The following is a 57,671-nucleotide window of genomic DNA, read 5'->3' as shown; positions in this document are numbered from 1 at the left end:
CGTCGTCTCCCAGCTGTGCCTGACCAACCGCTGGTCGACGGCGGTGCGGACCCTCCTCGAGGAGGTCGCCGGCACGACCGTGGACGCAGCGACGACGCAGTTCGTCAGCGGCGCGGCCCTGCCCGGCTCACCGTTCGCGACTCCCTGGCGCACCGCCGACAGCGCCCTGCTCGACGTCGGCCCGCACGCCCTCGACCTGCTGGTCGCGCTGGCCGGGCCGGTCGAGCGCGTGAGCGCCGCGATCGGGCCCGCCGGCGCCGTCCTGGTCACCACCCGGCACGCGGGCGGCGTGGCCGGCTCGGTGCTGCTGTCCACGACGACCCCCGGCGCCCGCGGCCCGTTGCGGGCCGAGGTGCTCACCGACGCCGGCCGTCTCGTGCTGACCGATCCCTCCGCCGAGCGCCCCGACGTCGTGGGCGGCCGCATGGTGGCCGACTTCGCCGCGGCCGTCGCCGCCGGCGTCCCCCCGGCCCTCGACGTCCACTCCGGCGTCCGGCTGCAGCGCCTGCTCGCCGCCGTCGCGCAGTCCCTGTCCGAGGGCACCGCCGTGCCCGTCCCGACCTCCCAGGAGACCCGATGACCACCACCTTCCCGGAGGGCTTCCTCTGGGGCTCCGCCACCGCCGCCCACCAGGTCGAGGGCGGCAACGTGAACAACGACCACTGGGAGATGGAGCACGCCGAGCACTCGCCGTTCCGCGAGCCCAGCGGCGACGCCTGCGACTCCTTCCACCGCTGGCCCGAGGACCTCGACCTCGTGGCCGGCGCCGGCCTGAACGCCTACCGGTTCAGCCTCGAGTGGAGCCGCATCGAGCCGGAGGAGGGCGAGGTCTCCCGCGCCGGGCTCGACCACTACCGCCGGATCGTCGACGGCTGCCGCGACCGCGGGCTGACCCCGGTGGTCACGCTCGTGCACTTCACGATGCCGCGCTGGCTGGTGCACGACGGCGGCTGGACCGGGGCGAAGACCGGCGACCGGATCGCCCGCTACACCGAGACCGTGCTGCCGGTGCTCGCCGACGCCGAGTACGTGGCCACGCTCAACGAGCCCAACCTCATGGCCGCGCAGCCGGTGATGGGCGCGATGGCGATGCGCGGCGAGGAGATCACGGGCCTCCCCCGCCCCGACCAGGAGGTCGCCGAGGCGCTGCTCGGCCTGCACGCCCGGTCGATGGAGGTGCTCCGCGGGAACGTCCGCAACGCCGGCATGACGCTGGTCGGCCGGGAGCACATCGCCGAGGAGGGCGGTGAGCAGCTCATGCAGGCCGAGCGCGCCGCCTTCGAGGACCAGTTCCTCGAGGCCGCCCGCGGCGACGACTTCGTCGGCCTGCAGGTCTACACCGCCGCACGCTTCGGCCCCGACGGGCTGGTCGCGCCGGCGCCGGAGGTGCAGACGCTCGCGCACGGCATGGAGCGCCGGCCGCAGGCCCTCGGTGCTGCCGTCTCGCGCGCCGCGGAGGTGCTGCCCGGCATGCCGCTGTTCGTCACCGAGAACGGCATCGCGACCGCCGACGACGACGACCGCATCCGCTTCACCACGGACGCGCTGACGTCCCTGGCCGCCGCGATCGCGGGCGGCGCCGACGTCCGCGGCTACCTGCACTGGTCGCTGCTGGACAACTTCGAGTGGATGCTCGGCTACCTGCCCACCTTCGGCCTGGTCGCCGTCGACCGGCAGACCTTCACCCGCACGCCCAAGCCGAGCCTCGCGTGGCTCGGCGAGGTGGCCCGCCGGAACGGGCTCGCCTGATGCGGGTCGTGGGGATCCGCCGGCCGGGTGCGGCCGGCGTCGAGGTCGCCGCGCTGTCCGACGACGGCGCGACGGTGACGGTGCTGGCGCCGCTGGAGGAGTTCTGGGCCGACGCCGCCACGCACCTGGGGCGTCCGGCCGACGGGGACCCCGTGCCCGTCGGCGACGTCGAGCTCGTCCCGCCGGTGCTGCCCGGCGCCCGGGTGGTGTGCATCGGGCTGAACTACCTCAGGCACGTGGCCGAGGGCTCCTTCGCCGGCGAGGGCGTGCCGCCGTACCCGACGCTGTTCGCCCGCTGGACACAGTCGCTGACCGTGGACGGCGCGGAGATCCCGGTGCCCGCCGACGAGGACGGCCTCGACTGGGAGGGCGAGGTGGTGGCCTACGTCGGCTCGCCGCTGGTCGACGCCACACCGGACGAGGCGCTGACCGCCGTCGTCGGGTACTCCACGTTCAACGACGTGACCTCGCGGCGGGCGCAGAAGCTCACGTCGCAGTGGATCCTCGGCAAGAACGGCGACCGCTCCGGCCCGCTCGGGCCGCTGGTCCCGGCCGGGGAGGTCGGCGACCTGCGCGACGGCCTGCGGGTGCGGACCCGGGTCAACGGCGAGACCGTCCAGGACGGCCGGACCGACGAGATGGTCTATCCCGTCGGCGAGACGCTCTCGCTGATCAGCCGCACCTTCACGCTGCGGCCGGGCGACCTGCTGGCCACCGGCACGCCGTCCGGCGTCGGCTACGCCCGCACGCCCCCGTGGCTCCTGCAGCCCGGCGACGTCGTCGAGGTGGAGGTCGAGCGGCTCGGGGTGCTGCGCAACACGGTCGTCGGGAACGAGGCGCGCCGTGGCCGGTGAGTTCCGGCACTACCTCTTCCCGCACGACCACCCGCGGCTGGCCGGGGTCCGCGGGATGGACCCCTACGCCTACCGCGAGCACGCCCGGACGCCGGGGACGTTCACCGGCGGCCTGGTCGAGGGCTGGACGCCGCTGTACCTCGCGCCGTTCCGCGGGGTCACCGAGGACGGCACCCTCCGCGAGGGGCTGCACCCGCTGACGCCGGCCGGGCCCGGCGAGGAGGCGCCGGTCGCCGCGATGGTGGCCGCCGCCGAGGCGCTGCTCGGCCTGCTGACGCCCGAGGACCGCGCGCGGGTCTGCTTCCCCGTCGACGCGCCCGAGTGGCAGACCTGGGCCAACCCCGAGTTCATGCAGTTCGACACCGGGCTGCGCCTGGAGTTCCAGCCGCCGGAGGTGCGGGAGGCGGCGCTGTCGCTGGTGCGCGCGTCGCTGTCGCCCGAGGGCGCCGGCCTGGTGCACGCCGCGATGCTGGTCAACGGCTTCCTCGGCGACGTCGTCGACCTGCCCACCGTGCTCGGCGACTGGAGCTACAACGTCGCGGTCTACGGCACCCCCGACCTGCGCGCCCCGTGGGGCTGGCAGCTCTACGGCCACCACTGCGCGGTCAACGTGCTGGTGGTCGAGGGCCGCATGGTCGTCTCGCCGGTGTTCGTGGGCGCCGAGCCCGACGAGATCGACGAGGGCCCGCACGCCGGCGTCGCCGACCTCTTCGCCGACCGCATCGAGGCCGGTCTCGCCGTGATGGCCGCGCTGACCGGCGAGCAGCGCGCCGTGGCCACCGTGTACGCCCAGGTGGTCGACCCGGCGATGCCGCCCGGCCGCGTGCACCCCGGCGACGAGCGGCACCTGGCCGGCGCGTTCCAGGACAACCGCGTGATCCCGGTCGAGGGCGTGCGCCTGTCGGAGGTGTCGGCGGAGGCGCGGGCCCGCGTGCTCGACGTCGTCGCGACGTTCGTCCGGCTGCTGCCGGAGGGGCCGCGCGCGGCGCGGATGCGCGAGGTCGAGGCGCACCTGGACGAGACGTGGTTCTCCTGGATCGGCGGGCACGCGCCCGGCGACGTCTTCTACTACCGCGTGCAGTCGCCGGTGGTGATCGCCGAGCTCGACCACCACTGCGGCGTCTTCCTCGACTACGACACCCCCAAGCCCTTCCACGTGCACACGGTGCTGCGCACCCCGCACGGCAACGACTACGGCCGCGCCTGGGTCAGGGAGTGGCAGTCTCGCCACGCGTGATCAGGTGAGCCGATCGTGCCGCGTCCTGGCTCACCGTCGGTGGTGAGCCAGGACGCGCCGCGGTGAGCCAGGACGCTGCTAGAGGCCCTGCGCCAGCCGGTGGTAGGCCGCGCTCCAGCGCAGCTCCTTGGTCAGCGACCGGCGGGTGGTGTCGGCGTCGATGAGCACGAGCTCGGTGCCGAACACCTCGGCGAGGTCGGTGAGCTCGTCGGCGCCGAGCTGGGTGGACAGCACCGTGTGGTGCGGGCCGCCGGCGGTCAGCCAGCCCTCGGTCGCCGTCGGGAAGTCCGGCCGCGGCTGCCACACCGCCCGGGCCACCGGCAGGTTGGGCAGCTCCTCGTCAGGCTCGACGAGGTCGATCTCGTTGGCCACCCAGCGGAACCGGTCCCCGAGGTCGCACCACCCGACGACGACGCCCTCGCCGGGTGCGGCGGTGAACACCAGCCGCGCGGGGTCCTCGCGGCCGCCGATCGACAGCGGGTGCACCTCCACCCGGGGGCGCCCGCCGGCGATCGTCGGGCAGACCTCGAGCATGTGGGCGCCGAGCACGCGCGGTGTCCCGGTGAGGTCGTAGGTGTAGTCCTCCATGAACGACGTCCCGCCCGGCAGCCCGGCACCGGCCACCTTGAGCGTGCGCAGCAGGACCGACGTCTTCCAGTCCCCCTCGCCGCCGAAGCCGTAGCCGTCGGCCATCAGCCGCTGGACGGCCAGGCCGGGGAGCTGGCGCAGCCCGCCGAGGTCCTCGAAGTTGGTGGTGAACGCGCCGAAGCCGCCGTCCTCCAGGAACGTGCGCAGGGCGGCCTCGAGGCGCGCCTGGTAGCGGACGGACTCGTGCTGCGGCCCGTCCGGGCGGGCGCCGTCGGAGAGGTCGTAGAGGTCGCCGTACTCCTCCACGAGGGCGTCGACGGCCTTGTCCTCCACCGCCTCGACGACGGCGACGAGGTCGTTGACGCCCCAGGTGTTCACCGAGACGCCGAAGCGGATCTCCGCCTCGACCTTGTCGCCCTCGGTCACGGCCACGTCGCGCATGTTGTCGCCGAAGCGGGCGAGCTTCAGCGACCGCACGGCGGTGGCCGCCGCCGCCGCCCGCGCCCACGAGCCGACGCGGCCCCGCACCCGCGGGTCGGACACGTGCCCGGCCACCGTCGTCCGCGGCATGCGCAGCCGGGTGAGGACGAACCCGTACTCGCGGTCGCCGTGCGCGGCCTGGTTGAGGTTCATGAAGTCCATGTCGATCGTCGCCCACGGCAGGGCGGCGTCGGCCTGGGTGTGCAGGTGCAGCAGCGGCTTGCGCAGCGCGTCGAGTCCGGAGATCCACATCTTCGCCGGGCTGAAGGTGTGCATCCAGGTGACGACGCCGACGCAGGACGGGTCCTCGTTGGCCTCGCCCATCGTCCGGCGGATCGCCCCGGCGTCGGTCAGCACGGGCTTCCAGACCACTCGCACCGGGACCTCGCCGGCCTCGTCGAGCGCCTCGGCCACCCGCTGCGACTGCTCGGCGACCTGCAGCAGCGTGTCCTCGCCGTACAGCCCCTGGCTGCCGGTCAGGAACCACACCTCGTGCTGGGCGTACGGGTCTGCGACCACGGGGCTGCCCCTCCTCACTGTCCGTAGACGTTCTGGTAGCGCGCGTACAGCGCGTCGACGTGTTCCTGGGCGATCGGGACGGGCTCGCCGAGCTGGCGGGACAGGTGCACCGTCCGCGCCACGTCCTCGGCCATGACGGCGGCCTTGACCGCGGCCCGGGCCGACGGGCCGACGGTGAAGACGCCGTGGTTGCGCATGAGCACCGCCGGCGAGCGGGACCCGCGGAGCGTGGCGACGATCCCCCGCCCGATCGAGTCGTCGCCGATCAGCGCGAACGGCCCGACCGGGATCGGCCCGCCGAACTCGTCGGCCATCGCGGTCAGCACGCAGGGGATCTCCTCGGCGCGCGCCGCCCACGCCGTCGCGTACGGGCTGTGCGTGTGCACCTGGCCGGCGACCTCGGGCATGGACCGGTAGACGAAGGCGTGCGCGTCGGTGTCGCTGGAGGGCTTGCACGCCCCGTCTACGACGCCGCCGTCGAGGTCGCAGACGGTGACGCCCTCCCAGGACAGCTCGTCGTAGGAGACGCCGCTGCCCTTGATGAGGAACAGGTCTTCGCCGGGGACCCGCTCGGAGACGTTGCCCGACGTCCAGGTCACCAGCCCGTAGCGGGTCAGCTCGGCGTGCAGGCGGGCCACGTGGCCGCGCTGCTCGCGGTGCGTGCCGCGCTCGGTCAGGGTGGCGGTCATCGGAGTTCTCCTCGCTGGGCGGGGCTGACGTGGTCGACGGCGGCCCGCTCGACCGGGAGCGCGGCGACGTAGCGCTGCATGAACGCGTCGAATCCGGCGACGTCGACCGGGTCCGGCTCGACTGTCCGCACGTCCGCGCCGGTGAAGACCGTGGTCTCCAGGTAGTCCGCCAGGCTCCGTTCCGGAGAGCGACTGCCGGCGAAGGCAGCCAGGACGGCGATGCCCCAGGCGCCTCCCTCGCCGGCGACGTCACCGACGGAGACCGGGGTGTCGATGGCGGCGGCCAAGAAGCGTTGCGCGACGCCCTCGGTCTTGAAGAGGCCGCCGTGAGCGAACATGCGGTCGAGCCGCACGCCCTCGGCTTGCTGCAGGACGTCCATGCCGATCCGGAGCGTGGCCAGGGACGAGTACAGGAGGGTCCGTACGAAGGTGCCGAGTTCCAGCCGGCTGTACGGGGACCGCAGGAAGAGTGGCCGGCCCTCCTCGAGCCCGGTGATCGGCTCGCCGGAGAGGTAGTTGTAGGCCAGCATCCCGCCGCCGTCACTGGCACCACCGAGAGCCCCGGTGAACAGGATCTCGAAGATCGCCGACGGGTCCGCCTGGGACCCCAGAGCCCGGGCGAACTCGGTGAACAGCCCGGCCCAGGCCTCCAGCTCGCTGGCCCCGTTGTTGCAGTGCACCATGGCCACCGGGTCGCCAGCCGGTGTGGTGACCAGGTCCAGTTCGCGGTGCACCCCGGCGAGCTCGTGCTCCAGCACGACCATGGCGAAGATGCTGGTACCGGCGGAGACGTTGCCGGTGCGCGGAGCGACCGAGTTGGTGGCGACCATCCCGGTGCCCGCGTCACCCTCGGGCGGGCAGAGCGGGATGCCGGGGCGCAACCGCCCGGTCGGGTCGAGCAGCTTCGCGCCGGCATCGGTGAGCTCGCCGCCCTGATGGCCGGCGAACTCGATCCTGGGGAGCAGATCGGCGAGGGTCAGGTCCACCCCCGCCTCGGCAGCCAGCTGGTCGAACCGGGCCAGCATCACGGCGTCGTACCCGCGGGTGCCGTCGTCGATGGGGAACATGCCGCTGGCATCACCGATGCCGAGGACCTTCTCGCCGGTGAGCTTCCAGTGCACGTAGCCGGCCAGGGTCGTCAGGTGGTCCAGGCGACCGACGTGCTCCTCGCCGTCCAACATCGCTTGATAGAGGTGCGCGACGCTCCACCGGTGCGGGATGTTGATGCCGAACTCGGCACTGAGCCGCTCTGCCGACCGTCCCGTGCTCGTGTTGCGCCACGTGCGGAACGGCGTGAGCAACTCACCGTCGGCGTCGAATGCGAGGTAACCGTGCATCATCGCCGACACGCCCAGGGCCCCGACCGTGGACAGGTCGACCCCATGACGCCGCTGCACGTCCTCGGCCAGAGCCGCGAAGCTCTGCTGCACCCCGGTCCAGACGTCGTCCAGCGCATACGTCCAGAGCCGGTCCACGAGCTGGTTCTCCCAGTCGTGGCTGCCGACCCCGAGCGGAGCGTGGTCCGGCCCGATCAACACCGCCTTGATCCGTGTCGACCCGAGCTCGATCCCCAGGGCCGTGCGACCGCCGGTGATCGCTGCGCCGGCGTTCTCCGACATCGGTCCTCCTGCTCTGCGGTGGCCGGTCGGGCCGCCGCCGTGTGCGGGTCGCGGGTGCCGCGCCCGGTGGGTCTCGGAGATGCGGGTCGGTCCGCCGCGGGACGCGGCGGGAGGAACACCCGGCCGGTGCGGCGAGGTGTCGGCGGAGGGCTCTAGGGCCGGGAGCCGGGCGGCGGGGCGGTCGAGGCGCGAACCACCAGGGCCGCCGGGACGACGACGGCGTCGTCGCCCGACGTCCCCGCCGGGTCCTCGATGCGGCGCAGCAGCAGGTCCACGCAGCGCCGTCCCACCTCGGCGAAGTCCTGCCGCACGGTGGTGAGCGGAGGACGCAGGTACTCCGCCTCGGCGATGTCGTCGAAGCCCACCACGCTGACGTCCTCGGGGATCCGGACCCCGCCCTCGGCCAGCGCACGGATCATGCCCAGCGCCATGTGGTCGTTGCCGACGAAGACGCCGGTCACCGGCACGCCCGCGGCCAGGAGGGACAGGCCGGCCTCGTAGCCCGAGCGGGCGCTCCAGTCACCGGGCAGGACCGTGTCGGCGGGCAGCCCGGCGGCCGCGAGGGTCTGCTGCCAGCCCTGCAGCCGGGCGGCGGCCTCGATCCAGTCCTCGCGGCCGGACACGTGCCCGATGCGGCGGTGGCCGAGGTCGACGAGGTGCCGGGTGGCCTGCACCGCGCCCCCCACCTGGTCGATGACCACGGAGGTGATGCCCGGCGCGGCACCGCCCTCGACGGCGACCGCGGGCAGGTCGGTGGGGAGGCCGGCCATCACCCGGACGGCCGAGCGCTGCGGCGCCAGGACGACGACCCCGGACACCGAGTGCTCCCGGAGCCGCTCGACGGCGTCGCTGAACCCCTGCTCCGACAGGTCGGGGACGGTGGCCACGTGCACGTGGTAGCCGCGCTCGCGGGCCGCCTGCTCCAGGCTGAACAGGGTGCTGGCCGGTCCGTAGAGGCCGGTGTCGAAGGCGACGACGCCGATCGTGTCGGTGCGGCGGGTGACCAGCGCCCGAACGGTGAGGTTGCGGCGGTAGCCCAGCTTCTCCATGGCCGCGTGCACCCGGGTGCGGGTCTCCTCGGCCACGTGCGGGTGGTCGTTGAGGACCCGGGAGACGGTCTGCGCCGACACCCCGGCCAGCCGGGCGACGTCGGCCATGACGGCCGGGCGGTTGCCCGCTTGGCTCCTCGGCCGCCCGCTCACGGCCGCCGATCCTGTCAGGCCGCGGTGCGTCCCGCGGCCCGTGCCGTCGAGGGGCGGGGACCCCAGGGCCGTCACGACGCCGTCCCGCTGCGCCGCCCGGTGACCCGCTGGAGGACGACGAACACGAGCAGCAGGACGCCGACCGTGATCTTGGTCCACCAGGAGTTCAGCCCGCCGTCGAAGTCGATGAGCGCCTTGATCGTGCCGAGGACCAGCACCCCCAGCAGCGAGCCGAGGACCAGTCCGCGCCCGCCGACGAGCACCGTGCCGCCGATGACGACCGCGGCGATGGCGTCCAGCTCCAGCCCGATGCCGTGCAGGCTCCAGCCGGAGAGGATGTAGACGCTGAACAGCAGGCCGCCCAGGGCGGAGCAGAAGCCGCTGATCACGTAGACGCCGACCTTCGTCCGGCCGACGGCCAGTCCCATGAGGGCGGCGGAGGACTCGCTGCCCCCGATCGCGTAGACCGTGCGCCCGAACCGGGTCCGGTGCAGGACGTAGGCGGCCACCGCGACCACGACGAGGGCGAGGACCGCGCCGTAGGACAGGAACGTCCCGCCGGGCAGCTCGACGACGTTGATGGCCACGGCGGTGAACCAGTCGTCCTGGATGGGGATCGACGGCCCGCTGATGGCGAAGCAGATGCCGCGGGCGAGGAACATGCCGGCGAGGGTGACGATGAACGGCTGCAGCTGGAGCCCGTGGATGGCCAGGCCCATCAGCCAGCCGAGCAGCGCGCCGGTCGCCAGCACGACGGCGATGACTACCGGCGCCGGCCAGCCGGCCTGCAGCAGCCTCGCCGCCATCACCGTGCCCAGGGCGACCACCGCGCCGGAGGACAGGTCGATGCCGCCGGTGAGGATCACGAAGGTCATCCCGACCGCCAGCACGATCAGGTAGGCGTTGTCGACGAGCAGGTTGAGCGCCACCTGCGGGTAGCCGAAGTTCTCGTAGCGGATGCTGCCTGCGCCGAAGAGGACCACGAGCAGCACGGCGGTCACGAGCACGGAGAAGGTGCTCGAGCCCGTGCTGGTGCTGCGCAGCCAGCCGCGGACGGCGCCCTGCCACCCCGCGCGGGACGCCGCGGACCGCGGCGTCCCGCCCGGCGGGGCGGGTACCTGCTCCTCGGGGGGCCGGGTGTCGGAGACGGTCATCGGAGGACCTCCTGCTGGGGCGACCGGCCGGGGACGGTGCCGGGGACCGTGGCCGGTGAGGCGGCGGGAGCCTCGTCGGGCGGGGCGGACGCGGCGACCGGGCCGGGACCGCCGTCCGGGGCGGCGGCGGGCGGGGCCGGGTCCCTGCGGCGCCTGCGGCCCAGCGCCGCGCGCACCCGCGGCGCCTGCAGCAGGAACACCATGATGATGACCACGGCCTTGAACAGCCGGATGTACTCGTCGGGCAGGCCCATCGTGAGCACCGTCGTCGTCAGCGTCTGCAGGATCAGCGCGCCGATGACCGTGCCGGTCAGCGAGTAGCGCCCGCCGGCCAGGGAGGTGCCGCCGATGACGACGGCGAGGATCGCGTCGAGCTCGATGAACAGCCCGGCCCGGTTCGCGTCGGCGGCGCTGACGTTGGCGGTCACCATCAGGCCGGCCACCGCCGCCACGAGGGCGATGAAGACGTAGACGGTGAAGGTGATGCTGCGCGCCCGGACGCCGGCCAGCCGGGCCGCGGCCGGGTTGACGCCGACGGCCTCGATGAGCACGCCGAGCGCGGTGCGCCGGGTGAGCACGGCGACGAGCAGCAGCACCAGCCCCGTGATCACGATCTGGACCGGTACCCCCGCGAGGTAGCCGCCGCCGAGCCAGTCGAACACCGGGTTCTCGGCGGTGACGATGTTGCCGTCGGTGATCAGCATGGCGATGCCGCGGCCGGCGGTCATCAGCACCAGCGTCGCGATGATCGGCTGGATCCCGACCACCGAGACGAGGAAGCCGTTCCACGCCCCGAGCACCAGGCCCGCGGCGAGGGCGACCCCGATGGCGAGTGCGGCCGTGCCGCCCGAGGACGGGTCGTCGGCGCCCTCGACGATCGTGAAGGCGACCGAGCCGGAGATGGCGAGGACCGCGCCCACCGAGAGGTCGATGCCGCGGGTGGCGATCACGAGCGTCATGCCGACCGCGATGAGCAGCACCGGCGCGACGTTCTTGACGACGTTCACCAGGTTGCCGAACAGGTGGCCGTCCTGGAAGCGCAGGGCGAAGAAGCCGGGGTTGGCGACCAGGTTGAACAGCAGCAGCACGGCGAGGGCGGCGACCGCCCACAGGACCGGTGAGCGGCGGGCACGGGCGACGAGGCCGTCGGCCGGTCGCCGCGCGGCGGGATCGGAGGCGGGTCGGTCAGTCACGGGCGTTCCCCCGGGCGATGAGGTCGACGACGCCGTCGAGCGTGGCGTCGGAGGCGTCGAGGTCGGCCACCTTGTGGTGGTCGCGCAGCACCACGACGGAGTCGCAGATGCGCAGGACCTCCTCCAGCTCCGCGGACACGAAGAGCACCGACATGCCCTCGCTCGCGAGCCGGGCGACGAGCTCCTGGATCTGCGCCTTGGCGCCGATGTCGATCCCGCGGGTCGGCTCGTCGAGCAGCAGCAGCCGCGGCTCGGTGAGCAGCCAGCGCGCGAGCAGCACCTTCTGCTGGTTGCCGCCGGAGAGGTTGCGCAGCAGCGCACCGGGGTCGGCCGGCCGGATGTCGAGGGCCTTGACGTACCGGGCGACCATCTCGTCGCCGGCCCGCCGCGGGATGGGCCGGAGCCAGCCGCGCCGGGCCTGCAGCGCGAGGAGCACGTTGTCGCGGACGGTGAGGTCCCCGACCACGCCCTCGCCCTTGCGGTCCTCGGACAGGAACGCGATGCCCCGGGCGATGGCGGTACGCGGGGTGCGCAGGCGCACCGGCTTCCCGTCCACCTCCACCCGCCCGCTCGTGGCCCGGTCCGCGCCGAAGAGCAGCCGGGTGAGCTCGGTGCGGCCCGAGCCGAGCAGCCCGGCCAGGCCGACCACCCGCCCGGCGTGCACCTCGACGTCGGCGGGCTCGATGGCGCCCTTGCGGCCGAGACCCGACGCCGCCAGCCGCGGCACTGCCCCGGCCTCGACGGGCCGGGTCCCGGCGCGCTCGAGGTCCTCCAGCGTCGCCAGCTCGCGGCCGATCATGGCGCGCACCAGCTGGGTGCGCGGGAGCTCCGCGGTGCGGTACTCCCCCACCAGCCGGCCGTTGCGCAGCACGGTCATCCGGTCGCTGATCTCGTAGACCTGCTCGAGGAAGTGCGAGACGAAGAGGATCGCCACGCCGCGGTCCCGCAGCGACCGCACGACGCGGAACAGCTCGGCGACCTCGCCGGCGTCGAGGCTCGAGGTGGGCTCGTCGAGGACGAGCACCCGGGCGTCGATGTCGACGGCGCGGGCGATGGCGACGAGCTGCTGGACGGCGATCGGGTGCGAGTCGAGGACCGACCGCGGGTCGATGTCGAGGTGCAGCTCCTGCAGGACCCGCTGGGCCCGCCGGCGCGAGGCGCGCTTGTCGATCTGCCCGGCGCGCCGGGGCTCACGGCCGAGGACGATGTTCTCGGTGACCGTGAGGTTCGGGCAGAGGTTGACCTCCTGGTACACGGTGCTGATCCCGGCCGCCTGGGCGTCGGCGGGGGTCGTGAACCGCTGCTCGGCGCCGCCGAGGGTCACCGTGCCGGCGTCGTAGGCGTAGACCCCCGTCAGCGCCTTGATGAGCGTCGACTTGCCGGCCCCGTTCTCGCCCATGAGGGCGTGCACCTCACCGGGGAACAGGCGCAGGGAGACGTCGTCGAGCGCCTTGACGCCCGGGAACTGGATGGTGATGCCGGTCATCGCGACGACCGGGTCCGAGGGGGGCGGTGCAGCGGCCGGGTCGGCCGGCACCGCGGTGCTGGGAGCTGGGGACACGGGAGGCCTCTCGGGAGGGAGGACCCACCGCCCGTCCCGGGGACGGCGCACCTGGGGACGGAGCACCCGGGACGGGCGGAGGGGACGGAAGCCGCGGCCGGCTCCCGCGTGCGGATCAGTACTTCCGGTCCGGGAGGACCTCGGCGGCCTGCTCCTGCGTGAAGGTGGTCTCCTCGGTGACCACCCGCTCGGGGACCTCCTCGCCGTCGAGCACCTGCTGGGCGAGGTCCATCAGCTGGTCACCCAGCAGCGGGTTGCACTCGACGATGAAGTTGATCTTCCCGTCGGCCAGCGCCTGCATGCCGTCGCGGACCGCGTCCACCGTGATGATCTGGATGTCCTGACCGGGGACCTTGCCGGCCGCCTCGATCGCCTCGATCGCGCCGAGCCCCATGTCGTCGTTGTGCGCGTACACGGCGTTGATCTCCGGGTTGGAGTTGAGCATCGCCTCCATGACCTCGCGCCCGCCGGTGCGGGTGAAGTCACCGGACTGCGAGGCCACGACGGTCAGGTTGGGGCTGCCGGCGATGGCCTCGGCGAAGCCCTCCTGGCGGTCGATGGCCGGCGCGGCGCCGGTGGTGCCCTGCAGCTCGGCGATGTTCCACTGCGCGCCGGTCGAGGCCCAGTTCTCCACGGCCCACTCGCCGGCCTTCCTGCCCTCCTCGATGAAGTCCGACCCGAGGAAGGTGACGAAGAGGTCCTCCTGCTCGGTCTCCACCGAGCGGTCGGTGAGGATCACCGGGATGTTCGCGCGCTTGGCCTCGAGCAGGACGGCGTCCCAGCCGGTCTCGACCACGGGGCTGAAGGCGATGATGTCGACCCGCTGCTGGATGAAGGAGCGGATCGCCGAGATCTGGTTCTCCTGCTCGCCCTGGGCGTCGGAGAACTGCAGGTCGATGCCCGCCGCCTCGGCCGAGCTCTGGATGGACTCGGTGTTGGCGGTGCGCCAGCCGCTCTCGGCGCCGACCTGGGCGAAGCCCATGGTGATCGTGTCGTCCCCGCCGCCACCGCCACCGCTGCCGCCGTCACCGGAGCCGCCGCAGGCCGCCAGGCCCAGGGCCGCGACCGACGCCGTGACGGCGGCGAGGAGCTTGTTCCTGATCAACGTCTGCCTCCTGTGAGTTCCTGCCGGCCCGTCCTGGCCGGTGTCGTGGTGCTCCCAGGGCGACCACCGCTGACTGGTCCCCGGACGCGCTCTCGGGCGGCTCGTCCTGTGGGCCCGGCGACGCTGCTGGGCGTGATGCGGGACACTGTGAACGCAAACATATGGTCGCGTCAAGTGGCTCCGCAGCGAATGGGGCGCCAGTCATCCATGCGTGGGTGGTCGTCGCCTGATGCGCCGGATCACAGCCTGTTAACGTTCTCAGCCGACTGGCGTGGCGCCCTGGCCCTCGAGGCGGAGGAGGTGGACGCCGCGCACCCGGACGAGGACGCGCAGCAGCGCACGGACGACCAGGTGAGCTGATCGTGCCGTGTCCCGGCTCACCGTCGGCGGCGAGCCAGGACGCACTCCGGTGAGCGGCCCCGTCCCGGGTCCCGCCCTGAGCGTGCGAGGGGCGGAGAGGACGGGGCCCTTCTTCAGCCCTCGGACTGGGGGGCGTCCGTCTGCACGCGCGGGTGTCCGTCTCCGGACGGGAGGGCGTCCGTCTCCGAACGGGGCTCGTCGTCCGGCGGCCGGGGGTTCTCCACCTGCGGGTGCGGGTCGTCGCCGCGGTCGCGTGCGCGACCGGCCCCGGGCAGGCCCGACACCACCTGGTGCAGGTCGTCCATCAGCTCGAGCAGCGCGTGCAGGTCCGTCGGCACCCGCCCCAGGTCGGCGGTGGTCGGCAGGTGACCCGAGTCGAGCCCGCGCAGCAGCCGCGGGATCTGGTCGGTGAGCGCCGCGAGGTCGGCGGCCCGCTGCTCGGTGAGCAGCGCGGGCAGGCGGCCGAGCAGCGTGCCCAGCGCGCGGGTCGCGTCGTCGTCGAGCTCGCGGCCCAGCCGGGTGAGCAGCCCGAGGACGGCGTCCACCTGCTCCTCGCCGAGCGCCTCCTCGAGGCGGTCGAGGCGCTCGTCGGACAGCAGTCGGTCGACCCGGGCGCCGACACGGGCCAGGCGCTCGTCGTCGAGCAGCCCGACACCGCGCTCCACCAGCCGCGGGACACGCTCGTCGGCGAGCAGGTCGTCGAGCCGGACGAGCAGTCGCTGCACCCGCTCGTCGGCGGCCAGGTCGAGCAGCGTGCGCACCCGCTCGTCGGCGGCCAGGTCGAGGGCCTGCTCCACGCGGTCGCCGGTCAGGAGGTCCAGGGTCCGGTCGACCCGGTCGCCGGTCAGGAGGTCCAGGGTCCGGTCGACCCGCTCGTCGGTCAGGACGTCGAGGGTGCGGTCGACCCGGTCGCCGGTGACGAGCTCGAGGGCCCGCACGACCCGGTCGTCCCCCGCGAGGTCGAGGGCGCGCTCGACGCGCTCGTCGGCCAGGTGGTCGAGCACCCGCTCGACCCGGGTCAGCAGGTCGGTCGACAGCAGCCGGTCGAGACCGTCCGCGATCCCGTCCAGCCGGCCCGGGGTCAGCAGGCCGGAGGACAGCAGGCCGTCGACGGCGTCGAGGGCCCGCGGCACGACGTCGGCCCGCGACCGCAGGGTGTCCACGGTCCGGGTGACCGCCTCGACCCGCTCCGGCGACAGCGCGGTGCCGATCCGGTCGACGAGGGTGCCCAGGGCCGCGATCCGCTCCGGGGTCATGACGGCGGCGAAGCGCCGCATGACGTCCGAGGCCGCCTCCACGGCCTCCGGGCCCACCGCGACCACTCGGGCCACCGCGGGACCGGCGCCGTCGAGCAGGGCACGGGTCCGGCGGAGCACGTCGTCGGCGAGTGGCAGCAGGCCCTCGGCGCGGGGCAGCGCCGCGCCCAGGGTGCGGACGGACTCGGCGAGCGTCCAGGGCAGGTCGAGGAGGTCCGAGGGACCGGGCAGGCGCACGGGCGGTACCTACCCGCGCGGCCGCCGGTGACTCACCGGTCCCGGTACGCCCGCGCCTCGGCGGCGTCCCAGGCGGCGGCCGACCCCGTGGGCCGGTACTCGACCGGCTGCTGGGTGGTGCGCAGCAGCCGGCGCATCTCCCCCAGTCCGCCCTCGAGCGCGCCGAGGGCCCGGGCCTGAACCAGCGCGTTGCCCAGCGCCGCGGCCTCCACCGGCCCGGCCAGCACCGGCCGCCCGCAGGCGTCCGCGGTGAGCTGGCACAGCAGCGCGTTGCGCGCTCCCCCGCCGACCAGGTGGACGACGTCGACCTCGCGGCCCGAGAGCTCCTCCGCCGTCCGCACCGTGCGCCGGTAGGCCAGCGCGAGGCTGTCGACGATGCAGCGCACCGTCTCGGCCTGGCTCTGCGGCGGCGTCTGCCCCGTCTCGGCACACACCTGCGCGATGCGGGCGGGCACGTCGCCGGGCGGGAGGAAGCGCGCGTCGTCGACGTCGACCACCGCCGTGAAGGCCGGCACCCGCGCGGCGGCGGCGAGCAGGTCGGGGAGGTCGGCCGGCAGCCCGTGCGCGGCCCAGGTGCGCAGCGACTCCTGCAGCAGCCACAGGCCCATGACGTTGTGCAGGTAGCGCACGGTGCCGTCGACGCCGAGCTCGTTGGTGAAGCCGGCGGCCCGCCCGGCCTCACCGAGCACCGGCTCCTCCATCTCGACGCCGACCAGCGACCACGTGCCGCAGGAGATGTAGGCGAACCGGTCCCCGCGCGCCGGGACGCCGACGACCGCCGACGCGGTGTCGTGCGACCCGACCGCGATCACCCGCACGTCGCCCAGGCCGGTCTCGGCGCGGACGTCGGCGGTGAGCCGGCCGATCTCGTCACCGGGCTGCACGAGCGCCGGGAGCAGGTCGCGCGGCAGGTCCAGCCGGTCGAGCAGTCCGGTCGCCCACTGCCGCGTCGTCGCGTCGAGCAGGCCGGTGGTGGAGGCGTTGGTGACCTCCGCGACCCGCGCCCCGGTCAGCCAGTACGCCAGCAGGTCGGGGACGAGCAGCGCCTGGCACGCCGCGGTGAACCGCGCGGTCCCCCGCATGGCGGCCAGCTGGAACACCGTGTTGAACGGCAGGTGCTGCAGGCCGTTGACGCGGTACAGCTCGTCGGGCGGGACGAGCGCGTGCACCTGCGGCACCGCCGTCTCGTGCCGGGCGTCGCGGTAGTGCACCGGGTTGCCCAGCAGCGCGCCGTCGGCGTCGAGCAGGCCGACGTCGACCGCCCAGCTGTCGATGCCGATGCCGTCGATGCCCCGGCCGTCGGCCTCGTGGCCGGCGGCGCGCAGCCCGTCGAGCACCCCGGCATAGAGGCCGAGGACGTCCCAGTGCAGCGTCCCCGCCGTCCGCACCGGCCGGTTGGGGAAGCGGTGGACCTCGGTGAGGTCCAGCCGCCCGGGGCCGACCCTCGCGACCATCACCCGGCCGCTGGAGGCGCCCAGGTCGACCGCCGCGAGGGCCAGCTCCCGGCTCATCGCAGGAAGGCGGCCGCGACGCCGGAGTCGACCGGGACGTGCAGGCCGGTGGTGCGCGACAGCTCCCCGCCGGTGAGGGCGAAGACGGCGTCGGCGACGTGCTCGGGCAGCACCTCGCGCTTGAGCAGCGTCCGCTGGGCGTAGAACTGGCCCAGCTCCTCCTCCGGCACCCCGTAGACCGCGGCGCGCTTGGCGCCCCAGCCGCCGGCGAAGATGCCCGACCCGCGGACGACGCCGTCGGGGTTGATGCCGTTGACCCGGATCTGGTGCTCGCCCAGTTCGGCGGCCAGCAGGCGGACCTGGTGCGCCTGGTCCGCCTTGGTCGAGGAGTACGCGATGTTGCTCGGGCCGGCGAAGACCGCGTTCTTCGAGGAGATGTAGACGACGTCGCCCCCCATCCCCTGCTCGATCATGATCCGGGCCGCCTCGCGGGAGACGAGGAAGCTGCCCTTGGCCATGACGTCGTGCTGCAGGTCCCAGTCCTGCTCGGTGGTCTCCAGCAGCGGCTTGGAGATCGACAGGCCGGCGTTGTTGACCACCAGGTCGACGCCGCCGAAGGCCAGCACGGCCGCGCGGAAGGCCTCGGCCACCGCCTCGGCGTCGGAGACGTCGGCGGCCACGCCGATCGCGACGTCGGCGTTGCCGATGCCCGCCGCGGCGTCGGTCGCCTTGGCCAGGTCGAGGTCGGCGACGACGACGCAGGCGCCCTCGCTCGCCAGCCGCTCGGCGATGGCCTTGCCGATCCCGCTCGCCGCGCCGGTCACCAGGGCCACCCGCGATGCCAGCGGCTTGGGCTCGGGCATCCGCTGGAGCTTGGCCTCCTCCAGCGCCCAGTACTCGATGCGGAACTTCTCGCTCTCGTCGATCGGCGCGTAGGTGCTCACCGACTCGGCGCCGCGCATGACGTTGACGGCGTTGACGTAGAACTCGCCGGCCACGCGCGCGGTCTGCTTGTTGGCGCCGAAGCTGAACATGCCCACACCGGGCACCAGCACGATCGCCGGGTCCGCGCCGCGCATCGCGGGCGAGTCGGGCGTGGCGTGCCGCTCGTAGTAGGCCGCGTACTCGGCGCGGTACTCCTCGTGGAGCTCCTTCAGCCGCGCGACGACGTCCTCGACCGGCGCCGACGCCGGCAGGTCGACGACCATCGGGCGGACCTTGGTGCGCAGGAAGTGGTCGGGGCAGGAGGTGCCCAGCGCGGCGAGGCGCTGCAGCTCCTCGCGGGACAGGAACTCCAGGACGACGTCGGAGTCGGTGAGGTGCCCGACCTGCGGCCGGTCCGTCGACGCCAGGCCGCGGATGACCGGCGCCAGGACGGCGGCCCGGTGCCGGCGCTCGGCCGGCGGCAGCGCCTCGAAGCCGGGGACGACGGCGCCGAACGGCTCGGCCTTCCCCTTCTCCGCGAGGAAACGCTCGGCGGTGCGGATGATCTCGAGAGAGTTGGCCTCGGCCTCCTCGCTGGTGGCGCCCCACGCGGTGATGCCGTGGCCGCCGAGGATGCAGCCGACGGCCTGCGGGTTCTTCTCCTTGATCGCGGCGATGTCGAGGCCCAGCTGGAAGCCCGGACGGCGCCACGGCACCCACACGACGCGGTCGCCGAAGCACTCGCGGGTCAGCGCCTCGCCGTCGGCCGCCGTCGCCAGGGCGATGCCGGAGTCGGGGTGCAGGTGGTCCACGTGCGCGGCGTCGACCAGGCCGTGCATCGCGGTGTCGATCGACGGCGCAGCGCCGCCGCGGCCGTGCAGGCAGAAGTCGAACGCGGCGACCATCTCGTCCTCGCGCTCGACGCCCGGGTAGACGTCGACCAGCGAGCGCAGCCGGTCCAGCCGCAGCACGGCCAGGCCCGCCTCCGCGAGCGTGCCGAGGTCGCCGCCGGAACCCTTGACCCAGAGCAGCTCGACGGGCCGCCCGGTGACCGGGTCGGTCTCGGTGCCCTTGGCGGAGGTGTTGCCGCCGGCGTAGTTGGTGTTGCGCGGGTCGGCGCCCAGCCGGTTGCTCCGGCTCAGCAGCTCACTGACCACGGGGTTCGTCACGGGGGGTGGTTCCTTCCGGTGGTGGCAGAAATGGCCATTTCTGCCGGAGGGGAGGGTGTGCACCTGCGCGGGAGTGCACGGGAGGTTCGGGAGGACTAGGCGCCCCAGCTCGCCTGGGTGCCGCCGATGCGCTCGCGGGCGATGCGCTCCTGGTGGCCCGAGCGGGCGTAGGCGGCGTACGGGTCGGCGTCCAGGCCCTTCGACTCCCGGAGCTCGGCGAGCAGCGGGCGGACGTCGGTGGAGAAGGCGTCGGTCAGTGCACCGTGCGCGGCGAGCACGTCACCGCCGGCCTGCGCGGCGGCCAGTGCCTCGCGGTCGACCAGCAGCGCCTTCGCCGTCGCCTCCTGCACGTTCAGCACCGAGCGGATCTGGCCGGGGATCTTCGGCTCGATGTTGTGGCACTGGTCGAGCATGAAGTTGACGCCGGAATCGGGCCGCAGCGCGTCGGCGGCGACTATCTCGTTCATGATCCGGAACAGCTGGAACGGGTCGGCCGAGCCGACGATCAGGTCGTCGTCGCCGTAGTAGCGCGAGTTGAAGTCGAACGCGCCGAGCCGGCCGACCCGCAGCAGCTGCATGACGATGAACTCGATGTTGGTGCCCGGCGCGTGGTGGCCGGTGTCGAGCACGACCGTCGCCTGGTCGCCGAGAGCCAGGCAGTGCAGCAGCGAGGTGCCCCAGTCGGGGATGTCCATCGCGTAGAAGTACGGCTCGTAGAACTTGTACTCGAGCAGCAGCCGCATGCCCGGCTCGAGCATCGCGTAGACCTGCTGCAGCGAGTCCGCGAGCCGGTCCTGCCGGGCGCGCAGGTCGTCCTGGCCGGCGTAGTTCGTGCCGTCGGGCAGCCACAGCTTCAGGTCGGTGGAGCCGGTGGCGCGCATGACGTCGACGCACTGCGCGTGGTGGGCGATCGCCTTGTCCCGGACCGACTCGTCCGGGTGGGTCAGGGACCCGAGCCGGTAGTCGTCGTCCTGGAACAGGTTGGAGTTGATCGCGCCGATGGAGACGCCGAGGTCGGCGGCGCGCGCCGCCAGCTTGGAGAAGTCGTCGACGAGGTCCCACGGGATGTGCAGCGACACCCGCGGCGCGGCGCCGGTGTAGCGGTGCACCTGGGCGGCGTCCTCGATCTTCTCGAACGGGTCGCGGGCGACACCGGGCTGGCCGAAGACCTTGAAGCGGGTGCCGGAGTTGCCGAACGCCCACGAGGGCAGCTCGATGGTCTGCTCGGCCAGCGCGGCGAGGGCACGGGCGCGGAGGTCGGTCACGGTCGGTCTCCTGTCGGTGAGGTGCTGGGACGGCCCCCGTGCAGGGGCCCACCGCGAGCCTGCGAGCGGTGGGGCACGGGGGTCCTTCATCCGAGCGCCGTGAGCTGGGCGTCGAGGTCGAAGACGAGCGGCAGTTCGGATTTGCCGGAGCCGTCGCCGGAGACGAAGAAGGGCGCCATGGAGGCCTCCCAGCGGGCGCTCACGTCGGTGGCGTCCACGGCGGCCTGGGCGGCGGCGAGGTCGTCGGTCTCCACGACGCCGACGAGCAGGCCGTCGTCGCGGAGGTAGAGCTGGTAGTCCCGCCAGCCTGCGTCGCGCAGGGCGCGCAGCATCTCCGGCCAGACGGCGGCGTGCCGCTCGCGGTACTCGGCCAGGCGGTCGGGGCGGACCTGGAGGGTGAAGCAGGCGCGGGGCACGAGGGGGTCCTCAGCGGCGGGGTGGGCGGGGACGGTGTAGCGGGGGGTGCCCGGTCCCGCCGCCGGTGCGGTGGCGGGACCGGGCGGCGACTCAGAAGTCGAAGTCGTCGATGTTGTCGGCGTTGAACACCGTCGGCTCGCCCAACACGACCTCGCCGTCGGCGCCGATCTCGTACTCGCCGAGGTCACCGGCGGTGAAGGTCTCGCCCTCGGCACCGGTGATCTGGCCGGCGGCCAGCGCGGCACCGGTGTAGGCGGCGAGGTACCCGAGGTCCTCGGGGTTCCAGAGGGCGAAGGCGGTGACGGTGCCGTCCTGCACGAACTCGCGCATCTGGTTCGGGGTGCCCAGACCGGTCAGTGCGACCTGGCCCTTGTACTCCGAGCCGGACAGGTAACGCGCCGCGGCCGAGATGCCCACGGTGGTCGGCGAGATGATGCCCTTGAGGTCCGGGTAGGTCTGCAGCAGACCCTGGGTCTCCTGGAAGGACTTCTCGTCCTCGTCGTCGCCGTACACCGTCGCCACGATCTCCATGTCCGGGTACTCCGAGGCGGCGTACTCGGTCATGAGCTCGATCCAGGCGTTCTGGTTCGTGGCGTTGGCCGTCGCCGAGAGGATCGCGACCTGGCCTGCGCCGCCGATCTGCTCGGCCATGAGGTCGATCTGCGCCTCCGCGATGCCCTCGGGGGTCGCCTGGTTGATGAAGACGTCGCGGCACTCGGGCGAGGTGTCGGAGTCGAAGGTGACGACGCTGGCGCCGCCGCTGCGCGCCTGGTCCAGGGCGCTGCAGATGGCGTTGGGGTCGTTGGCCGAGGTGAGGATGACGTCGGCGCCCTGCTGGGTCAGCGTGTTGATGTAGCTGACCTGCGAGGAGGCGCTGGCCTCGGACGGGCCGACCTGGGTGAACTCGCCCTCGATCTCACCGGCGGCCCGCTCGGAGCCGGTGGCGGCAACGTCGAAGTAGGGGTTGTTGAGCTGCTTGGGCAGGAAGGCGATCGCGAGGTCCGCGGGGATCTCGGCGTCGGGGTCGGCGGAGGCTCCGGCCGAGTCGCCGCCGGAGCCGCTCCCCTCGTCCTCGCCACGGGTGGTGCCACCGCAGGCGGCGGTGGTCAGCACCATGGCGGCCACCGCCACGCCGGTCAGGCCGCCGCGCAGGCGGCGACTGGTCAGGAACAGCGACATCGGGTCCCTCTCTTCGGGTGGGTGGAGTGGTGGTGCGGTGGAGCTGAGGTGGTGCGGTGGTGCGGTGGTGCGGTCCGGGGAGGTCAGGTCGGGGCGGGGCGGCGTCGCCGGCCCTTGACCCGGGCGGCGACCTGCGGCGCGACGACGGCGGTGATCAGCAGCACGCCGGTCACGATGTTGAGGACGTCGGAGGGCACGTTGACCAGCTGCAGGGCGTTGCGCACCGAGGCCAGCAGCAGGGCGCCGGCGATGACGCCGAGCAGGCCGCCGGAGCCGCCGAAGATCGACACCCCGCCGAGCAGGATCGCCGCGATGACCTGCAGTTCCAGACCCGTCGCGTTGTCGGCGCGGGCACTGCCGTAGCGCAGCGTCCAGTAGAGGCCGCCGAGCGCGCTGACCACGCCGGTGACGACGAACAGCCAGAGCTTGGTGCGGCCGACGTCGATGCCGCTGAAGCGCGCGGCGTCCTCGCTGTTGCCCATCGCGTAGAGCGAGCGGCCGACGGGGGTGGCGTGCAGGACCACGCCGGTGATCGCCATGAGCACCAGCAGCGGGACCACCACGGTCGGGATGCCGGTGGAGCCGATCGAGCTGATCGCCCACGTGGTCCAGGCGCGCGGGAAGTCCGCCACCGCCTGGTCGCCGAGGACGACGAAGGCCAGGCCGCGGTAGAGCGCCAGCGTGCCGATGGTGACCGCCAGCGAGGGCAGTCCGAGGCGGGTCACCAGGAACCCGTTGACCGCGCCCAGCACCGCGCCGAGGACGAGCACCAGCGGGACGATCGCCTCCAGCGGCAGGCCCACGATCCACAGCTGGCCCATGACCGCGCTGGACAGGCCCACGGTGCTGGCCACCGACAGGTCGATCTCGCCGGTGACCACCACCAGCGTCAGCGGCAGGGCGATGAGCGCGATGACGACGACGTCGAGGAGCAGGAAGCCGGCGTTGCGGGTCGACGCGAAGCCGTCGACCGAGAACGCCGCGATGACGAGGAAGAGGACGAGGAACGTGGTGATGACACTGCCCGAGGGCAGGGTCAGCCCGCGGCGGGCGGGCGCGGCGGCCGCCGGGGCGGCCGGTGCGGGTGCGGTGTCGACGGTCATCGTCGTGCGCTCCTCCCCCGGAGACGGGCGGCCAGGCGCAGCTGCAGCGCCCGGTCCAGTGCGATGGCGGCGAGGATCAGCGCACCGACGGCGGCGTCCCGCCAGAACGGGTCCAGGCCCAGCTGCGGGAGCGCGGTGCCGATCGTGGTGAGCAGCAGCGCGCCGAGCGCGGCGCCGTAGACCGAGCCGCTGCCGCCGAAGATGGCGACCCCGCCGACGACCGCGGCGGCCACGACGAACAGCTCCTGCCCGGTGCCGGCGGTGGTGTCCAGCGTCTGGAACCGGGCGGCGTAGAGGACGCCGGCCAGCCCCGCGAGGGCGCCGTTGACGACGAAGGCGGTGAGCACGCGCTTGCCGACGGGGATGCCCGAGAGCCGCGCGGCCTCCGGTGCCGAGCCGATGCCGTAGAGCTCGCGGCCGCTGCGGAACGTGCGCAGGTAGTAGCCGACCAGCACCACGACGACGACGGCGACGAGGAACAGCACCGGGACGCCGAGCAGCCGGGCGCCGCCGAGGGACTTGAACCCGCTGGGCAGGTCGGCGGCGTTGATCTGCAGCCGGTCGGAGCTGGAGGCCCACAGCGAGTCCAGCCCGCGGAAGGCGTACAGCGTGCCGAGGGTGACCACCAGGGAGGGCACCCCGGCGACGGCGACGATCGCACCGTTGAGCAGGCCGCACACCGCGCCGACCGCCATGCCGGCGAGCACCACGACGACCACCGGGGTACCGGGCGCGACCACCATCAGCGTGCCCGAGGCGTAGGCCGACAGGCCGAGCACCGAGCCGACCGAGAGGTCGACGTTGCGGGTGATGATCACCATCGTCTGCCCGGCGGCGAGCACGGTGAGGATCGCGGCCGACAGCAGCAGGTCACGGACGTTCTGTCCGGACAAGAAGCGCGGGTTGGCGATCACCGTGGCCACGACCAGCAGCACCAGCGCGGCGAGGATGCCGAGCTCGCGTACGACGACCAGGCGCTGCACCAGCGCCCCGCCGCGGCGGCCGCTGCGCTCGGGGCCGGCGAGCTCCTCGGGCAGCGGCGCCGCCGGCTGCTCCGTCAGCGGCGCGCTCACCGGGCCACCTCCGCGATCGAGCTGCCCTGGCCGGTCGCGGCCAGCATCACGCTGTCCTCGTCGGCGCGGGCACGGGGGATGTCGTCGACGAGGCGGCCCTCGGAGACGACGAGGACGCGGTCGGCCATGCCGAGGACCTCCGGCAGCTCGCTGGACACCATGACGACGGCGAGGCCCTCGGCCGCGAGCTGCGACAGCAGCCGGTGCACCTCGGACTTGGTGCCGACGTCGATGCCGCGGGTGGGCTCGTCGACGATCAGCACCGTGGGCTCGGTCGACAACCACTTGGCCAGGACGACCTTCTGCTGGTTGCCGCCGGAGAGCGTGGACACCGGGTCGGAGAGCTTCCCGGCCTTGACCTGCAGCCGCTTCGACCACTCGGCCGCCTCCGCCCGCTCGGTGCGGGAGCTGAGCAGCCCGCCCTTGGCGAGCTCCCAGCGCCGGGTGAGCGTGGCGTTCCGCTCGACGGAGAGCTCCATGACCAGGCCCTGCTGGCGGCGGTCCTCGGGGACCAGCGCGATGCCGGCGGCCATGGCCGCGGCCGGGTCGCCCTTCTTGAGCGCCTTGCCGGACACGCGGACGGAGCCGGCGTCGTAGGGGTCGATGCCGAAGACCGCGCGGACGATCTCGCTGCGGCCGGCGCCGACCAGCCCGGCCAGCGCCACGATCTCGCCGGCCCGCACGTCGAAGGAGACGTCGGAGAAGACGCCGCGGCGGGTCAGGCCGCGCACCTCGAGCACGACCTCGCCGGGCTCGACCTCGGTCTTGGGGAACAGCGAAGAGACCTCGCGGCCGACCATGCGGCGGACCACCTGGTCGACGGTGAGGTCGCGGGCGAGGTCGGTGGAGACCCACTGCCCGTCGCGCATGACGGTGATCCGGTCGCAGAGGTCGAACACCTCGTCGAACCGGTGGGAGATGAACAGCACGGCGGCACCGGAGGCGCGCAGCGACCGGGCGACGGCGAACAGCCGCTCCACCTCGACGCCGGACAGCGCGGCGGTGGGCTCGTCCATCACCAGGACCCGCGCGTCGAAGGACAGGGCCTTGGCGATCTCGACCATCTGCTGGTCGGCGATCGACAGGCCGCGTGCGGGGCGGTCGGGGTCGAGCGCGACGCCGAGCCGCTCGAACAGCGCCCGGCAGCGCTCGGCCAGCCCGCGGCGGTCGATGCGGCGACCGGACAGCAGCGGCTGGCGGCCCATGAAGATGTTCTCCGCGACCGACAGGTCGGGGAACAGCGTGGGCTCCTGGTAGATGACCGCGATGCCGGCGGCCCGCGCGGCGGCGGGGTCGGCCAGCGTCACCGGCTGTCCGTCGAGCAGCACGCGGCCGGTGTCGGGGCCGTGCACGCCGGCGAGGACCTTCACGAGCGTGGACTTGCCGGCACCGTTCTCGCCGACCAGCGCGTGGGCCTCCCCCGCGCGCAGCTCGAGCTGTGCGCCGCGCAGCGCGGCGACCGCGCCGAAGCTCTTCCCGACGTCCTCGAGGGCCAGCACCACGGTGCCGTCCCCACTGCCGGCCGCCGGCGGCGCCGATGGCACCGGGGCGTGGTCCACGACGACCACCTCCGTTGTGAAACGATTCAGACGACCTGTGGCGCAGACCATAGGGCGGCGTTCCGAGACGTGTCAACGCCCGGATCCGCCGCTATGCGCGTGTTTGACACGTTTCAGTCTTCCGGCGACCATCGGTCCCGGACGGTGTCCCCCGGCACCACACCTGCGCGAGGAGGACGCCGTGCCCGCGAGCATCCGCGACGTCGCCGAGCACGCCGGCGTCTCGGTCGGGACGGTGAGCAACGTCCTCAACCGCCCCGAGCTGGTCAGCGACCACACCCGCGAGCGCGTGCTCGACGCCATCGCCGCGCTCGGCTTCGTGCGCAACGAGTCGGCCCGCCACCTGCGCGCCGGGCACAGCCGCACGATCGGCCTGGTCGTCCTCGACATCGCCAACCCGTTCTTCACCGACGTCGCCCGCGGCGTGGACGACGTCGTCGACCCGGCCGGCCTCGCGGTGATCCTGTGCAACTCCGACGACCGCCCGGAGAAGGAGTCCGCCCACCTCGACGTGCTCGCCGAGCAGCGGGTGCAGGGCGTGCTCATCACCCCGACCGCGGAGCTGTCCCCGCACCTGGACTCGCTGCGCCGTCGCGGGATCCCGGTCGTGCTGGTCGACCGGCGCGCACCCACGCCCGACCAGTGCTCCGTCGCCGTCGACGACGTCCTCGGAGGCCGGCTGGCCGCCGAGCACCTGCTCGAGCGGGGGCACCGGAGGATCGCCTTCATCGGCGGTGCGTCGGGCCTGCCGCAGGTGCAGGAGCGGCACGCGGGCGTCGTCGCCGCCGTCCGGGAGGCCACCGGGGACGAGGACGCCCTGCTGGTCCTCTCTCCCGAGCACCTCACCGTCGCCGGCGGCCGCGAGGCCGCGGCCCGCATCGTCGGCCTGCCCGCGGCCCGCCGGCCCACCGCCGCGGTCTGCGCCAACGACCTGCTGGCCCTCGGCGTGCTGCAGGAGATGGTCCGCCAGGGCGTGCGGGTGCCCGACGACTTCGCCATCGTGGGCTACGACGACATCGACTTCGCCGCGGCCGCCGCGGTGCCGCTGACCTCGGTGCGCAAGCCGCGCGCGGCCCTGGGGTCGCGGGCCGCCGAGCTGCTGCTGGACGAGGCGCGCGGCGAGGGGCACGCGCACGTGCAGGAGGTCTTCGAGCCCACGCTGGTGGTCCGCGAGTCGAGCATGGTCTTCCGGGACCGGGAGGGAGCCGCCCCGTGAGGGTCGCCCTGTTCGCCACCTGCCTGGTGGACACGATGGTGCCGCAGGTCGCCCGCGCGACGGCGACGCTGCTGGAACGGCTCGGCCACGAGGTGGTCGTGCCGCCCACGCAGGCCTGCTGCGGGCAGATGCACGTCAACACCGGCTACCGGCGCGAGGCGGTGCCGATCGTGGCCAATCACGTGCGCGCCTTCACCGGTGCGGAGGCCGTCGTGGCGCCGTCGGGGTCGTGCGTCGCGTCGATCCAACACCAGCAGGCGATGGTCGCCCGCCGTGCCGGGGAGCACGCGCTGGCCGACGAGGCCGAGGCGCTGGCCGCGCGCACCCACGAGCTGTCGCAGTTCCTGGTCGACGTCCTCGGTGTCACCGACGTCGGCGCGTACTACCCGCACCGGGTCACCTACCACCCGACCTGCCACTCGCTGCGCCTGCTGCGCGTCGGCGACCGGCCGCTGCAGCTGCTGCGCGCCGTCCGCGGCCTGGACCTGGTGGAGCTGCCGGGCGCGGAGTCCTGCTGCGGCTTCGGCGGCACCTTCGCGGTCAAGAACGCCGACACCTCGACGGCGATGCTGACCGACAAGATGGCGAACGTGCTGTCCACGCACGCCGAGGTCTGCACCGCCGGCGACTCCTCGTGCCTGATGCACATCGGCGGCGGGCTGTCGCGACTGCGCTCGGGCACGCGCACGGTCCACCTGGCCGAGATCCTCGCCTCGACGGAGGAGAACGTGTCCCCCACCCAGACCACCGCCCCCGCGGTCCCCGCGTGACGACGACGCCGCAGGACGCCCGCGCCGAGCCGACGCCGCTCGCGCCCGGCGCCCCCCGTTCCGGGACGACGTTCCTCGGCCTGCCGACCGCACCCCGGGGCGTGGGCCACCTGCGCGGGACGCAGTCCTTCCCCGACGCCGCCCGCACGGCGCTGCGCGACGGGCAGCTGCGCGCCAACCTCGGCCGCGCCACGACGACGATCCGCGGCAAGCGCGCCGCCGTCGTCGCCGAGGTGCCGCACTGGGAACAGCTGCGCCAGGCCGGCAAGGCGCTCAAGGCCGCCACCATGGCCCACCTCGACGAGCACCTCGAGGAGCTCGAGCGGCAGGTCACCGCGCGCGGCGGGACCGTGCACTGGGCGCGCGACGCCACCGAGGCCAACCGCATCGTCACCGAGCTGGTGCGGGCCACCGGCAGCGACGAGGTGGTCAAGGTCAAGTCGATGGCCACCCAGGAGATCGGCCTGAACGAGGCGCTCGAGGCCGCCGGCATCGAGGCGATCGAGACCGACCTGGCCGAGCTGATCGTGCAGCTGGGCGAGGACTCCCCCAGCCACATCCTCGTGCCGGCCATCCACAAGAACCGCTCGGAGATCCGCGAGATCTTCCGCCGCACCATCCCCGGCGTCGACCCCGGCCTGACCGACGAGCCGCGGCAGCTGGCCATGGCCGCCCGGACGCACCTGCGCGAGCGGTTCCTGCGGGCCCGGGTCGCCGTCAGCGGGGCGAACTTCGCCGTCGCCGAGACCGGCACGCTCGCCGTCGTCGAGAGCGAGGGCAACGGCCGGATGTGCCTGACGCTGCCCCAGACGCTGATCACCGTCATGGGCATCGAGAAGGTCGTGCCGCGCTGGGAGGACCTCGGCGTCTTCCTGCAGCTGCTCCCCCGCTCCTCCACCGGTGAGCGGATGAACCCCTACACGTCGACGTGGGCCGGCGTGACCCCCGGCGACGGGCCGCAGGAGTTCCACCTCGTGCTGCTCGACAACGGCCGGACGGCGGTGCTCGCCGACGAGGTGGGCCGCGAGGCGCTGCACTGCATCCGGTGCTCGGCCTGCCTCAACGTCTGCCCGGTGTACGAGCGCGCCGGCGGGCACGCCTACGGCTCGGTCTACCCCGGCCCGATCGGCGCGGTGCTGTCACCGCAGCTCACCGGCGTCGAGGACAACGCCTCGCTGCCGTACGCGTCGTCGCTGTGCGGCGCCTGCTACGACGTCTGCCCGGTGGCCATCGACATCCCGTCGATCCTGGTGCACCTGCGCGCCGAGCACGTCGAGGCGCAGACGCGGCCCACCGCCGAGTCGGTCGCCTTCCGCGGCCTGTCCCGGGTGATGAGCAACCCGCGGCTGTGGCACCTCGCCCAGCGCGCCGCCGGGCTCGGCCGCTTCCTGTCCCGCGGGAGGCCGACGCTGCCCGCGGTGCTGCCACCGCCGGTCAGCGCCTGGACCCGCACCCGCGACCTGCCCACCCCGCCGGGGAAGTCGTTCGTGCAGCAGTGGACCGAGGAGCACCGGAGGTGAGCGAGCTCGCGAGCTCACCCATGGACACAACAGCGCCGCGAACGCGGCCGACGAGCTCCAGCGAGGAGGTCACGTGAGCGCCCGTGACGAGGTGCTCGGCCGGATCCGGACGGCGCTCGGCGAGCAGCGCCCGCAGGTCGCCGTCCCGCCGGTCCCGGGCCCGCGCTCGCTCGCCCCCGCCGAGCTGCTCCACCTGCTCGCCGAGCGGGTGGAGGACTACCGCGCCACGGTGCTGCGCTGCACGCCCGACGAGGTCCCGGCGACCGTCGTGCGCGGGCTGGACCTGGCGCTGGGCGCGGGCTGGGAGCCCGCCGACGTCGTCGTCGCCCCCGGGGTCCCGGCCGCCTGGCGGCCCTCCGGCGCCCCGGAGGACGACGGCCGGCCGGCCGTGCAGCTGGCCGCCTTCGCCGCGACGCTGACCGGCGTGGCGACGGCGGTGGCCGAGACGGGCACCCTCGTCCTCGACGGCTCGCCGCTGTCGGGACGGCGGGCGCTGTCGTTGCTGCCCGACGTGCTGGTGTGCGTCGTCGAGGCCGCCCAGGTGGTCCCCGACGTGCCCGACGCGCTGGGCCGGCTCGACCCGCTCGCCCCGCTGACGATGGTGAGCGGCCCCTCGGCGACGTCGGACATCGAGCTGCAGCGCGTCGAGGGCGTGCACGGCCCCCGGACCCTGGTCGTCGTCCTCGCCGGCTGAGCCCCCGGCGGGGGTGGTGCGCCGCGTGTCGACCTGCGGTCGTCCCGCGCCTGGAGACAGCAACAGGTCGACGTGCGGCGGCCGCTCAGAGGGGCTCGGGGTACTGCGCGATCACCGCGGGCATGTCGAGCGCCCGGACGGTGGCGATGAGCAGGTCGACCGAGTCCGCCGGCATCCAGCCGGGCTCGGCGAACACGAGCACACCGTCGCGGTAGACCCTCAGCGTGGGCGCCGAGCGCACCCCGAGCTCGGCGGCCAGCGCCTCCTCGGCCCGGGTGTCGACGGCGGTGAACACCAGGTCCGGGTGCCGCGCCGCAGCGGCGTCCAGCAGCGCGGTGAACGCGCGGCTCGAGCCCGAGGCCGACGAGCGGAAGTCGACCACCACGATGCCCGGGGCCGACACCACCCCGGCGAAGTCGGCCGCGGTCAGGATCCTCACGAGACACCTCCCGTCCCCGGCCAGTGTGGACCCGACGCCGGTACACCGCGGGGTGTCGCGGACGGCGCCCACCACGGGTCAGCCGCCGGTCCAGGCGCTCCGGCGTCCGGCGTCGGGGTCGGCCACCACGCGGGTCGTCGCGTCGAACAGCGCGGTGCACCGGGTGGCCGGCTCGTACGGCGGCCACCCCTCGAGGACGCCGACGGCCGGCGTCCCGCCGCGGACCAGCGAGAGCACCGAGTCGTGCAGCGCCGCGGTGACCGCGAGGTCGGCCGGGCCCATCGGAGCCGCCGGGCGACCGAGCAGCGGCCGCTCGACGAACCGCGGCGGGTGCGCCCACAGGGAGGCGTTGTCCGCCCCGTGGGTCGGGCCGAGCCGGTCGAACGGCGGCAGGGACGGCGCGTGGTCCCAGCGGCTCAGCCACGCCCGGCCGCCCGCGGCCGCCTGCGCCTCGGCCAGCCGCCACGCCGGCCGCAGCCACATCTCGTCGGTGAGCAGCGCCTGCAGCGGGTCCTCCCCGGGCCGCGCCGTCGCGCCGTAGACGCCGAGCAGCCGGTCGAAGGCCTCGTCCCCGACGTGCCCCCGTGCCACGGCCGCCGCCTCCTCGGCTCCGCTCTGCAGGAACACCGTCATCTCGTCGCGGCAGGAGCCCAGCCACAGGGCGGTCCCCCGCAGGTCGCCCCGGGCCGCCACGTCGACCGGCCGCCCGGGCAGGACGGCGCCGTCCACGACGGGTCCCCAGAAGACGCCACCGAGGTGGTCGCGCCGGCTGGCGGCGGCCGCCTCCCGCGCGGCGGCCAGCACGGCCTCGGCCGGCAGGTCGCGCAGCCGCGCCCGGTCGGTCCGCGGCACGCCGAGCCGCGTGAGCACCCGGCCGGCGACCTCGGCGCTCTCGGCCGGCTCCTGCGGCGGTCCGCCGATCGAGAAGGCGATCGCGGCGCGGGCGCGGCGCCCGGCCGGCGTGGCCAGCAGCGCACAGACGAGGCTCGCCCCGGCCGACTGACCCACGAGCGTCAGCCGGTCCGGGTCCCCGCCGAAGCCGGCGACCTCCCGCTGCACCCAGTCGAGCGCGGCGAGCAGGTCGGTCATCGCCGGGCTGGGCTCGGGGTCGTCCGCGGTGCCGAGCTGGAGGAAACCGAGCGGGCCGAGCCGGTAGGAGACCGCGACGACGACGACCGGGCCGGCCGCGGCGAGCACCGAGCCGTCGTAGTCGGCCGCCGCGCCGGTCCGGAAGGCCCCGCCGTGCACCCAGAACAGCACCGGCAGCGGGCCGTCGGCCTCCGCGGGGGCGTACACGTCGAGGGTCAGGCAGTCCTCGACGCCCACCCGGGTGCCGTCCGGCAGGTACTGGACCCCCACCGGGCCCGGACGCGTGCCGTCGAGGGGATCCCGCCAGGACGGCGCGGCTCCGGCACCGCCGAAGCGCTCGGCGCGGGCGTAGGGGACGCCGCGCCAGCTGCGGACGCCGTCCTCCAGCCGGCCGGCGACCGGGCCGGATCCGGTCACGACGAGGGTGCGGGCCATGCGGCTCCTCCGGGTGGGACGGCAGCGGGCCCCGGCCGTCGGCCGGGGCCCGCTGGACGGGTGGGTCAGGCGTCGACCAGGGACCGGTCCCGCGGGAGGGCGTCCCTGCTCCCGAGCTGCTCCAGCGGCACGTGCGCGGTCTCGCGGGCGGTGAGGGCGCACAGCCCGGCGACGAGAGCGGCGCCGGCGGTCAGGAACGCGACCGGCAGCCAGCCGTTCGGTCCCTCACCCACGATCGCGGTGGCGATCACCGGCGAGAAGCCGCCGAGGGCGAACCCGACCTGGGTGCCGATCGCCATGCCGGAGTAGCGGACCCGGGTGTCGAACATCTCGCCGTAGAGCGAGGGCCAGATGCCGTTGGCGGCCGAGTAGAAGACGCCGGACAGGAGGATGCCGAACACGAAGACCAGCGCCACGTTGCCCTGCTGGAGGGCCCACAGGAAGGGGAAGATCGCCACGGCGGAGCCGATGGCACCGAAGGCGAACACCGGACGGCGGCCGATCCGGTCCGACAGCCGGGCCCAGAGCACCAGCGTGCCGAGCGCGATCAGGTTGGCCAGGACGACCATCCACAGCAGGGTCGAGCGCTCCATGCCGATGGCGTCGCTCGTGCCGTGGGCCAGGGCCCAGGTGCCGACGATGGTGCTGACCACCGAGACCAGCGCGCACAGGACGACGCGCAGCACCGAGGCCCAGTGGTCGCGGAACAGGACGGCGACCGGCAGCTTCGCGACCTCGTGCTCCTCGCTGGCCCGCTCGAACTCGGGCGTCTCGGGCAGCGAGCGGCGGACCCAGTAGCCGACCGCGACGACGGCCGCGGAGAGGAAGAAGGGGATCCGCCAGCCCCAGCTGAGGAACTGGTCCTCCGGCAGCAGCGCGAAGGGGATGAAGACCAGGTTGGCGAGGATCAGGCCCGCCTGGGTGCCCACGAGCGTGAAGCTGGTGAAGAAGCCGCGGCGGCCCTCGGGCGAGTGCTCCAGCGTCATGGAGTTCGCCCCGGCCTGCTCGCCGGCGGCGGAGAGCCCCTGCGCGACCCGCAGGATCACCAGCAGGATCGGCGCGGTGACCCCGATGGCGGCGTAGGACGGCAGCGCGCCGATGAGGAAGGTCGAGACCCCCATCAGGAGCAGGGTGAGCACGAGCATCCTCTTGCGGCCGACCTTGTCCCCGAAGTGGCCGATGACGACGGCACCCAGCGGCCGGGCGACGTAGGCGACACCGAAGGTCGCCAGGGACAGCAGCGTGCCCGTGGTGGGGTCGGTGTCGGGGAAGAACACCTTCGGGAAGACCAGGCCGGCGGCGGCGCCGTAGATGAAGAAGTCGTAGTACTCGAGCATGCTGCCGACGAAGCTGGCGATGGCGGCCTTGCGCGGTGTGCGCTGGTGCGTGTGCGCGCCGGGCGCGGGGGTCGGGCTCATGTCGGTCTCCTGGGGAGGCGCGGCGGCATCGATCTCGTCGTGCCGGTGATCGGCCGGGCGGGGCCCGGGGTGGTCAGCGGTGCGTCGGTGCGGTGCTGGTGGCGCCCGGCCGGGTCTGCGTCCGGACGCCTGACCGGCTCCCTGTGCGGGCCGGTCCGGCTTCCCAGTGGCGGCTTATGTACCAACTGGTTACGTACCAGATGGTGAGGTGATCGGCGTCACCGTGTCAAGCGGGCAGGTGGGAGCCGGTTCAGTGCGCGGTGAGGTGGGCGACGACGAGGTCGCCGAGCAGCCGCCGCTGGTGCTCGCGCCGGGCAGGGTCGAGCATGTCGCGGCCGAAGATGGCGCCGAACGTGTGCCGGTTTGCCGTGCGGAAGACGCAGAACGCGCTGATCACCTGGTGCACGTCGAGGGCGTCGACGTCGTCGCGGAAGAGCCCGGCGTCCCAGCCGCGCTCGAGGATCCGCCCCAGCACGTCCAGGGCCGGGTTGGCCAGCCCGGACAGCGCCTCGGAGCGGGCGATGTGCTCGGCGCGGTGGATGTTCTCGATGCTCACCAGCCGGATGAAGTCCGGGTGCGCCTCGTGGTGGTCGAAGGTCAGGCCGGCCAGCTCCCGGATCGCCTCGACCGGGTCGAGGTGCTCGACGTCGACCTGCTGCTCGAGACCGCGGATCCGGCTGTAGGCCTGCTCGAGGACCGCGACGTAGAGCTGCTCCTTGCCGCCGAAGTAGTAGTAGATCATCCGCTTCGTCGTGCTCAGCTTGTCGGCGATCTCGTTGATGCGGGCCCCGGCGTAGCCGCGGTCGGCGAACTCGGCGGTGGCCACGGCGAGGATCTCGGCGCGGGTCCGGTCCGCGTCGCGCGTCCGCTCGGGCACCGCGCGGACACCCCCGGCGTCGTCCCCGGACTGCTGCGCGGCCACACCGGGAGCCTAGGTCGCCTACCGTGCTCCCCTGCGGGGACGTGGTGGCCGTGCTTCCGCCCGAGGCTGGCGGACCGCCGCCGGATGTGGTCCCCTGGGACAACTCACCAGTTGGTACATGGATCGGGGGCGGGCGATGGCGTCCGACGCGCAGAGCTTCCTCGTCGGCCTCGTCGGCACCGGGATCGGCCCGTCGCTGACCCCGCCGATGCACGAGCGCGAGGCCGACGCGCTGGGTCTGCGCTACCTCTACCGGCGGCTGGACCTCGACCTGCTGCAGCGCCCGGGGACGGCGATCGGTGAGGTCCTGGCCGCCGCGCGACTGACCGGTTTCGACGGACTCAACGTCACGCACCCGTGCAAGCAGCTGGTCATCCCGCACCTCGACAACCTCTCCCCTGACGCCGAGGCGCTCGGGGCGGTCAACACCGTGGTCCTGCGGGACGGGCGCGCCGTCGGGCACAACACCGACTGGTCGGGGTTCGCCCGCGCCTTCGACCGCGGGCTGCCCGACGCGGGCATCGAGGACGTCGTCCTGCTGGGCGCCGGAGGCGCGGGGGCCGCCGTCGCCCACGCGCTGCTGAGCCTCGGCGCCGGCCGGCTCACCGTCCTCGACGTCGACGCACGCCGCGCGGACGACCTGGCCGGCGCGCTCCGTGGACGCTTCGGCCCGACCCGCGCCGGCGGCGGCGACCTGAGCGGCCTGGAGGAGGCACTGGCGGGTGCCGACGGGCTGGCGCACGCCACCCCGACCGGCATGGCCGCGCACCCGGGACTCCCCCTGCCGGCCGACCTGCTGCGGCCGGAGCAGTGGGTGGCCGACATCGTCTACCGCCCGCTGGAGACCGAGCTGGTCCGGACCGCCCGGGCGCGCGGTTGCCGCGTCCTCGACGGCGGCGGCATGGCCGTCTTCCAGGCCGTCGACGCGTTCCGGCTGTTCACCGGCGTGGAGCCCGACGCCGGGCGGGTGCTCGCGCACTTCGCCGAGCTGGTGGCCGGCCCGGGACCCGACGTCCGTGTCGGCTGAGCCGCTCCGGCGGGCGGTCGCCACCGTCTGCCTGTCCGGGACCCTCGAGGACAAGCTCGCCGCGGCCTCGGCCGCCGGCTTCGGCGGGATCGAGGTCTTCGAACCCGACCTGGTCGCCTCGCCGTGGTCGCCGGCCGAGCTGGCCGCCCGGTGTGCGGACCTCGGGCTGTCGATCGACCTGTACCAGCCCTTCCGCGACCTCGACTCCACCGACCCCGCCCGGTTCGACCGCAACCTGCGCCGTGCCGAGGCGAAGTTCGACGTCATGGCCGCGCTCGGTGTCGACACCGTCCTCGTCTGCTCGTCGGTCGCGCCCGACGCCGTCGACGACGCCGACCTGCTGGCCGAGCAGCTGGCGACCGCGGCGGCCCGCGCCGGCGAGCGCGGGCTGCGGATCGCCTACGAGGCGCTCGCCTGGGGCCGGCACGTGTCGACCTGGGAGCGGTCGTGGGACGCCGTCCGCCGGGCCGACTCCCCTGCCCTGGGGCTGTGCCTGGACAGCTTCCACGTGCTCTCCCGCGGTGGGGACCCGGCCGGCTTCGCCGCCGTCCCCGGCGAGAAGCTGTTCTTCCTGCAGCTGGCCGACGCGCCGCACCTGCAGATGGACGTGCTGCAGTGGAGCCGCCACCACCGCCTCTTCCCCGGCCAGGGCGCCTTCGACCTGCCGCGCTTCGTCGGGTGCGTGCTCGCCGCCGGGTACACCGGTCCGCTGTCGCTGGAGGTCTTCAACGACGTCTACCGGCAGGCCGACCCGGCCCGGACCGCGGTCGACGCGATGCGGTCGCTGCAGTGGCTCGAGGAGGCCCTCGCGCTGCGCCGTCCGGACGCCGGGCTCCCGCTGCCGCCGGCCGCGCCGGCGTTGACCGGGTGGTCGTTCACCGAGCTCGCCGTCGACGGGGTCTCCGGGCCGCAGCTCGCCGGCGTCCTGGACGCGCTCGGGTTCGCGCACACCGGCCAGCACCGCTCGAAGCCGGTGCAGCTCTGGGAGCAGGGCCGCGCGCGGGTGCTGCTCAACGCGTCGGTGGTCCGCCCCGCGGGACCCGGCGTGGCCTCGGTCGCGGCGCTGGGCCTGGAGAGCGCCGACCCGCAGCGCTCGGCCGCGCGCGCCGAGGCGATGAGCGCGCCGGTCCTCCCCCGGACCCGCGGCGCCGCCGAGGCCGAGCTGTCGGCCGTCGCCGCCCCCGACGACACCCAGGTCTTCTTCACCCGTACCGGACCCGACGGCTGGCCGGCCGACTTCCTGCCCACCGGGCGCCCCCCCGGACCGGGCACCGGCATCACCGGGATCGACCACGTCGGGCTCACCCAGCCCTTCGACGCCTTCGACGAGGCGGGGCTGTTCTACCGGGCGGTGCTGGGGCTGGACCCGCAGGAGGTCACCGAGCTGGCCGCGCCCTTCGGCCTGGTGCGCACCCGGGCGGTGACCGGTCCGGACCGGGCCGTTCGGCTCACGCTGTCGGTGTCGGCGCTGCGCCGTGGCGGGTGGGCCCCCGGCGTCCCCGAGCCGCAGCACGTCGCCCTGGCCACCGACGACCTGGTGGCCACCGCCCGGGCACTGCGCGCGGCCGGTGCGCCACTGCTCTCGATCCCGGCCAACTACGCCGACGACCTGGCAGCGCGGGTCGACCTGCCCGACGACCTGCTGGCCGCCGTCCGCGAGCACGGGCTGATGTACGAGGAGGACGCCCACGGCGGCTACCTGCACCTCGCCACCGACGTCCTCGGGGACCGCGTCTTCCTCGAGGTCGTGCAGCGCCTCGGCGGCTACGACGGCTACGGCACCACCGACGCACCGGTGCGCATGGCAGCCCACCGCCGCCGGCGCCAGGCGCTGTCCACCGGGGGGCGGTGACCGTGCACGCCCCCAACCGGCTCGCGGTCCACCAGTCGCTGGTCCACCCGCACGACGTGCTCGAGCTCACCGCCGTGCTCCCGGGCACCGGGTGGCACTCGGTCGGGCTGCACGTCGGCGGCACCGCGGAGGCCGAGCCGTGGTGGCACGGCGGCGCGGGGGAGCACAACCTCGCCCGGCTGGTGCCGCTGCTGCTCGAGACGCGGGTCACCGTGCTCGACGTCGGCCGGGTGCAGCTGGGTGCCGGGCTGCCCCGCGACGACGTGCACGCCCACCACGGGCGGGTGCTCGACCTCGGGGCCCGGTTCGGCGCCCGCTACGTCACCGCGCGCGTGACCGCGGACCTCCCGCCGGCACGGCGGGCCGACGTCTTCGGACAGCTGGCCGACCAGGCCCGCCCGTACCGGCTGGTCCCGCTGCTCGCGCCGGTCCCGGCCGACCGTCCCGACCTCGTCGACGACGCGGTCGCAGTCGTCACCCCGAGCGGCGGAGGCGTCGTGCTCGACGTCCCCGTCGGGTCCTGCACGCCCGGCGGGGTCGAGGCGGTCGTCGACGCCCTGGGCGACGCGCTGGGCTACGTCCGGCTCAGTGCCCGGCAGGTGGTCGCCGCCGGGGACGACGCCGCCGGCCTGCTCGCCACGCTGCCGCCGCACGTCCCGGTCGCCCTCGGCGGGGACGACTCGGCCGGCTTCGTGCACGACGACGTCGCGACCCGGCTCACCGACCTGCACGGCCGTGTGGATGCCCTGCTCGAGCACCCGCGGGCCCGCGCCCGCCGCCTCGGGGGACCCTGAGCCGGTCCGGGGATCGTCGGGGCACCACGCACCTAGCATCGGGGGATGCAGTCCGTCGACGCCCTCCCGGCCGGCACCGATCCGGACGTCCCCGATCCACTGGCCCTCGAGCGCCAGGTGTGCTTCGCGCTGTCGGTCGCCGCGCGCAACGTCGTCGCCGTCTACCGGCGGTTCCTGGAGCCGATGGGGCTGACCCACCCGCAGTACCTCGTGATGCTGGCGCTGTGGCAGCACGGCCCGCGGTCGGTCAAGGACCTCTCCCGGCTCCTGCAACTGGACCCCGGCACCCTCTCGCCGCTGGTCAAGCGGCTGGAGTCGGCCGGCCTGGTCCGCCGCGACCGCGACCCGCGGGACGAGCGGGCGCTGGCCATCGCCCTGACCGACCGGGGACGCGCGCTGCGCGCCCGGGCCGAGGCCATCCCGGCCGGGATCGTGGAGAACCTCGGGATGCCGCTCGAGGAACTGCAGGCCCTGCACGGCGCCCTGACCCGGGTCATCGAGGCCTCCCAGTCCGCGATGGAGACCGACACGACACCGTGATTGGTGCCCCAATCATTGGTGTACCCAGCATCACTGGCGTAGACAGGAGCCATGCAGCCCGACCAGGAAGTCCCACCGCGGGTGCGCCCCGGTCCCCTGCGGTGGATCGCCTACGCGATGGGCGCCGGGTTGCCCGAGCGGCACCGGACCTGGGTCCTGTACGACACGACGACGCGCACGTGGGTGTGGCGGCACGTGGTGCGCACGTTCGTCCAGCTCGCCGTCCCGATCGCGCTGGTCCTGCTGCTGGTCCCGGGTGCCTTCTGGATCCGCGCGATGGCCGCACTCGGCGGGTTGATCCTCGGGATGGCCTTCTCCCTCGCCTACATGACCGAGGCGGTGGAGAACCGGGTGAAGAAGGCCGGGTACGCCCCCGGCTCGGCGCAGGCGGTGCGCGACCTGGCCGGCCGGGAGCGCGAGGCCCTCGACTCCGAACGGCGGCGGGCCGCGGCCGCGAAGCGGGCGGTCAGGTACCGCGACCGCCGCAACCGCTGAGGCACACGCCCCGCGCCGACCTGCGGATCCGCGGGTGAGCGCTGCCGTACCCTCCGTACCCGGCGCCCGGAACGAGGGGGCCGGGACGGAGCCGGAGTGAGTGGACCCAGCGAGGACGGGGCCGTCGACGCCGAGCGCGACCGCTACCGCTTCCTCGCCGAGGTCACCGAGTCGCTGACGCACAGCCTCGACGCCGGGACCGCCGCCGACCAACTGGCCCGCCTGGTGGTCCCGCGCCTGGCCGACTGGGCGACCGTGACCGTCCTCGCCGCCGACGGCGCACCGGGCAGTTCCGCCCGCGCGCACCGCGACCCCGACCGCCTCGCCGACGTCGACACCTACCTCGCCGGCCGGATCACCGCGCCGCGCGATCACGACGCCCTCGCCGCCGTCCTGCGCGACGGGGAGCCGGTGCACCTGCGCGCCGTCGAGCCGGACCTGGGGCCCGAGTCGCTCCCGGAGGGCCCGGTGCGCGGCGCGTGGGAGCGGCTGGACCCCCGGTCGAGCCTGTTCGTCCCGCTGCAGGCCCGCGGCTCGGCGTTCGGCGTCCTGTCGCTGGTGCGCTGCGGGGACCGGCCGCCGGCCGGGCCGGACGACGTCGCGTTCGCCGTCGACGTCGCCCGCCGCGGAGCGCTGGCGCTGGACAACGCCCGCCTCTACGGCCGGCAGCAGCGCGTCGCCGAGACGCTGCAGCACAGCCTGCTCACCCCGCCGACGCAGCCCGCGGGCCTCGAGGTCGCCGTCCGCTACCGGCCCGCCGTCTCCCAGGACCTGGTCGGCGGCGACTGGTACGACGCGTTCGACCGGCCCGACGGCGCGACCGTCCTGGTCATCGGCGACGTCGCCGGCCACGGGGTGGAGGCCGCCGCGGCGATGGCCCAGCTGCGCAGCGCCGTCCGGACGCTGGCCTACGACTCCCCCGAGGGCCCGGCCGGCACGCTCGACCGGGTCGACCGGGTGCTCGCCGGCCTGCACGTCGGGACGCTGGCCACCGCGCTGATCGCCCACCTGCTGCCGCCCCCGGACGGCGCACCGGGTCACCTGCTCCGCTGGTCGTCGGCCGGTCACCTGCCGCCGCTGGTGCTCGGCGCGGACGACAGGGTGCGGCTGCTCGCGACCCGGCCCGAGCGGCTGCTGGGCGCCGACGAGTTCGCCGTGCGCAGCGACCACGAGACGGCCCTCTGCCCCGGCGAGACGCTGGTGCTGGTCACCGACGGGCTGGTCGAGGTCGGCCGGCAGGGCATCGACGAGGGACTCGCGGCCGCCGCCCGGGCGCTGTCCGGGCTCGCCGGACTGTCGGCCGACGCGGTGTGCGACCGGCTGCTGGCCCGCGTGCTCCCCGAGCGCACCGACGACGACGTCGCCGTGCTCGCCGTCCGCGTCCTCCCCTCGTAGCACCCGTCGCCCCGTCCGGCACGCACTCGCCGCGTGTCGACCCGCGGCCGTCTCAGGCCGCGGGGGACGACCGCAGGTCGACGACGGGCGCCCGCACCCCTCAGGCCCAGAAGGCGCGGATCTCCTCGGCCACCCGCTCGGCCTGGGCGCGGCCGGCGCGGGCACTTGGCTCGCGGGTGGCGGGGTCGAGCGGGTTGGTGCCGAAGGCCTGCACCGCGGTCCCGTCGGCGAGCACCAGGTGTGCCTCGCCGTCGCGGCGCAGCGCGGCCATCTCGTCGTCCAGCGAGGGGCCGAGCGGGCTGCCGGCGATCCCGGCCATCGGCGCGACGACGAGCACCGTGTCGCAGCCGGCGGCGAGGTCGGCGTTGGTGGCCGAGCGCATGCCGCCGTCCATGAACCGCCGTCCGCCGATGGTGATCGGCGGGTAGACGGCGGGCACCGCGCACGAGGCGGCGACGGCGTCCAGCAGCGGGAAGCCGGTGTCGCGGTCGACGGCGAGGAACTCCCCGTCGGCGGTGTCGACGACGGTCAGGACGAGCCGCTGCGCGGGCCACTCCGGCGTCCCGATGCGCCCGCCGATGACCGCCCGGCGCTCCGACTCCGGCATCGTCTGCGCCCGCAGCGCGAGCGCGCCGATCCGGGCCCGCGCGTCCTGCTGCCCCGTCGCGCCGGCCAGGGCGGCCGCGACGCCGGCGAAGAAGGCCGCGCCGTCGAACGGCACGGCCCGCTCGGTGGCCGGCACCGGGCCCAGCTGCGCCTCGTAGAGCTCCTCGAGGTCGGAGCCGGTGCGCAGCAGGGTGCCCACGATCGAGCCGGCCGAGGTGCCCACCACGAGGTCGGCGTCGCGGAGGTCCACGCCGGAGGCGGCCAGCCCGGACAGCAGGCCGATCTCCCACGCGATCCCGGCGATGCCGCCGCCGCCGAGGACGAGTGCGCGACCCACCTCAGAACTCCGAGACGCCGGCGTCGACGGCCATCTCGTGCGCGGTGACGTAGCGGGACTCGTCGGAGGCGAGGAACAGGACGACGTCGGCGACGTCCTCGGGCTGGGTGACCTGGACGGGCAGCAGGTTGCTGAACATGGGCGCCAGTCTCGGGTCACCGGCCATCGCCGCGCCCAGGGTGGCCTGCATGTCGCCCTCGCCCATCGGCGTCGCGACGCCGGTCGGGTGCAGGCTGTTGACCCGGATCGAGTGCTTGGCCAGCTCGGTGGCGAAGGCCTTGGCCATGCCGCGCACGGCCCACTTGCTGGTCGTGTAGTGGACCATGAACGGCTGCACCTTGAGCCCCGCCGCCGAGCTGACCAGCACGATCGAGCCGCCGGCCGAGGCCAGGTGCGGCGCGGTGGCCATGACGGTGTTCCACACGCCGGTCACGTTGACGTCGAGGGTGTTGGCGAAGACCTCCGGCGCGACCTGGTCCCAGGGGCGCGGGCTGCAGATGCCGGCGTTGGCGACGACGACGTCGAGACGGCCCAGCTCGGCCACGCCGCGGCCGGCGGCCTCCTTCAGCCCGGCGAGGTCGCGGACGTCGACGACGGCGGACACCGCGCGGCGGTCCTGCGCCTCGACCTGCCGCACCGTCTCGTCGAGGTCCTCCTCGCTCGCGGACGGATACGTGACGTCGGGCAGCTGCCCGCAGACGTCGACCACCACGACGTCGGCGCCCTCCGCCGCCAGCCGGACGGCGTGCGCCCGGCCCTGCCCCCGTGCCGCGCCCGTGACCAGCGCGACCTTGCCCTCGACCCGTCCTGCCACTGCTGCCTCCTCGACCGGCTGTATGACGCGGGTCACGGTAGGAGTAGTTTGCACTCAGTGCAAGGTCCTAGGGTCGACGCCGTGACGCAGTCCGCGCGGGAGGCCTCCCGCCTGGCCACCTGGCGGGCGCTGCGCGAGGCGACGGTCCGGCTGGTCACGGAGCGCGGCTTCGCCGCGGTCACCGTCGACGACGTGGCCGCGGCCGCCGGCACCTCCCGCCGGACGTTCTTCAACTACTTCCCCACCAAGACCGCGGCGCTGTTCGACCCCGATCCCGAGCTGGCCGGCCGGCTGGAGCGCCTCACCGAGGAGGCACCGGTCACCGGCGACCCGTGGGCGGACCTGCGGTGGATCTGCGCGTCGTTCGTGCGGTGGGGTCCGCCGGACACGCTGGTCGTCTACCGCCTCGTGGCGGCGTCCGGGGAGCTGCGTGACTACCCGGTGCAGGTGCACCGGCACGTGGAGACCGCGCTGGAGGCCTGGGCGTCCCGGCGCTTCCCTGACGACCCGCTGGGTGCGCGCCTGCTGTCCGCGACGGCGGGTGCGGCGCTCGGGGTGGCGTTCCTGACCTGGGACCCGGCCACGCCGGCGGAGGAGTTCGTGCGCCTGACCGACCGGGCACTGGCCGCGGTGACCGTGCGCCGGCCGGGGACGGAGGAGACGTGACGGGGATGCCGCCAGGGCTGGCCGACGAGGCGGCCGCCGCACTCGGGGAGGACGAGGCCGACGCCTTCCTGGCGCGGGCGGGCCTGGTCCTGCCCGACGTCGCCGCCGCTCTGGAGCGCCTCTACGGCGACCGGGCCGGCGACCTGCTCGGCCGGGCGCTGCGCACCGCCCTGCAGGCCGCCGCCGAGCGGCCCACGGCGCTGCGCCGGCTGGACCGCCGCCGCGAGATCGACCCGGGGTGGTTCCAGTCGCCGCGGGTGCAGGGCTACGTCTGCTACGTCGACCGCTTCTGCGGCACCCTGCGCGAGTTGCCCGGGAAGCTGGACCACCTCGAGGCGCTGGGCACCACCTACCTGCACCTCATGCCGCTGCTGCGCCCGCGCGAGGGCGAGAACGACGGCGGGTACGCGGTGGCCGACTACCGCGCCGTCGACCCCCGGCTGGGCACCATGGCCGACCTCGAGGCGGTGGCCGCGACGCTGCACGGGCGCGGCATGAGCCTGTGCATCGACCTGGTCCTCAACCACACCGCCCGCGAGCACCGGTGGGCGCGGGGCTGGCTGGCCGGCGACCCGGCGTACGCGGGCTTCTACACCGCCTTCCCCGACCGGCAGCTCCCCGACGCCTACGACGCCACGATCCCCGAGGTCTTCCCCGACCGGGCGCCGGGCTCGTTCAGCTGGGTGCCCGAGGCCCTCGGCGGCGCCGGCGGCTGGGTGTGGACGACGTTCTGGCCGTACCAGTGGGACCTCGACTACACCAACCCCGAGGTGACGCTGGCGGTGCTCGGCGAGATCACCTGGCTGGCCAACCGCGGCGTCGACGTCTTCCGCATGGACGCCGTCCCGTTCATGTGGAAGCGGCTGGGCACCACTGGCCAGAACCTGCCCGAGGCCCACGTCCTGTTGCAGCTGCTGCACGCGCTGACCCGGGTGGCAGCTCCCGGGGTGGTGTTCAAGGCCGAGGCGATCGTCGCCCCCGACGACCTGGTGCAGTACCTCGGCGCGCACGAGCGCTACCGGCCCGAGTGCGAGCTGGCCTACCACAACCAGCTCATGGTGCTGCTGTGGAGCAGCCTGGCCACCGGCGACGCCCGGCTGGCCCGCCAGGCGCTGGGCCGGATGCGGCCGATCCCGCCGGCGACCACCTGGTGCACCTACGTCCGCGGGCACGACGACATCGGCTGGGCGGTCACCGACGCCGACGCCGCCGCGGTCGGTCTCGACGGGTTCGCCCACCGCCGGTTCCTCAACGACTTCTACTCCGGCCGCTTCGTGGGCTCCTTCGTCGCCCGCGGCGCGCTGTTCCAGGAGAACGAGGCCACCGGCGACGCCCGGATCTCGGGGACGACGGCGTCGCTGTGCGGCATCGAGGACGCCCTCGACCGCGGCGACGACGCGGCGCTCGAGGCGGGCCTGCGCCGGCTCGGGCTGCTGTACGCGGTGGTCTACGGCTTCGGCGGCATCCCGCTGCTCTACTCCGGCGACGAGCTGGCCCAGCGCAACGACGCCGGTTACCTCGCCGACCCCGCGCTCGCCCCGGACAACCGGTGGATGCACCGCCCGCCGCTGGACTGGGCCGCCACCGCCCGCGCCGGCGACCCGCGCAGCCTCGAGGGCCGGGTGACGGCGCTGGTGCGCCGGCTCGCCGATGCCCGGCGGGGACAGCCCGCGCTCGCCGGCGGCACGGAGTCCGAGGTGGTCGACGCCGGCAGCGACGCCGTCCTGGTCTGGCGCCGCCGGCACCCGCGCGGCGGCACGTTCGTCGGGCTGGCCAACGTGAGCGCGCGGCCGCAGACCGTGGACGCCGACACCGTCACCGGCTTCGGCACCTTCCCGTGCGTCGCCGGCAGCGACGGCGCCCTGCCGGTCGAGGACGGCCGGCTCGTCGTCCCCGGGCTCGGCTGGGCCTGGTACGCCGAACCCTGACCCACTCCACAGGAGGACACGTGGCACGGATGGACCTGCGGGTGCGGCTGCTCGGCCGGCTGCTCCGCCGGATGTCGATCTCGTCGATGGACGACGAGCGGCTGCGCAGGGCCCAGTCTCGGTCGGTCCCGCACAACCCGGTCACCGACCTGCTGCTGGGCGGCGTGGCCCGCGGCGTCCGGCTCACCGACGGGACGGCGCGCGGCGAGATGGGCCCCGTGCCCGTGCGCACCTACCGGCCCGAGGGCGCGCGCGGCCCGCTGCCGCTGGTCGTGAACTTCCACGGCGGCGGGTGGACGCTCGGCAACCTCGACTCGGCCGACTGGCTGTGCAGCAACGTGGCGGCCACGGTCGGCGCCGTCGTGGTCTCGGTGGACTACCGGCTGGCGCCCGGGTACCGCTGGCCGGCCGCGGCGGAGGACTGCTACTGCGCGCTGGCCGACGTGGTGGCGCGGGCGGAGGAGTTCGGCACGGACGCGAGCCGGGTCGCGGTGATGGGCGACAGCGCCGGGGGGAACCTGGCCGCGGTCGTCTCCCTGCTGGCCCGTGAGCGCTCCGGCCCGCGGATCGTGCACCAGGGGCTGGTGTACCCGTCGGTCGACCTCACGATGAGCAGCCCCTCGATCGACGAGAACGCCTCCGCGCCGATCCTGACCAGGGCCGACTGCCTCGCCTTCCGCGACCACTACCTCGGCGGCCAGGACCCGCACCACCCGCACGCCTCGCCGCTGTTCGCCGCCGACCACTCCGGCCTGCCGCCCGCGCTGGTGCAGGTGGCCGAGCACGACCCGATCCGCGACGACGGCGTGCGCTACGCCGGGGTGCTGCGCGACGCCGGCGTGCCGGTCCGGCTGACCGAGTACGTCGGCATGCCGCACGGGTTCCTCGCGTTCCCGCGGCTGTGCCGCTCGGCGCCGCAGGCCCTGGCCGAGCTCTGCGCCGAGCAGTCGGCTGCCTTCGCAGCCTGAGCCGCCGGGGGTCCTCACCCCGACGGGGCATGTGGCCGCCGCCGCGGTGCGCCGATCTCATCGAAAGACGCCTGCCGACGAGAGGAGCGCACCGTGGCCCGGCCTGCCGTCCACGCCCGCCGCCTGGGCGCGCTGCTCCTGGGGGTCGGCGCGGCCGGCGTGCTCGCCACCGTCCTCCTGCCCGACGCGGCCGCGACCCCGGTGTCCGACCTGCTGCAGACCCTGGCCTCCGGCGCTGCCGCGCTGAGCACCCTCCGGCACGCGTCGCGGTCCACGGGCCGGCGCATGCGGGCGGCGTGGGGCCTGCTGGCGGCGGCCTGCGCGTGCTGGTGCCTCGGCCAGGCGTACTGGGCCGTACTCGCCGCCCGCGGGCAGGCGCCCTTCCCCTCGCTGGCCGACGTCGGCTTCCTCGGCTTCGCCGTCCTGGCCGTCCTCGCCCTCGTCGTCCACCCCGCCGACGGGGGACGCACCGGCCGCTGGCAGCGCTGCCTCGACGCGGTGATGACCGCCGGCGCGGTCGGTCTGGTCAGCTGGCAGACGGCGCTGGGCGCCGTGCTGCGCGAGGACACCGGCCACGGCGTCGCCGTCCGGCTGCTGCTGGCCGCCTACCCGGTCGCCGACGTCGTCCTGGTGGTCCTGGCCATCCTGCTGGTGACCCGCACGGCCGGTGACCGCCGGCCGCTCAACCTCGTCGCCGCGGGCCTCACCGCGCTGTCGCTGGCCGACAGCACGTTCACCTACTTGGGCGCCACGAGCACGTACGACGGCGGCAGCGTGGACACGGGGTGGACGGCGGCCTTCGTGCTGCTCGCGGTCGCCGGTCTGTGCCGCCCCACCGTGCCGGCAGGCGCCGGCGACCGCGTCGCCCGCCGCACCAGCGCGGCGGCCTCCCTGCTGCCCTACGTCCCGGTCACCCTCGCCCTCGGCGTGGCCCTCACGCGCTCGCTGTCGGGGACCACGCTGCAGCAGGCCGAGGAGCTCGTCGTCGCCCTGGTCATCGCCGCACTGCTGGCCCGCCAGTACGGGACCGTGCGCGAGAACGTCCGTCTGGCCGACGACCTCGCCGTCCGCGAGGCGCAGCTGCGGCAGCTGGCCTTCTCCGATCCGCTCACCGGCCTGGCCAACCGGTCGCTGTTCCTCGACCGGCTCGAGCACGCCCTCTCGCTGCACGCCCGCGACGGGCGGCCGATCGCCGTCGTGTTCCTCGACCTCGACGACTTCAAGTCGGTCAACGACACCCTCGGCCACGCCGCCGGTGACGACCTGCTGCGGCACGTCGCGGGACGGCTGCGCGGAGCGCTGCGCGGCGGCGACACGGTGGCCCGGCTCGGCGGCGACGAGTTCGCCGCGCTGCTCGAGGACGGCGGCGACGCGCGGGAGGCCGCCGCCCGGATCGCGGCCGCGATGGACCTGCCCTTCCCCGTCGCCGGGAGCCTGCGCGCGGTGGGTGCCAGCACCGGCGTGGTGTCGCTGTCCGCCGGCGACGCCGCGGCGGGCGCCGACGAGCTCATGGCCCGCGCCGACGGCGCCATGTACACGGCCAAGCGCGCCGGCAAGGGCCGCGTCGTGCACCACGGCGTCCCCGTCTGACCTCTGCTCCCGCCCGGGCGCCGGGCCCGGACGGGTGACAGGGTGGACGGGTGACCGACGTCGTGCGCCGGGACGGGCGTCGTACCCCCGCTGTCCGTGACTACCGGGGGCACGGCATCCACGCCGCCCCGGGCGTGCACGAGTACGCCGCGGACCTCGCCCGGTCGCTGCTGCCCGACGGCGGCCGGGTGCTCGAGGTCGGCTCCGGGTGCGGCGCCCTCGCGCTGCGGCTGCGGGACGCGGGGGTCGACGTCGTCCCCACCGACCTGGACCCGCCGCACGACTGGATCGCCCGCCTCGACCTCGACGACCCCGAGTGGACCGAGGACACCCGCGGACCGTTCGACCTGGTGGTCTGCGTGGAGACGCTGGAGCACGTGGAGAACCCGCGGCAGGTGCTGCGCTCCGTCCGCGCGCTGCTGCGCCCCGGCGGCCGGCTGCTGGTGAGCACGCCCAACGTCACCCACCCCCACTCGCGGCTGCTCACGCTGCTGCGCGGTGCGCCGTACGTCTTCGGCCCGCGGCTCTACCACTCCCCCGGGCACATCACGCTGCTGCCGGACTGGATGCTCACCGAGCACGTGCGGCTGGCCGGGTTCGACGACGTCGAGGTCACCACCGCCGGCGACACCTTTTACCGCGGGCCCATGCGCGCGGCGTACCGGGTGGAGATGGCCGCGCTGTGGCTGCTGGGCATCCGGCAGCGCGCGACCTCCGGCGACGGCGTCTGCACCTTCCTCACCGCCACCGCCGTGTAGCCGAGGGGACGGTGTGCGCCGCGGCCGCGTTCCCGCCCGTGGGATGCCGCGTCAGCGCACACCGTCCGCGGCGTCAGATGGGGAACTCGACCCCCTGCGCGAGCGGCAGCTCACCGGAGAAGTTGATCGTGTTGGTGGCCCGGCGCATGTAGCCCTTCCACGCGTCGGACCCCGACTCACGTCCGCCGCCGGTGTGCTTCTCCCCGCCGAACGCGCCGCCGATCTCGGCGCCCGAGGTGCCGATGTTGACGTTGGCGATGCCGCAGTCGGAGCCGTCGGCGGCGAGGAACCGCTCGGCCTCGGCCTGGTCGGAGGTGAAGATGCTCGACGACAGCCCCTGCGGCACGTCGTTGTTGAGCGCGACGGCCTCCTCCAGCGTCCGGTAGGGCAGCACGTACAGGACCGGCGCGAAGGTCTCCTGCCGGACGATGTCGGTCTGCCCGGGCATCCGGACCAGCGCCGGCTCGGCGTAGTACGCGTCCGGTGCGTCATCGGCCAGCCGCCGCCCGCCGCCGGCGAGCACCTCCCCGCCCTGCTGCCGCGCCGCCTCGAGCGCGTCCTGCATCGCCTTGTACGCGGCGTCGTGGATCAGCGGGCCGACGAGCGTGCCGGGCTCCAGCGGCGAGCCGATCGGCAGCGCGCGGTAGGCGGCCGTGACCCGCTCGGTCAGGGCGTCGACGACGTCGACGTGCGCGATCAGCCGGCGCATCGTGGTGCAGCGCTGCCCGGCGGTGCCGGCGGCGGAGAAGACGATGCCGCGGGTGGCCAGGTCGAGGTCGGCCGACGGCGTGACGATCGCGGCGTTGTTGCCGCCGAGCTCGAGCAGCGACCGGCCGAAGCGGTCGGCCACCCGCGGCCCGACCAGCCGGCCCATCCGCGTCGAGCCGGTGGCGCTGAGCAGGGCCACCCCGGGCGACGCCACCAGGGCCTCGCCGACGTCGGCGCCGCCGAGCACCACCTGGCTGAGCCCCTCGGGCGCGCCGGTCTCGGCGATCGCCCGGTCGAGCAGGGCGGCGGAGGCCAGCGCCGACAGCGGCGCCAGCTCCGAGGGCTTCCACACGACCGGGTCGCCGCAGACCAGGGCGATGGCGGTGTTCCACGACCACACGGCGACCGGGAAGTTGAAGGCGCTGATCACGCCGACGACGCCGAGCGGGTGCCAGGTCTCCATCAGCCGGTGACCGGGGCGCTCGGAGCTGATCGTCCGGCCGTAGAGCTGCCGCGAGAGCCCGACGGCGAACTCGCAGATGTCGATCATCTCCTGGACCTCACCGGCCGCCTCGGAGGTGATCTTGCCGACCTCGGTGCTCACCAGGGTGGCGAGGTCGGCCTTGTGCTCGCGCAGCAGCTCGCCGAGGCGGCGCACCAGCGCACCGCGGACCGGCGCGGGGACCGTCCGCCAGGTGCGGAACGCCTCGCCGGCCCGCGCGACGGCGGCCTCGACGTCGGCCGCGGTGTCCCGGCGGACCGAGGCGATCCGCCGGCCGTTGACCGGCGAGGTGACCGAGTCGTCGCCCGCGACGGCGTCGAGGTCGACACCGCAGCGGGTGGCGGCCTCGGCCGCCAGGCGGGCGAGGTCCTCGGCGGTGGGCAGGGTGGTCACAGACGTGCTCCTCGAGTTCGGATGCGGCGGCCGCCCTGCAGGGTCCCACCGCGAGCCTGCGAGCGGTCGGGGGCAGGGTGGTCCTTGCTCACACCACGTTGAGCTCGGGGCGGACGCCGTCGCCGGCGAACCGGCGGACGTCGAGCCCCGAGACGTCGACGAACGGCTGCTCGCCGAGGTACAGGTCGCGCACGACCTCGCCGACCGCCGGGCCCATGAGGAACCCGTGGCCGGAGAAGCCGGTGGCGTAGAGGAACCCCTCGACGTCGGTGGCGCGGCCGATCAGCGCGTTGTGGTCCGGCGTCATCTCGTACAGGCCGGCCCAGCCGCTGGCCACGCCGACGCCGGCCACCGCGGGTGCGCGCCGCTCGATCGCCGCGGCGAGCCGGGGCAGCCACGCGTCGGAGCGGGTCAGCCGGAAGCCGGGGGTCTCGTCGGGGTCGGACATGCCCATGAGCAGGCCCCGGCCCTCGCGGTGGAAGTAGAAGGAGGTCTCGAAGTCGATGGTGAACGGCGTGTGCGGGTCCAGCCCCGGGACCGGCTCGGTCACCAGCACCTGGCGGCGCAGCGGGGTCACCGGCAGGTCCACCCCTGTCCAGGCGCCGACCTCGGCCGACCAGGCGCCCGCGGCGCAGACCACCGTGTCCGTGCGGATCGTCCCGGCCGCGGTGCGCACCGCGGTGATACGCCCGCCGTCGACGTCGATGCCGGTGGCCGCGCACTGCGGCAGCAGCGTGGCCCCGGCGCGCCGGGCCGCCGACGCGTAACCCAGCACCACCGATTCCGGCGTGCAGTGCCCGTCGGTGGGTGAGAACGCGGCGGCGAGCAGGCCGTCGGCGTCGACCAGCGGGGAGAGCCGGACCGCCTCGGCGACGTCGACCATCCGGCTGGGCACGCCGAGGGAGTTCTGCACCGCGACGGCGGCCTCGAAGTCGGCGACCGCCTGCGGCGTCGACAGCAGGAACAGGTACCCGACCGGCGCGAAGTCGATCTCCTGGCCGAAGCGGGCGGGGAAGTCGCGGAAGGTCTCCAGGCTGCGCGCGCCGAGGGCGACGTTGAGCGGGTCGGAGAACATCGCCCGCACGCCGCCGGCCGCCTTGCAGGTCGAGCCGGCGCCGAACGCGTCCCGGTCGAGCAGGACGACGTCGGGCACGCCGGCCGTCGCCAGCTCGTAGGCGGTGGCCAGCCCCATCACCCCGCCGCCGATCACCACGACGGACGCCGAGGCGGGCACCTGGCGCGACGATCCGGTCACCGGGGACCTCCTGCACGGACGGGGACGGGCCCCCATCCTGCGTCCTCCGGGGCCCGCGGCACCACGTCCGGCCGCGGGCCCGCCGCAGATCAGGCGGGTTCGACGCCGAAGGTGACCGCCAGCCGCTCGATCTTGCGGGCGCGGCCCAGCCGGGGCAGGTCGCTGCCGTCGCGGATGACCTGGCCGCGGGCCTCGAAGTCGGCGAGGAACGACCGCGCCCACACGACGTCGGACGGCGCGGGGCTGATCACCTCGTTGATCACCGGCGCCTGGTCGGGGTCCAGGCAGAGCTTGCCGGTGAGCCCGAGGGAGACGGTGACCGCCGACTGGTCGCGCAGCACCGGGTGGCTGGTGCTCACGGTCGGGCCGTCGATCGGGCCGGGCAGGCCGCCGATCCGGCTGGCCACGACCAGCCGCGAGCGCGGGTAGGCCATGGCCAGGTCGTCGGCGCTGGTGCCGGTGTCCCGGCGGTAGTCGCCGCTGCCGAACGCGAGCCGGAACGCGCCGCGCGCCCGGGCGACGGTGACCGCCTCCTCGATGCCGAGCGCCGACTCCATAAGCGCGAGCACCGGGGTCGAGCCGCCGAGCCGGTCGAAGGTCTCGGTGACGTGCGCGCCCGCCTCGGTCTTGGCCAGCATCACGCCGGCCAGCCCGGGCAGGCCCGCGAGCGCGGCGACGTCGTCCTCCCACCACTGCGTCGAGCGGTCGTTGATCCGCACCCAGGCCGGGCGGGCGGCGTCCGCGAGCCAGGCGACGACGCCGGCGCGGGCCTCGTCCTTGTGCGCCGGGTCGACGGCGTCCTCGATGTCCAGGACCACCTGGTCGGCGCGCGAGGCGTACCGCTCGTCGAACAGCTCGGGCCGCGCGCCGTTCACCAGCAGCCACGAGCGTGCGTCCGCCGGCCCGACCCTCCGTCGTGTCGTCATGACGTCATCCTCGCCCGCGCCCCGCTGCGTCCCGCGGTACGACTCCCGGCCAGCGGCATGCTGTGAGCGACGGCACGCCGACCACTTCGGGTGGCCGACCGACCAGATCGGTCGGTCGGTCGTACCGTGGTCGCGTGGCGCGACCGTTCCGGCAGCAGATCGACGAGGGCATCCTCGACCGCGCCGCCGCCCTGTTCGCCCGCCGCGGCTTCGCCAAGACCTCGGTGCAGGACGTTGCCGACGCCGTCGGGCTGTCCAAGGCCGGACTGCTGCACCACTACCCCAGCAAGGACGCCCTGCACGAGGCCGTGCTCGCCCAGGCGGAGACGCTCGGCAGGCAGGTGCTCGACCAGGTCGAGCACCTGCCGCTGGGCGCGGCCCGCGACCGCCGGGCCGTCGAGGTCCTGGTCGACGTCGCCCTCGCCCACCCCGGCGTCGTGGCGTTCCTGCTCGCCCCGGCCACCCGGGACGAGCCCGGCGCCGAGGGGTCGCTGACCGACGGGGCCGGTGCCATGGCGCTGGCCGCCTTCGGCGTCGACCCGGAGACCACCGACCCGGAGCGGTGCGTCCGGGTCGTCGGTGCCCTCGGCGCGCTCGCCGTCCTCACCCTCGCCGCCCGGCAGGCGGACCTGACCCTCGCGTGGCGGCCCTACGTCGTCGGCACGTGCTTCGACGCGCTCGGCCACCGCCGTCCGCGCGCGACCCCATCCCACCCCTCCCAGACAGAGGCCTGATCGTCCATGGCAGTCCTGCTGTCCCGTCTCGGGACATCCTCCGCACGGCACCGGTTCGCCGTCCTCGCCGTGTGGCTCCTCGTCCTCGTGGCCGGCGGCGTCGGTGCGGTCACGCTCTCCGGGGAGACGTCGACCAGCTTCTCCATCCCCGGCCAGGAGTCCACGACCGCGCTCGAGCGGATCGGTGAGGAGTTCGGCCAGGTCGCCGGCGGCGTGTCGGCGCGGGTCGTCGTCGCCGCTCCCGAGGGCGGCACGCTGACCACCCCGGAGAACGCCGCCGCGCTGACCGGGCTGGCCGGCACGCTGGCCGAGCTCCCCGGCGTCGTCTCGGCCACCAACCCGCTGGACCCGGCGGCCCCGTCTGTCAACCAGTACCTCACCACCGGCTACAGCACCGTCACCTACGACGCCCAGGCCGGCGGGGTGACGCCCGAGCAGCAGGAGGCGCTGCTGGAGGCCGTCGACGACGCCCGCGACACCGGGCTGACCGTCGAGGTCACCGGCCAGGCGATCGAGGAGGTGCCGGCCGTCGGCGGCCCGTCGGAGGCCATCGGCGTCGTCGTCGCCCTCGTCGTCCTCGCCGTCACCTACGGCGCCCTCGTCGTGGCCGGCATGAACCTGCTGACCGCACTCGTCGGCGTGGGCGTCGGCGTCCTCGGCATCACCATCGCCACCGGCTTCACCGGCCTGTCCTCGACCACGCCGATCCTGGCCGCGATGCTCGGCCTCGCCGTCGGCATCGACTACACGCTGTTCATCGTCACGCGGCACCGGCAGGAGCTGGCGCGCGGCACCGACGTCCGCCGGTCCATCGGGCTGGCCGTCGGGACCGCCGGCTCGGCCGTGGTGACGGCGGGCCTCACCGTCGTCATCGCGCTGGCCGGCCTCTTCGTCGCCGGCATCCCGTTCCTGACCCAGATGGGCCTGGCCGCAGCCGCCACGATCGTCGTCGCCGTGCTGGTGGCGCTCACGCTCGTGCCGGCGGTGCTGTCCCTCCTCGGGCTGCGCGTGCTGCCGAGGAAGCTCCGGGCGGCGACCGCCGCGGCCACCGCCGACGCCCCGGTGCCGGCGCGCGGCCGGGGCTTCCTCACCGGCTGGGCGGCCACCGTCAGCCGGCACCGGGTGGTGTCGCTGCTGCTGGCCATCGTCGCGCTCGGCGTCGTCGCCGTCCCGGTCGCCTCGATGCAGACGACGCTGATCCAGACCCCCGGCGAGGGCACCACCCAGGCGCGTGCCGACGCCCTGCTGGCCGAGGGCTTCGGCGAGGGCTTCAACGGCCCGATCACCGTGCTGTTCGAGGGCGACCGGGCCGTCGAGGCCGCCGGTCAGGCCGCGGGCACCGTCAGCGGGCTCGACGACGTCGCGCTGGTGGCGCCGCCCGTCCCGAACGCCGACGGCACCGCCGCGCTGCTCAACGTCATCCCCGAGTCCGGCCCGACCACCCCGGCCACCGAGCAGCTGGTCGCCGACCTGCGCGCGCAGCTGGGCGACCTCGACGGCGTCGAGGCCTCGGTGACCGGTCAGACGGCGGTGAGCGTCGACGTCGCGCAGAGCCTGGACGCGGCGTTGCCGGTTTACCTGCTGCTCGTCGTCGGGCTGGCGCTGGTCCTGCTGGTGCTGGTCTTCCGGTCGCTGCTGGTGCCGCTGGTCGGCGTCCTGGGCTTCCTGCTGACCATCGGCGCCTCGCTCGGCGCCACGGTGGCGGTGTTCCAGTGGGGCTGGCTGGCCGACGTGGTCAACCTCGACACCACCGGCCCGCTGCTGAGCCTCACGCCGATCCTGGTGATCGGCATCCTGTTCGGCCTGGCGATGGACTACCAGGTGTTCCTGGTCTCGCGGATGCACGAGGCGCACAGCCACGGCGCCTCGCCGCTGGACTCGATCCGCACCGGGTTCCGGCAGGCCGCACCGGTCGTCGTGGCGGCCGCGCTGATCATGTTCTCGGTGTTCGCCGGGTTCGTGCCGGCCGGTGAGCCGACGATCAAGTCGATCGCCTTCGCACTCGCCATCGGCATCCTGTTCGACGCCTTCGTCGTCCGGATGGTGCTGGTCCCCGCGGCGCTGGCACTGCTCGGCGAGCGGGCCTGGTGGCTGCCGCGCTGGCTGCGCTGGCTCCCCGCGGTCGACGTCGAGGGCGCCGCGCTGGACAAGGACCCGGGCGCGACCCGCGAGCCGGAGCTGGTCGGCGACCCGCACTGACCTCGACACGGTCCACGGCCCGCCTCCCCGCCCGGGGAGGCGGGCCGTGCCGCGTCCGGACCGCGACGTCGGACAGCCGAGCCCGGCGGCTCCGTGCCTCCGTGCACACCGGTCGGTACGGAGCGCTCCCACGTCACCAGAGCCGTCCCCTCGTCAGCTGCTCCAGGCAGGGCGTGCTCGCGTGCAGGACGTCGAACGCCGTCGCACCGGCCGGCACCCGGTCGGGAGCGGCGGTCCAGAGCGTGAAGCGGACGAGCTCCCACCGCGCGGGGTCGACGGCCACGGCGCGGCTGTGCCAGCCGTCGTCCTCCGGCGCGGGCGTCTGCAGGGCCTCGGCCACCGCCTCGCCCGGCGGGACGTCGTCGGGCAGCGCGACCAGCTCGCGGGTGGCGAAGGCCGGGGCGCCGGTCGCCGGGCCGGGCTCGAACGCCGCACCGATCCAGTGCCGGACCGGCGGGCGGCCGAAGTCCGCGGTGATGGCGCGGAAGGGGCCGTAGAGGAAGGCGTCGAGGCCGGCGGGGTCGCGCCACAGGTAGAAGGGCGCGTACGCGTTGACCGGCGACCCGTGCCGGCCCTTCCGGCGCACCGCGTACGCCTTGAGGCCCAGGTGCGGGAAGTCGTCGGTGGCCGCGCCGCGGGTGGCCACCCGGTGCTCGATCACCCCCATGTCGTAGTCGGCCGGCAGGCCGATCTCGTACTGCATGACGTGCACGTCGACTCCTGTCTGTCGGGTGGGACTCAGCGGGCCAGGGCGGCGAGCAGCGCGACGGCGCCCTCGGTCGCCTCCTCGAACGGCTCGGGGCGGCCGGCCGCGCGGGCCAGGACGTAGCCGCCCTGGACGGTCGCGACGAGGGCGGCCGCGACGGCTGCCGGGTCGACGTCGGCGCGCAGCTCCCCCGCCTCCTGCCCCTCCGCCACGACCTCGGCCAGGCGGGCGCGCAGCCACGCGAAGGTCGTCTCCAGCGGCGCCCTCAGCTCGGGGTCGGCGACCAGGTCGGGGTCCTGCGCGTGCCGGCCGACCGGGCACCCGCGCAGCACCTGCCGCTCGCGGCGCAGGTAGCCGGTCAGCCGCTCCAGCGCCGTGCCGTCCCCGCTCAGCAGCGCTTCCGCGCCGGCGCGCTCGCGGTCGGCGGTGCGCTGCAGGGCGGTGCGCGCGAGGTCGGCCTTGCCGGTGAAGTGGTGGTACATGCTGCCCTGGCCGGCGCCGGCGCGGTCCTGGATGGCGCGGGGGCTCGTGCCCACGTACCCCCGCTCCCAGAGCAGGTCCTGCGCGGCCTCGACCAGTCGCTCCCGTGCGTTCACGGGTGCTAGCGTACATACCAGTAGGTACAACATGGTGACAGGAGGCCCGATGCCCGACCCCGAGGTCCTGCGGTACGTCGCGTTCAGCGGTGACCCGTCCGGCGGCAACCCCGCCGGCGTCGTGCTGGACGCGACCGGCCTCCGCGACGACGAGATGCTGGCGATCGCCGCCGACGTCGGGTTCTCCGAGACGGCGTTCCTGCTCCCCCGCCCCGACGGGCTGGACGCGCGCTACTTCAGCCCGCTGGCCGAGGTCAGCTTCTGCGGCCACGCGACGATCGCCACCGCCGTCGCCCACGCCGAGCGCGAGGGCGCCGGGACGCTGCACCTGCGCACCCGGGCGGGCGACGTGCCGGTGCGCACCGAGCGCACGGCAGACGGCGCCTGGACGGCGACGCTCACGAGCGTGCCGCCGCGGACCGTTGCGCTCGGCGACGGCGACCGGCGAGATCTCCTGGCGCTGCTGCGGCTCTCCGCGGACGACCTCGACCCCGCCCTGCCACCTCGCGTCGCCTACGCCGGCGCCTGGCACCCGGTGCTGGCGCTGGCCTCGCGCGAGCGGCTCGCCGTCCTCGACTACGACATGGCCGGGCTCAGGCGGCTGATGGCCGAGCGCGACTGGACGACGGTCGCGCTGGTGTGGCGGCAGGAGGCGGCCACCTTCCACGCCCGCAACCCGTTCCCGCCCGGCGGCGTGGTGGAGGACCCCGCCACCGGCGCCGCGGCGGCCGCCCTGGGCGGCTACCTCCGCGAGAGCGGGCACGTCGAGGCTCCGGCCCGGCTAACCGTGCTGCAGGGCGCGGACATGGGCCGGCCGAGCACGCTGTCGGTGCACGTCCCGGCCGGGACCGGCGGCATCGAGGTCAGCGGCACCGCCGTCGTCATCCCTGACTGACCCGGCGCACCACCGGCGAGCCGCTCCCGGCCGGCCGACCCGGTACCGGGCAGGACGACGAGGGGCGGCCCCGTCGCCCGGGTTCTGGAGCGACGAGGCCTGACCGCCGGGGGCCCCCCGGGGAACTCCGGCGGCTGCTCAGGAGTGTCGCGGCGCGTCCGGCCCCGGGCGACCGGACGCCGGCCCCGGCCGGCGGCGCCCGCCCTCGCCGCGTGGCACGACGACGGGCAGCTCGCCGGTGTGCACCAGCTCGTCGGCGATGTCGCGCACCTTCCGGTTGGCGTGCATGGATGCCTGGGCGAGAAGCTGGAACGCCTGGTCGGGGGTGATCTTGTAGCGCTCGATCAGCACACCCTTGGCCTGGTCGATCACCGCGCGGTACTCGAGCGCGGCCTGCAGGTTGTCGGCCATGTCGCGGGCGCTCCGGTAGGCGTGCAGGTTGCCGGCTGCCACCGCGGCGTACGGGCCGAACCGGGTGGCCGCAGCCCTGGCGTCCTCGTCGAAGGCGTCGGCCCGGCGGGCGTAGATGTTCAGCGCGCCG

General features: G+C 74.7%; 51 protein-coding genes (1 of these 51 running past the window's edge). 22 read left to right on the top strand and 29 right to left on the bottom strand.

Annotation, left to right across the window (positions count from 1 at the left end):
• The 4 genes in view from BM414_RS16935 to BM414_RS16920 are tightly spaced (each overlapping or abutting the next) and all read left to right on the top strand, a layout consistent with a single transcriptional unit that may run on beyond the window.
• Positions 1–580 carry the 3' portion of a Gfo/Idh/MocA family protein gene (locus tag BM414_RS16935; protein WP_217644774.1) on the top strand. It extends 344 nt beyond the left edge of the window, so only the last 580 of its 924 coding nucleotides appear in the window; its start codon lies beyond the left edge, outside the window; its stop codon occupies positions 578–580.
• On the top strand, positions 577–1,749 hold the full coding sequence (locus BM414_RS16930; protein ID WP_093581139.1) for a glycoside hydrolase family 1 protein: 1,173 nt from the start codon (positions 577–579) through the stop codon (positions 1,747–1,749). Before BM414_RS16935 ends, BM414_RS16930 begins: the two co-directional genes overlap by 4 nt.
• Positions 1,749–2,603, top strand: a complete 855-nt coding sequence (locus BM414_RS16925; protein ID WP_093581137.1) for a fumarylacetoacetate hydrolase family protein — start codon at positions 1,749–1,751, stop codon at positions 2,601–2,603. Before BM414_RS16930 ends, BM414_RS16925 begins: the two co-directional genes overlap by 1 nt.
• Entirely contained in the window at positions 2,593–3,840 is a 1,248-nt protein-coding gene (locus BM414_RS16920) for a DUF3500 domain-containing protein (protein ID WP_093581135.1), read from the top strand. The genes BM414_RS16925 and BM414_RS16920 overlap by 11 nt, the downstream gene beginning before the upstream one ends.
• A gap of 78 nt (positions 3,841–3,918) precedes the next feature.
• Here the strand turns inward: BM414_RS16920 and araA are convergent, their stop codons facing one another.
• The 17 genes from araA to BM414_RS16830 all read right to left on the bottom strand — a co-directional run bounded on the left by araA (position 3,919) and on the right by BM414_RS16830 (position 25,943).
• Positions 3,919–5,427, bottom strand: a complete 1,509-nt coding sequence (gene araA, locus BM414_RS16915; protein WP_093581133.1) for an L-arabinose isomerase — start codon at positions 5,425–5,427, stop codon at positions 3,919–3,921.
• A gap of 14 nt (positions 5,428–5,441) precedes the next feature.
• Positions 5,442–6,116 (bottom strand): L-ribulose-5-phosphate 4-epimerase, encoded by a 675-nt coding sequence (locus BM414_RS16910; protein WP_093581131.1) that lies wholly within the window; start codon positions 6,114–6,116, stop codon positions 5,442–5,444.
• Positions 6,113–7,735, bottom strand: coding sequence for a xylulokinase (locus BM414_RS16905; RefSeq protein ID WP_093581129.1), 1,623 nt, complete (start codon positions 7,733–7,735; stop codon positions 6,113–6,115). The genes BM414_RS16910 and BM414_RS16905 overlap by 4 nt, the downstream gene beginning before the upstream one ends.
• A gap of 152 nt (positions 7,736–7,887) precedes the next feature.
• On the bottom strand, positions 7,888–8,937 hold the full coding sequence (locus tag BM414_RS16900) for a LacI family DNA-binding transcriptional regulator (RefSeq protein ID WP_245784785.1): 1,050 nt from the start codon (positions 8,935–8,937) through the stop codon (positions 7,888–7,890).
• Between the two features lie 71 nt (positions 8,938–9,008).
• Complete coding sequence (gene yjfF, locus BM414_RS16895) at positions 9,009–10,091, bottom strand: galactofuranose ABC transporter, permease protein YjfF (RefSeq protein WP_093581125.1); 1,083 nt, start codon at positions 10,089–10,091, stop codon at positions 9,009–9,011.
• Positions 10,088–11,284, bottom strand: a complete 1,197-nt coding sequence (locus tag BM414_RS16890; protein ID WP_093581123.1) for an ABC transporter permease — start codon at positions 11,282–11,284, stop codon at positions 10,088–10,090. Before BM414_RS16890 ends, yjfF begins: the two co-directional genes overlap by 4 nt.
• A complete protein-coding gene (locus BM414_RS16885) occupies positions 11,277–12,770 on the bottom strand; it encodes a sugar ABC transporter ATP-binding protein (RefSeq protein ID WP_093581278.1) in 1,494 nt (497 codons plus the stop codon). Before BM414_RS16885 ends, BM414_RS16890 begins: the two co-directional genes overlap by 8 nt.
• Positions 12,771–12,960: 190 nt before the next feature.
• The gene (locus BM414_RS16880; protein ID WP_217644773.1) at positions 12,961–13,950 is read right to left on the bottom strand and encodes an ABC transporter substrate-binding protein; all 990 of its coding nucleotides are present in this window, start codon (positions 13,948–13,950) and stop codon (positions 12,961–12,963) included.
• 473 nt (positions 13,951–14,423) lie between these two features.
• Positions 14,424–15,803: a DUF445 domain-containing protein gene (locus BM414_RS16870; RefSeq protein WP_093581119.1), complete on the bottom strand. Its 1,380-nt coding sequence runs from the start codon at positions 15,801–15,803 to the stop codon at positions 14,424–14,426.
• Between the two features lie 32 nt (positions 15,804–15,835).
• Complete coding sequence (locus tag BM414_RS16865; RefSeq protein ID WP_093581117.1) at positions 15,836–17,314, bottom strand: rhamnulokinase; 1,479 nt, start codon at positions 17,312–17,314, stop codon at positions 15,836–15,838.
• Positions 17,311–19,347, bottom strand: a complete 2,037-nt coding sequence (locus tag BM414_RS16860) for a bifunctional aldolase/short-chain dehydrogenase (RefSeq protein ID WP_093581115.1) — start codon at positions 19,345–19,347, stop codon at positions 17,311–17,313. The genes BM414_RS16865 and BM414_RS16860 overlap by 4 nt, the downstream gene beginning before the upstream one ends.
• 95 nt (positions 19,348–19,442) lie before the next feature.
• On the bottom strand, positions 19,443–20,612 hold the full coding sequence (gene rhaI / locus BM414_RS16855) for an L-rhamnose isomerase (RefSeq protein ID WP_217644772.1): 1,170 nt from the start codon (positions 20,610–20,612) through the stop codon (positions 19,443–19,445).
• Positions 20,613–20,698: 86 nt separating this feature from the next.
• Positions 20,699–21,028: an L-rhamnose mutarotase gene (locus BM414_RS16850; RefSeq protein WP_093581111.1), complete on the bottom strand. Its 330-nt coding sequence runs from the start codon at positions 21,026–21,028 to the stop codon at positions 20,699–20,701.
• Between the two features lie 91 nt (positions 21,029–21,119).
• Positions 21,120–22,208, bottom strand: a complete 1,089-nt coding sequence (gene rhaS, locus BM414_RS16845; protein ID WP_093581109.1) for a rhamnose ABC transporter substrate-binding protein — start codon at positions 22,206–22,208, stop codon at positions 21,120–21,122.
• Positions 22,209–22,291: 83 nt separating this feature from the next.
• Positions 22,292–23,311, bottom strand: coding sequence for an ABC transporter permease (locus BM414_RS16840; RefSeq protein ID WP_093581107.1), 1,020 nt, complete (start codon positions 23,309–23,311; stop codon positions 22,292–22,294).
• Entirely contained in the window at positions 23,308–24,384 is a 1,077-nt protein-coding gene (locus tag BM414_RS16835; RefSeq protein ID WP_217644771.1) for an ABC transporter permease, read from the bottom strand. Before BM414_RS16835 ends, BM414_RS16840 begins: the two co-directional genes overlap by 4 nt.
• On the bottom strand, positions 24,381–25,943 hold the full coding sequence (locus BM414_RS16830) for a sugar ABC transporter ATP-binding protein (protein ID WP_217644770.1): 1,563 nt from the start codon (positions 25,941–25,943) through the stop codon (positions 24,381–24,383). The genes BM414_RS16835 and BM414_RS16830 overlap by 4 nt, the downstream gene beginning before the upstream one ends.
• Positions 25,944–26,124: 181 nt before the next feature.
• On the opposite strand from BM414_RS16830, the gene BM414_RS16825 reads away from it, so the two are divergent.
• The 4 genes from BM414_RS16825 to BM414_RS16810 all read left to right on the top strand — a co-directional run bounded on the left by BM414_RS16825 (position 26,125) and on the right by BM414_RS16810 (position 30,143).
• Positions 26,125–27,159 (top strand): LacI family DNA-binding transcriptional regulator, encoded by a 1,035-nt coding sequence (locus BM414_RS16825; protein ID WP_217644769.1) that lies wholly within the window; start codon positions 26,125–26,127, stop codon positions 27,157–27,159.
• A complete protein-coding gene (locus BM414_RS16820) occupies positions 27,156–27,929 on the top strand; it encodes a (Fe-S)-binding protein (RefSeq protein WP_093581103.1) in 774 nt (257 codons plus the stop codon). Before BM414_RS16825 ends, BM414_RS16820 begins: the two co-directional genes overlap by 4 nt.
• Complete coding sequence (locus tag BM414_RS16815; RefSeq protein ID WP_093581101.1) at positions 27,926–29,449, top strand: LutB/LldF family L-lactate oxidation iron-sulfur protein; 1,524 nt, start codon at positions 27,926–27,928, stop codon at positions 29,447–29,449. Before BM414_RS16820 ends, BM414_RS16815 begins: the two co-directional genes overlap by 4 nt.
• Before the next feature lie 73 nt (positions 29,450–29,522).
• Positions 29,523–30,143, top strand: coding sequence for a LutC/YkgG family protein (locus tag BM414_RS16810; protein ID WP_093581099.1), 621 nt, complete (start codon positions 29,523–29,525; stop codon positions 30,141–30,143).
• A gap of 85 nt (positions 30,144–30,228) precedes the next feature.
• Here the strand turns inward: BM414_RS16810 and BM414_RS16805 are convergent, their stop codons facing one another.
• The 4 genes from BM414_RS16805 to BM414_RS16790 all read right to left on the bottom strand — a co-directional run bounded on the left by BM414_RS16805 (position 30,229) and on the right by BM414_RS16790 (position 34,446).
• Complete coding sequence (locus tag BM414_RS16805; protein WP_093581097.1) at positions 30,229–30,582, bottom strand: thioredoxin family protein; 354 nt, start codon at positions 30,580–30,582, stop codon at positions 30,229–30,231.
• Between the two features lie 78 nt (positions 30,583–30,660).
• Positions 30,661–32,106 (bottom strand): carboxylesterase family protein, encoded by a 1,446-nt coding sequence (locus BM414_RS16800; RefSeq protein ID WP_093581095.1) that lies wholly within the window; start codon positions 32,104–32,106, stop codon positions 30,661–30,663.
• 65 nt (positions 32,107–32,171) lie between these two features.
• Entirely contained in the window at positions 32,172–33,524 is a 1,353-nt protein-coding gene (locus BM414_RS16795) for an MFS transporter (RefSeq protein WP_093581093.1), read from the bottom strand.
• A 250-nt stretch (positions 33,525–33,774) separates the two neighbouring features.
• A complete protein-coding gene (locus tag BM414_RS16790) occupies positions 33,775–34,446 on the bottom strand; it encodes a TetR/AcrR family transcriptional regulator (RefSeq protein ID WP_217644768.1) in 672 nt (223 codons plus the stop codon).
• 136 nt (positions 34,447–34,582) lie between these two features.
• Between BM414_RS16790 and BM414_RS16785 the strand changes: the two genes are divergently transcribed.
• The 6 genes from BM414_RS16785 (at position 34,583) to BM414_RS16760 (ending at position 40,549) form a co-directional block, all read left to right on the top strand.
• Positions 34,583–35,473 (top strand): shikimate dehydrogenase, encoded by an 891-nt coding sequence (locus tag BM414_RS16785; protein ID WP_093581091.1) that lies wholly within the window; start codon positions 34,583–34,585, stop codon positions 35,471–35,473.
• The gene (locus BM414_RS16780) at positions 35,463–37,325 is read left to right on the top strand and encodes a bifunctional sugar phosphate isomerase/epimerase/4-hydroxyphenylpyruvate dioxygenase family protein (protein WP_093581089.1); all 1,863 of its coding nucleotides are present in this window, start codon (positions 35,463–35,465) and stop codon (positions 37,323–37,325) included. The genes BM414_RS16785 and BM414_RS16780 overlap by 11 nt, the downstream gene beginning before the upstream one ends.
• On the top strand, positions 37,322–38,119 hold the full coding sequence (locus tag BM414_RS16775) for a hypothetical protein (RefSeq protein WP_139245912.1): 798 nt from the start codon (positions 37,322–37,324) through the stop codon (positions 38,117–38,119). Before BM414_RS16780 ends, BM414_RS16775 begins: the two co-directional genes overlap by 4 nt.
• A gap of 45 nt (positions 38,120–38,164) precedes the next feature.
• Positions 38,165–38,659 (top strand): MarR family winged helix-turn-helix transcriptional regulator, encoded by a 495-nt coding sequence (locus BM414_RS16770; RefSeq protein WP_093581085.1) that lies wholly within the window; start codon positions 38,165–38,167, stop codon positions 38,657–38,659.
• A 51-nt stretch (positions 38,660–38,710) separates the two neighbouring features.
• Positions 38,711–39,154 carry a DUF5313 family protein gene (locus BM414_RS16765; RefSeq protein WP_093581083.1) on the top strand — a complete coding sequence of 148 codons (444 nt, stop codon included), beginning with the start codon at positions 38,711–38,713 and terminating at the stop codon, positions 39,152–39,154.
• Between the two features lie 96 nt (positions 39,155–39,250).
• Positions 39,251–40,549: a PP2C family protein-serine/threonine phosphatase gene (locus BM414_RS16760; RefSeq protein WP_093581081.1), complete on the top strand. Its 1,299-nt coding sequence runs from the start codon at positions 39,251–39,253 to the stop codon at positions 40,547–40,549.
• A gap of 100 nt (positions 40,550–40,649) precedes the next feature.
• Here the strand turns inward: BM414_RS16760 and BM414_RS16755 are convergent, their stop codons facing one another.
• Both BM414_RS16755 and BM414_RS16750 read right to left on the bottom strand, forming a co-directional pair.
• On the bottom strand, positions 40,650–41,492 hold the full coding sequence (locus tag BM414_RS16755; protein WP_093581079.1) for a patatin-like phospholipase family protein: 843 nt from the start codon (positions 41,490–41,492) through the stop codon (positions 40,650–40,652).
• 1 nt (position 41,493) lies between these two features.
• Positions 41,494–42,306: a mycofactocin-coupled SDR family oxidoreductase gene (locus tag BM414_RS16750; protein WP_093581077.1), complete on the bottom strand. Its 813-nt coding sequence runs from the start codon at positions 42,304–42,306 to the stop codon at positions 41,494–41,496.
• Positions 42,307–42,387: 81 nt separating this feature from the next.
• Here BM414_RS16750 and BM414_RS16745 point away from each other — a divergent pair, with 81 nt between their 5' ends.
• The 5 genes from BM414_RS16745 (at position 42,388) to BM414_RS16725 (ending at position 48,216) form a co-directional block, all read left to right on the top strand.
• Positions 42,388–42,972, top strand: a complete 585-nt coding sequence (locus tag BM414_RS16745) for a TetR/AcrR family transcriptional regulator (RefSeq protein WP_093581075.1) — start codon at positions 42,388–42,390, stop codon at positions 42,970–42,972.
• A gap of 5 nt (positions 42,973–42,977) precedes the next feature.
• The gene (locus BM414_RS16740; RefSeq protein ID WP_093581268.1) at positions 42,978–44,900 is read left to right on the top strand and encodes an alpha-amylase family protein; all 1,923 of its coding nucleotides are present in this window, start codon (positions 42,978–42,980) and stop codon (positions 44,898–44,900) included.
• Between the two features lie 29 nt (positions 44,901–44,929).
• A complete protein-coding gene (locus BM414_RS16735) occupies positions 44,930–45,868 on the top strand; it encodes an alpha/beta hydrolase (protein WP_093581073.1) in 939 nt (312 codons plus the stop codon).
• A gap of 93 nt (positions 45,869–45,961) precedes the next feature.
• Entirely contained in the window at positions 45,962–47,458 is a 1,497-nt protein-coding gene (locus tag BM414_RS16730) for a GGDEF domain-containing protein (protein ID WP_093581071.1), read from the top strand.
• Positions 47,459–47,508: 50 nt separating this feature from the next.
• The gene (locus tag BM414_RS16725) at positions 47,509–48,216 is read left to right on the top strand and encodes a class I SAM-dependent methyltransferase (protein ID WP_093581069.1); all 708 of its coding nucleotides are present in this window, start codon (positions 47,509–47,511) and stop codon (positions 48,214–48,216) included.
• 73 nt (positions 48,217–48,289) lie between these two features.
• On the opposite strand, the gene amaB is transcribed toward BM414_RS16725, so the two are convergent.
• The 3 genes from amaB to BM414_RS16710 form a co-directional block, all read right to left on the bottom strand.
• Positions 48,290–49,819, bottom strand: coding sequence for an L-piperidine-6-carboxylate dehydrogenase (amaB, locus tag BM414_RS16720; RefSeq protein WP_093581067.1), 1,530 nt, complete (start codon positions 49,817–49,819; stop codon positions 48,290–48,292).
• An 88-nt stretch (positions 49,820–49,907) separates the two neighbouring features.
• Complete coding sequence (locus BM414_RS16715; protein ID WP_217644767.1) at positions 49,908–51,074, bottom strand: NAD(P)/FAD-dependent oxidoreductase; 1,167 nt, start codon at positions 51,072–51,074, stop codon at positions 49,908–49,910.
• An 89-nt stretch (positions 51,075–51,163) separates the two neighbouring features.
• Positions 51,164–52,000, bottom strand: a complete 837-nt coding sequence (locus BM414_RS16710; protein ID WP_093581065.1) for an HpcH/HpaI aldolase/citrate lyase family protein — start codon at positions 51,998–52,000, stop codon at positions 51,164–51,166.
• Between the two features lie 134 nt (positions 52,001–52,134).
• On the opposite strand from BM414_RS16710, the gene BM414_RS16705 reads away from it, so the two are divergent.
• Positions 52,135–52,734 carry a TetR/AcrR family transcriptional regulator gene (locus tag BM414_RS16705; protein WP_093581063.1) on the top strand — a complete coding sequence of 200 codons (600 nt, stop codon included), beginning with the start codon at positions 52,135–52,137 and terminating at the stop codon, positions 52,732–52,734.
• Positions 52,735–52,740: 6 nt separating this feature from the next.
• Positions 52,741–54,933 (top strand): MMPL family transporter, encoded by a 2,193-nt coding sequence (locus tag BM414_RS16700; protein WP_093581061.1) that lies wholly within the window; start codon positions 52,741–52,743, stop codon positions 54,931–54,933.
• A 133-nt stretch (positions 54,934–55,066) separates the two neighbouring features.
• Here the strand turns inward: BM414_RS16700 and BM414_RS16695 are convergent, their stop codons facing one another.
• The gene (locus tag BM414_RS16695) at positions 55,067–55,636 is read right to left on the bottom strand and encodes a DUF4865 family protein (protein ID WP_245784796.1); all 570 of its coding nucleotides are present in this window, start codon (positions 55,634–55,636) and stop codon (positions 55,067–55,069) included.
• Between the two features lie 35 nt (positions 55,637–55,671).
• Complete coding sequence (locus BM414_RS16690) at positions 55,672–56,235, bottom strand: TetR/AcrR family transcriptional regulator (protein WP_093581057.1); 564 nt, start codon at positions 56,233–56,235, stop codon at positions 55,672–55,674.
• A 49-nt stretch (positions 56,236–56,284) separates the two neighbouring features.
• Between BM414_RS16690 and BM414_RS16685 the strand changes: the two genes are divergently transcribed.
• Positions 56,285–57,130, top strand: coding sequence for a PhzF family phenazine biosynthesis protein (locus tag BM414_RS16685; protein ID WP_093581055.1), 846 nt, complete (start codon positions 56,285–56,287; stop codon positions 57,128–57,130).
• A 138-nt stretch (positions 57,131–57,268) separates the two neighbouring features.
• Here the strand turns inward: BM414_RS16685 and BM414_RS16680 are convergent.
• On the bottom strand, positions 57,269–57,671 hold a 403-nt coding region (locus BM414_RS16680; RefSeq protein ID WP_139245910.1), incomplete at its 5' end, for an ANTAR domain-containing response regulator.

It is taken from the genome of Geodermatophilus amargosae (assembly GCF_900116515.1).
In the GTDB taxonomy this organism is placed as follows: Bacteria; Actinomycetota; Actinomycetes; order Mycobacteriales; family Geodermatophilaceae; genus Geodermatophilus; species Geodermatophilus amargosae.
The sequence above is the reverse complement of the archived record's forward strand: the minus strand, read 5'-3'. Positions and strand labels throughout refer to the sequence as shown.

Bases quoted from the DNA above. Each gene is read 5' to 3' on its own strand.
- BM414_RS16930 (WP_093581139.1), top strand. From the start codon at position 577: ATGACCACCACCTTCCCGGAGGGCTTCCTCTGGGGCTCCGCCACCGCC.
- BM414_RS16925 (WP_093581137.1), top strand. From the start codon at position 1,749: ATGCGGGTCGTGGGGATCCGCCGGCCGGGTGCGGCCGGCGTCGAGGTC.
- BM414_RS16910 (WP_093581131.1), bottom strand. From the start codon at position 6,116: ATGACCGCCACCCTGACCGAGCGCGGCACGCACCGCGAGCAGCGCGGC.
- BM414_RS16905 (WP_093581129.1), bottom strand. From the start codon at position 7,735: ATGTCGGAGAACGCCGGCGCAGCGATCACCGGCGGTCGCACGGCCCTG.
- yjfF (WP_093581125.1), bottom strand. From the start codon at position 10,091: ATGACCGTCTCCGACACCCGGCCCCCCGAGGAGCAGGTACCCGCCCCG.
- BM414_RS16885 (WP_093581278.1), bottom strand. From the start codon at position 12,770: ATGACCGGCATCACCATCCAGTTCCCGGGCGTCAAGGCGCTCGACGAC.
- BM414_RS16865 (WP_093581117.1), bottom strand. From the start codon at position 17,314: ATGAGCCGGGAGCTGGCCCTCGCGGCGGTCGACCTGGGCGCCTCCAGC.
- rhaS (WP_093581109.1), bottom strand. From the start codon at position 22,208: ATGTCGCTGTTCCTGACCAGTCGCCGCCTGCGCGGCGGCCTGACCGGC.
- BM414_RS16840 (WP_093581107.1), bottom strand. From the start codon at position 23,311: ATGACCGTCGACACCGCACCCGCACCGGCCGCCCCGGCGGCCGCCGCG.
- BM414_RS16800 (WP_093581095.1), bottom strand. From the start codon at position 32,106: ATGGCCCGCACCCTCGTCGTGACCGGATCCGGCCCGGTCGCCGGCCGG.
- BM414_RS16795 (WP_093581093.1), bottom strand. From the start codon at position 33,524: ATGAGCCCGACCCCCGCGCCCGGCGCGCACACGCACCAGCGCACACCG.
- BM414_RS16785 (WP_093581091.1), top strand. From the start codon at position 34,583: ATGGCGTCCGACGCGCAGAGCTTCCTCGTCGGCCTCGTCGGCACCGGG.
- BM414_RS16770 (WP_093581085.1), top strand. From the start codon at position 38,165: ATGCAGTCCGTCGACGCCCTCCCGGCCGGCACCGATCCGGACGTCCCC.
- BM414_RS16765 (WP_093581083.1), top strand. From the start codon at position 38,711: ATGCAGCCCGACCAGGAAGTCCCACCGCGGGTGCGCCCCGGTCCCCTG.
- BM414_RS16740 (WP_093581268.1), top strand. From the start codon at position 42,978: ATGCCGCCAGGGCTGGCCGACGAGGCGGCCGCCGCACTCGGGGAGGAC.
- BM414_RS16735 (WP_093581073.1), top strand. From the start codon at position 44,930: ATGGACCTGCGGGTGCGGCTGCTCGGCCGGCTGCTCCGCCGGATGTCG.
- BM414_RS16710 (WP_093581065.1), bottom strand. From the start codon at position 52,000: ATGACGACACGACGGAGGGTCGGGCCGGCGGACGCACGCTCGTGGCTG.
- BM414_RS16700 (WP_093581061.1), top strand. From the start codon at position 52,741: ATGGCAGTCCTGCTGTCCCGTCTCGGGACATCCTCCGCACGGCACCGG.
- BM414_RS16695 (WP_245784796.1), bottom strand. From the start codon at position 55,636: ATGCAGTACGAGATCGGCCTGCCGGCCGACTACGACATGGGGGTGATC.
- BM414_RS16685 (WP_093581055.1), top strand. From the start codon at position 56,285: ATGCCCGACCCCGAGGTCCTGCGGTACGTCGCGTTCAGCGGTGACCCG.